Origin of the sequence: Pseudarthrobacter naphthalenicus, assembly GCF_029076445.1 — a bacterium.
GTDB lineage: Bacteria > Actinomycetota > Actinomycetes > Actinomycetales > Micrococcaceae > Arthrobacter > Arthrobacter naphthalenicus.
The window spans coordinates 54808-109819 of sequence record NZ_JARESG010000004.1; the positions used below are offsets into that span (position 1 = coordinate 54808).

Genomic DNA, 55012 nt, shown 5'->3' on the forward strand with positions numbered 1-55012 from the left:
AGGCGGCGGCGAGGTGGATCTGGGCGAGCTCGTCCGGCAGGCACTTCGGATGCGCCCGGACCGGCTGGTGGTGGGGGAGTGCCGGGGTGCTGAGGTCCGGGAACTCCTGACGGCAATGAACACCGGCCACACCGGTGGAGGAGGCACCATCCACGCCAACACCGCCACGGCGGTCCCCGCACGATTGACGGCGCTCGGTGCGCTCGCAGGCCTGGGCCCGGACGCCGTCCGGCTGCAGGCGGCCAGTGCTCTCGATGTTGTCATCCATGTTGCGCGGGCCCGCCACGGCCGGCGGGTAGCCTGCGTGGGCGTACTGCAGGACGGTCCGGCCGGACTCGTTGTGGTGCCGGCTCTGGAGAACAGAGACGGCGAGACCTGTACCGGTCCCGGCTGGGAAATGCTAAGCGGGCGGCTGGGCCTGTCTCCGGACCTGGGTGCTGCGGCGTGACACTGCTGCTGGCCGGCACTTTGATGCTGGCGGTCATCCTGTTGCTGAGGCCTCCGGGCGGCGTTGCGGGCCGCTTTCGTCGTGCCGCCGGACCGGCCGCCCAACGTTGGGGCGGGGTCGGTAGGGGTGCCGCAGGGCATGCCGGCTCGCGCCGTTCCGGGATTGGAACCGGCTTATGGATCCTGTGGGGCAAGGCACACCGTGCGGACAAGGACCGCGAGCAGCTGTCCCTGACACTGGTGGTGCAGCAATTGGCTGCGTTGCTCAAGGGCGGACGCACGCCCTCAAGGCTTTGGGACGAATTATGGCTGGTCCACCAGGGCCACCCCGGCACGGGTCCACGCCGGCCTGAAGGCGCTGGCGAACAACCGGAACCGGCACGGAGACCACAGATACAGGGGACCGGGCAGGTCTTAGCGCCTGCGCAGAAGCCAGGGGGCGCCCGGAAAAGGCCGGGCCTGAGCGCAGGCTCCCTGACCGTGCTCGGCGCTGTGCGGGCAGCAGCCTTCCGCGGCCTGCCGGTATCGCAAGCCATCAGGCGCTCCGCTCCGGCGGCATTTCCGCGTGCAGCGGGCAGGGAGCCACGGATCTGGCTGGAACTGGCTGCGTGCTTCGATATAGCCGAAGCCAGCGGCTGTCCGCTGGCTGAGGTCCTGGCCCGGTTTGCGGCCCAACTGGAAGTGGAGGATGACGCCGACGCTGCCAGAGAAACAGCACTGGCCGGACCCAAGGCCACCGTGAGTCTTCTGACCTGGCTTCCCGTGATGGGACTGGGGCTTGGCATGGCGCTGGGGGTGGATCCGCTGGCCATGTTGTTCGGTACGCCGCTGGGAATGGCCGCGCTCGCCGCAGGAGTTGCCTTGACCATAGCGGGAAGAATCTGGTCCGCCCGGCTGGTGCATGCTGCGGCAGGGGCCGCGCCATGACCTCCCCTCTGATGACCGTCGCGGCGCTCGTCATCGTGCTTATCCTCGCCTCCTATCTGGCCTTCTCCCAGCCCGGCCGGGTACGGCAGCGGCTGCTGAGGTTGAGCAACGGGCCTGCCGGGCAAGGGAGAAGCCCGGGTGCCGGCAGCGCTCGCTCCCGGGCCAGCGGCGAGGACTCCGTTGACGGGCTTCGCGACACTGCCATGATGCTCGAGCTGGTAGCCGCCATGCTGGACGCCGGGTCAGGGATTGGCCGCTCACTGGAGCTCGTGGCGGCCTCCGCGTCCAAGGATTACAGCAAGGCACTGCGCCCCGTGGTGTCGGCCCTCGCTATCGGTGCCGACTGGGAGACCGCATGGCGCAGCTCCGAAGTCCGGCTGCCTGAGGTCCTGGAGCTGCGTGACGCCCTCGGATTCGCTGCGCTGACCGGCGCTCCGTCATCGGCCATTCTCTACGCCCAAGCTGCCCGGTTACGGCGGGAAAGGTTCCGTGCTGCCGAGAAACGAGCCGCCTCCCTGGGCGTAAAGCTGGTCATTCCGTTGGGCCTGTGCTCACTGCCTGCCTTCATCTGCCTGGGCGTGGTCCCGGTTCTCCTGGCCCTGGTGCCCTCCGGATCCTGAGGCGTTGACCGCCGGCCCGCTGGCCCGCTCTCAGGGCAGCGGACTGCGGTGTGCACCCGCAGACGCCCTCTCCATTCCTCCACAGGCGCGGAAATGGCCACCTTTTCCACTTGGCAGGGGTTCGCCCTTACCGCCGCTTTGGAACACCGGAAGAGTCGAAGTAGCCGGCAACTCGGCCGGAGCACAGAAGGGAAACACCACCATGACCATCACCCAATACAGCATTGCCCCCGCCCCGGCACCTCAGCCCGGGAAGGGAGTTGTCGGCACAACAGGCTGGGACTCCGCAGGGCCGGCTGGCCCCGAATGGGATGCGTGCACCTGTCAGCGGCAGGAGGCGACGCAGCCCACCGGCAACGTTGTGCAGCTCTACCCGGTTATCCGCGGGGCGATGGAGCGGCGGCAACGGCTCACGGCATCGGAAGCGGGTATGGCGACAGCTGAGTACGCGGGGATTGTGTCAAGTTACCTGCCGGATAAACTGGGTCCATGACTAACGCCCAGGGAACCCGCGCCGCGATCTACGCACGCATCAGCAGGGACCAGCAAGGCCAGGGCCTAGGCGTAGAACGTCAAGAGCAACTATGCCGTGACCTCGCCAAAACGCTTGGCTTGGAAGTGGCGGAGGTCTACACAGACAACGACATCAGCGCATACTCAGGCCGCCACAGGGCCGCCTATGAGCTGATGCTTACCGACATCCGGGCCGGCCGCATAGATGCCGTACTCTGCTACCACTCAGACCGGCTGATGCGCCGAACGCGGGAGCTCGAACGCTACATCGATATTTGCAAGCCCCGCGGCGTCGTGACCCATCAGGTCACCGCCGGCCTCCTGGATCTCTCCAGCGCCACCGGCCTAGCTGTGGCTAAGACCGTGGCCGCATGGTCACAGCACGAGTCAGACCACAAAGGCGAAAGGATCGCCGCGCAGAAAGCTCAGGCAGCAGCTAAGGGCAAGTTCCTAGGCGGACGGATCCCTTGGGGATGGCATAAGCCCGGCGACACGATCGAAATTGAACCCGTCGCCGCTAAGTTCATTCTGGATGGGACACGATCCATTGTTGCCGGCAAGTCGCTGATTAGCGTTACGAGGGCATGGGCGGACGCTGGAGCCGTCAGCCTGTCCGGCAAGCAGATGATTACCACTCAGGTCCGCCGCGTCCTCCTAAGGCCGCGCAACGCCGGACTACTGACGTTCCACGGCGAAGTGGTAGCCGACTCATGGCCCGCGATTGTCCCGCTCGAGCTATTCCGGCAGTGTGAGGCCATTCTCAGCAGCCCGGACAGGCCGCAGCAGTCGGAGGCCAAATTCAAGTACCTCCTAAGCGGCATCGTGAAATGCTTTTGCGGCCGGTACATGACCGGCTTTGGCGCCGAAGGTTACCGCCGGTCCTACCGCTGCAAGATCCACCAGGAGGGCGGCAAGTACACGCCCGGCCACGCTAACCGTGCAATGGCCCCGCTGGATGACTATGTGAAGCGGGTGGCGGCTGCGCATATAGACCGCCAAGATCATAAGGCGGCAGTCAGGGCGGAGGCTCAACTACTGGCAGAGAATGAGCGGCCGGCTGAATCGGCGGATATTGGTGAATTGATTTCCCGCAAGAATTCATTAGCTCGAATGTTTGCCCAAGGCGCCATAACGGAAAGCCAACTAATTGAGGGCAGCCGGGAAATTGAGCAGAAACTCGATTCAATGAAAGACCAGGCAGCCGCGACTAGCGGCAGCAGGGTTATGGCTGAATTCGCTTTCGCGGAGCACCCCGGCGCCGCATTCCTGTCAGCCGCCCCGGACGTTCAGCGCGAGCTACTCCGCGCCGTTTTCGACATCACCCTCCGCCCGACCGGACCCCACCGCGGAGAATTCGATAGGTCCTCTGTGGACATGTCCCCGCTACGCCCTATGAGCTGAGGCGAGCCGAAACATCCTTAGAACGGCCGAGTTTTGGATTTGATTGTAACAATCAGGTCACGGCCCTAGCTTGACATAAATCTCAAGTTATCCACAGGCCTCGGGGGGACTCTAGTACGAAAACGCGCTATGTACAGTCGTGCACAGTAGTGAATAGTCGTGAACAGTCGTCTCCTGCGGTTTCTGCGGTTTCAATATTTCCCCCGGTCTGCACGTTTCATCCACAGGAAAAATCTAATCCAAATGGGCGCGTGCGGGGGAGGAATGCAACTTTTGTACCCCGACAATTATTCCGTAGTGTGGCAAGCTATTTCTTAGCAGCGCAGAGAAGCCCGCCCGGTAGCTCCACCAAAGAACTAAACCCGGGCGGGCTTCAAGATCAGAGACTCTCTTGGCCGAGATTCAAAGATCAGGCTTGCATGTCATATCCGCCAGGACATTTATGCAAAGGGGACAGTTCATAATGAGCGATCCAAAATTAACTATCGCAGACGTCATGCGTGATCGCAACGTCAGCAGATCCACGATCTACCGCCGCATCAAAGACGGCACACTAACGGCCTACAGGTTCGGGCCGCGCATTATCCGCTTTGATGCCGCCGAAGTGGCCGCCGCCTTCCAGAAGTAGGCCGGGCATGGAATCAACTGCAAACGACAAGTTGACCGCCCACATAGCCGCCATGGTTGCATCCTGGCCACCACTCACGCCGGAGCAGGTCCGCCGCGTCACCGTCCTTTTGCGGGGCACATCGTGATGACCTTTGCTCGGTGGAGCTATTGGGAATGCCGGCGCTGGGAACTTGAACATGAGACCCCCGGGAAATTCGGCTACTTCACCAAGGGGGATGCCAAATGACGGCTACCAATGAAATTCCCGACTACTTCCGCGCCGACGCTTTCGAGCCCGAAGCGCCGTTTTCATGGGACGACGCTGGGCTCCGGTCCCACCAGCGTATAGCAGCCCGATTCGCCACTTTCGCCGCCGGTAAGGCGCTCTACGTGGACGGCAATGGCTGGCACTACTGGGATGGCGCCCGGTGGGCACCTGACGCGAGCCAGGCACGGGTAAACCAGATCCTCACAGACATGCTCAAAGTGAGCTGGATGGAGGCCCAGGCAGACCGCGACTTGCAGTCAGATGTCCGGGCAAGCATGACGGCCACGGGCTCCGCCGGAGTCCTCAGCCTGGCAGCCCGCAAGTTATTCGCCGCAAAGGTGGACCTTGACCCATGGTTGCTGAACTGCCAAAACGGAACGCTGGACCTCCACACGCTCCGCTTACGGCCCCACGATCCCAAGGACCTGATTACCAAGATCACGGGCGCGGCCTACGATCCCACGGCCACCGGGGAAGCGTGGCGGGACTTCCTCGCCTCAAGTCTTCCTGACGCTGAGGTACGCGGATTCTTCCAGCGCTACGCCGGAATGGCCCTGATCGGTAAAGTGCTCGATCACGTCATGGTCATTGCCACCGGCTCCGGCCGGAACGGGAAAGGCGTCATTGCCCGCGCTATGAAGCCGGCACTTGGTGACTACGCGATATCGGGCGCGAATGACCTGCTTGTTGCCGGCCGCAAAGGTGAGAAGAAAAGCGCCTCGGAACTCTCCGCCATGATGGACCTCCGCGGCGCCAGGTGGGTGGAAATGTCCGAAATCCCCAAGGGCGCCAAGCTTGACGAAGCCGGAATGAAACACCTTGTAGGCGGCGACGTCGTGCCGGCCAAACTCATGGGCAGGGACCGAATCAACTTCGAGCCAAGCCATACGTTCTACATGCTCACCAATGACCTCCCGGCCATCGACGCCGACTCAGAAGCAGTATGGGCGCGGATCCGCGTCGTGCCATTCACTGAGTCATTCATCGGCCGCGAAGATCACACGATAGAGCCCCGCATCGCCGCCGAGACTAACGCCGTCCTGACATGGGCGGTCGAAGGGCTCCGCGACTACCAGAAGATCGGACTTGCAGCACCCTCGGCAGTCCTGGCAGCGGATGCCGAATACAGGCAGAGCAACGACCCTGTGAGCGTCTTTGTAGCTGAGGAATGCATCGTGTCCCCGGCCGCGTCCGCAGCGTCCTCGGTTCTCTTTGAGGCGTACACCGACTGGGCACGCCGCAACGGTGAACCCCAGCTAAGTTCCACGGCCTTTGGAGCACTACTGAAGCGAACCAAGGGCGTCACCGCCGGGACTGTTGGGCGGTCACGCGGTTACCGCGGCATCGGACTAGCCGCCAAATTGGAGGACTCCTAAACATGCCTCTGACCTGCAAAAACATCGAACTGCAACAGGTGCGACAGGTTCTCCGCTCGATTCTCACGGGAATTGAATCTAGGAAAGTACGCGGAAAACGTGTTGCACGCGTTGCAAACACCGAAAGGGCCAGCAAATGACTACCAACCCCCAGCCCTCAGTAGCCGTTATGAAGCTCTCAAAAGCTGAGTACATCGAACTCTGCGACACTCTCCGCGAGAGGGCGCAGGAAGCCCACGTAAACGCCCGCAAATGGGCCAACCGGGCACTAGAGGCAGAGACCCGCCTCGCCATCTACGAACCGGGCGACGAGCCCACCGAAACCACCCAGCCCAAGGAAGGCATCATGACCGCCAAGCCCCAGCTAACCGCCGCCGACGGATCCCCGGAACAGCCCCTACCGGAATCCCCGGTATTGACCGCCCACGACGACGCACCCCGCCCGCAAGCACGCCTTGACCACTCCAAGGAGAACTGAAGACATGACAGAGAACACTTGCGGCACAACCGCTGAAGACAACTTCACCGAAAGGTGCATGGAACCAGCCGGGCCGCAGCCCTGCCAGGAATGCCCGTGGCGGAAGATCAACCGCGGCAGGAGCCACCCGGACCAAGCCCCGTACACAGACGACTGGCTCACGACGAAATGGCGCAGCGTTTCCCAGGACGGCAACATCTTCGCTTGCCACCTATTCGACGCCGGAGCCCTCCACTACTCAGAGGAGATAAAGGCCGCCGGATTCAAGAAACCCGCAGACATCGGAGCCCGCAAGGAATGCGCCGGCATGGTTGCCATGGTCACCCGCGAGCTGGAAGCCATTATCGCCAGCCCCTCATTTGAGGAATACCGGCAGGAACGACCCTACGGCCTCACCCAGGAGTCACTGGACTACTTCGCCGCCCGGCTCCGGGGAGAGATTCAGCCGCCCTTCAAACCCTCCGAATACATCGACATGGCCGAAATCCTCGACATGCACGACGTAGTGAAACCGGACAGTATGACCTGGACCTACGACACCACGTTCCTGGACAACCTGAACGGCCTCGTCAAGATACTGATGCCCAAGTACCGGGAATGCGGCTGCACAGTCTGCGCCGAACACCACACAGTGCACGAGATGGTGCGACTGCACACGGCCGAAGACCTGGAGGTGACAGTAGACGCCGAACTGCACCCCCTGCTTCACGCCATGGCAGCGACCGGGATCCGCACCATAGCCTCATGCATCGACCTACGGGAAGCAATCACAGAGCTATCACCGGACATGCTGGCCCCACTGATGAACCTCGCAGACCCCGCCACCATCAGCTACGGGCCAGTCCTCCGCCGGCAAGCCTCATTCATAGAACTCCGCAACGACAACCCCGCAGAGAAGATCTTCCTGGCAGCAGCCGGGCAACTCCCAGGAGTGGACGCCACACACCAGAACTTACGGTCACAGATCATCTTCAATCGGGAACACCTGCCCACCCTCGCCGGCTTTGTAAACCTCACCGCGCAGCACGTCGCCCTGAAGGCGGCCCGTCAAACGAAACAGCCCAACACCCGCGCCGTTCCCGCCTCGTCAAAACAGGATCTCGCCCGCAAGCTCGCAACCAAACGCAAATCCAGCAGCCAAAACGGAAAGGGAAAATGACGTTGGAAAATTCGCCCCGCTCCATCCAGTCATCAGCAGGCATCTACTCAGACCGCACCCTAGACGGCTGGGACGCCCCGGCAGCAGCAGCCGCCCTCTGGGAACGCGCCAACCATCTTCAAGAGCAAGTGGACTACTGGAGGCGCCGCGCAACCTCCGCAGAGTCCCGCATGCTCGCCCACCACTGCCAGGGGGACCAGTGACCCGCCCCGGCGTAACGCCCCGCTACTACGCATGGAAAGACAACTGTAAGGCAGATACCCGCGGCATCGCCCTTTGGGGCAAGACCGGCCTTATTGCCCACCTGACCTACACCGAAGCCCGCCGCCTCGCAGACAAGCTGCACGACATGGCCGACAGGCTCGAAGCCACCGAACAGCCCAAGGAGAACAAGTAATGCCCCAACGCCACGACCAGGGATGGAAGAAGCAGCAGCCCACCCGCCAGCCGGAAGAATTGCCCAGCCCGGAAGCCCTGGCCTTGGATCTTGTAAGGCGCGGCCTCGCGTCACGGCAGATCCTCGATTCAGTCAGCCCCTACGGACGGCCGAAGCTGTGAACGACAACCCATTCATCTCCTACGCCGGCCGGTACTGGCAGAACCTCGAAGGATCCGCAGCCACTCACGCCCGCGCCGGCATCATCGAAAACCCCAACGGCTTTCGGGATCCATCAGTTGTCATCTTCCGGGACCGCTTTTGCCTCGCCGTCCTGACCGTGGAAGACGCAACCCGGCTCTCAAATGAACTCATCGACCAGATAGAAAGGCCCGTCGTATGAACCCCTGCGAATGCGCCGACGCTAAGCACGTCGTCCTCTGCGCTCTGAACCGCGGAGACGGCCCCTGCCTCAGCACCACGGCGCCCCAAGGGCCAGAACCAACCGCAACACCCGAACCACCAGCACTAAACAGCGACGCCCTCACCGCATCACTTACCGCCGCACTCAGCGGCAAGATCACCCTTTAGGAGAAACACCATGTTCGCAGAAATCCGCCGCATCGACCGCACCTTCGCCGGCCTCGCCATCGACCTGCCCAAGGAATGCCAGGACGCCAGCCCCCTGGCTAACGCAGCCATCGCCGCCACCAACTCCCCGGCAGTGCAGGACCTGCACGACGGCATCCTCTCAGGCACCATCACCCCCAAGAACATCGCCGCCAAACTCACCGAGTCAGCCATCGCCATCATGGCAGCAGAGCGCATCATCACCGCCGCAGAAGGCACACAGTCAGCCATCAACACGCTGTACTTCGGAGCCCTCAAAGCCCACGCTGACAAGCTTGTGACAGCACTCCGCCCCGCCTTCGATGAAGCCGCCAAGGTGATCCAGACAGCGGGCAAGTACTTCGCCCCCGACGCCAACGAACGGGACATCCTCAGCGCAGGCATGGAAGCAGTGGAAGCCTGGCACAACCTCGCCGCCGCCAAGGTCACACTTACTCAGATCATCAACGCCCGCGCCACCATCGCGGACACCGAGAGGGACAACAGCCCCGCCTACCTCCACTACATCAGCGGCAACTACACACAGGCCCAGCTCTGGCAGGCCGAAGCCGAGTACACCGGCGTAGGTCACGGACTCCACAACCTCGCACGCGCAGGCTTCACACTCCACCTCAACACCAAGGCCGAAGCCCTCAAGCTGGCAGAGACAGCACGCACCAAGACAGAGCAGCAGCAAGCCCAGGCCGAAGCTGCACGCATCGCAGACAGCAAGCGGGACAGCTCCCTCGCCTTCGAGCTCGCCGCCCGAGCAGCACAGTAACCAGACGGCCGACAGGTGATGCCCGCGCCGTGCAGCGACGGGCATCACCTGCCCCACCCCAGGGGGGACCACCAAGGCGCGAAAGAATCCAGACCGCCGGTGAGGTCAGTAATCCCCGCGCCAACCGCTCAACCTCAGCCGCAGGACGAAAGGAGGCCCTTGAATGGGCACTCAAAGGAATATGACCAAGCCCAATTCAAGGGCCTACAGGCCGCAGCAGGCAGCCATTAGGGCCGCGCTAGTGGAGCTCCCCGCGGAAGGATGCACACTGCCTGTCCCGGACCTTCCAAAGTCTAGGAAGTGGTCCGCTGTGGAAAAGGCCCGCTGGACCGAGCTTTGGGAGTCTCCCCAGGCGACGCAGTGGGACGACTCATGCCGGGGAACTGTCGCCCTGCTGGTGCAGTATGAATCCCGCTTGCTCTCAGACGACGACGGCGGCACGGCATGGGTAGCGCAGGAATGCCGCTACGCCTCAGAGTCCCTTGGGTTGACGCCTAAGGCCATGGCAACTCTCGGATGGAGGATCAGCGATGGCCAGTAGTAGGAGGGCCGCTAGAGGCGTTCCAACAAGTCCGATTTCCACGGACCCAAGCCACGTCACACAGCAGCGGCTACCATCTCCCCGCGGCGAAGTCCGGGCGTGGTTCAAGGGCGGAGTCTGCTACCGCGTCGCCCTCGCCGGCGTCATTTATGGATGGGGAGAAGGCCCGGACGTTTGGGCCGCTCTCCTGGACGGCAGTTTCAGGCCCAACGGCTACGGAAAGCACAACAGGTAGTTAGGCTGAGCGTTGCATCATTCATCACCTAGAGGGGGACGTTATGAACTATTGGTATGAGGCACTGGAAGGGCTCAGCGACGTACAGCAGACGGTCAGCAGTGACAGCCTCACGGTGGACCAGAAGCTGAAGATTGTTGAGATCAAAGCGCTATTGGCTATAGGCCAAGATCTGAACGCGCTACGGCTAAAAGATCACGAGCCGTTCAACTGAGTTAGCGAAAGCGGCCCCGAGCCTCCTAAGAGATCCGGGGCCGCTTTTTTGTTTGGTGGGAAATAGCATAGGCGTGCTAAATAGCTGGAGCGGGCGCCGACTTCACCGACAGTTTCTTGACTATCCCGATAATGAGGGCCGGGATGCTGGTAGCGATTGAAAGCATCGCAAGCATCGCCAGTGGCGGGAATTGCATTGGAAAGTAAAGAAAAAAGAGCAGGAATCCCAGGGGGAACGCAATCACCGCGTAGATAAGCGGTGTGCTCCCTGGTTTTCGGCCCTGCTCCCGGTAGGCCGCGAGTGCCACACATGCTGACACGGCGGCGATAACAAGCAAACTAACCTCAATGGTCATGAGCGCGCTAACGGCGCCACCTCTGACACCGCCAAAGGCGACCATAAGGACGAGAGCCAAAACAGTGCCGGCAATCGCGACTAGTGCAGATACTTTGAAACGCTTCCCCTGAGTGTTCATGTCGCAACTGTAACCGCAGGCTCAGACAAAGCGCAGCAAGGCCGTAGCGTAATTGCGCCACAGGCTGCGGCGCAATTGTCACACCCCGGGCCTAGTGTTCCGTGCCATGGTGAAGATTGATGTTGACGCGGTAGGCAAGATGTTGGATGACCTCCTGGCTCCGGTAGTGCGCTCACCATATGAGGAGCTGGAACCAGAATATGAGTTCCTGCCAGAGCCTCAGATTAACCGCTGGACGGCATAGGAAAGCCCCGGACCCATGACAGGTGCCGGGGCAGTTCCTACAGGCTTAGAACACGCTCAGGCGGCAGCGGCAGCAAGGTTAGCGGCGACCTGGAGAGCGTCAACGTTGGACAGAATCACCATGGCCTCATCGCCCGTTCCCTTGCCCGTCCACAGCTCGACGTAGTGCTCTTGCGTCCGGTAGTTCCACGCCGGAATGATGACGACGCCCGCGGCCTCAACTTCGCGGCCCAGGTAAAGACCATCGACGCCTTCCGACAGGACGTAACCGGCCGGCACTTCCGGGAACGGTTCGAGCTCTACCAGCAGTTCTGACGGCAGCACGCCCCGATCATGGGCCATCTCTGCAAGTTCGCGGACGGTGGCAGGGTAAAGAGTGGTTGTAGTCATGGCTGAGACCTATTTCTGTGAGTTGTACCCGTCCCCCAGCGGGACGAGGTTAGCCTAGCGGCCAGGTGATGCAGTGGTACAAAGATGAAGCGGACCTAAAGGAGGGGCTTGTCATAGTCCCTCACCCCGTCACTAAACCCGCCGCCCCCGCCTCCATCAGCGACATTCCAACGCCCGTAGCCCGCCCGGTAATCCGGGGCAGGCTGGCGCTCACGCGACTGCACGGCCGTGGCAGACGCTCAGCCCCCGGTAGGGCAGCAAAGGGAGGTATAAACACCGGGCCGACACTGTTTAGCGTCTAGGTCAGCAGGAACGACGCAGGCGGAAGCCTGGAACCAGCCAAGGGAGCAAAGGGGAAGCGCCTTGACTGGATCCCGACCGCCGCCGAACTGTGGATACTCACACACTTGACGGGGCCGGAATGGTTAGGCGGGCTCCGAGTGGAGCAGTGCCGCCTTAGCTTCGGTCTTGGTTCGGAAGCCGCCGAAGGTGACGGCGCCGCAGGTATCGCAGCTCGCCGCGTAGCCCTTGCTCTGGCCTTGATCGCCGTATGTGCCGCGCTCGAATGCAACGGCTTTGTGGCCCTTCACGCCGTCGCCCCGAAGGTGACAGCCACGAGGGCGGAGGGCAGGAGGAAGAAGGCCAACACCAAGACGGTGTAGAAGATGAATTGCACGGCGCCTTGCACGGCGCGGGCTGTAAGATTGTTCATGTTGCCGGTCCTAATCACTGGTAACCACGCCCCCGGATTGTTGACGCAATCGCGGGGGTTTCCCCGTCTCTGAGCGGGTAACTTCAACTAGTGTCTGTCTATGCCATTGCCACCCTGGCCGCCGTGGGCTTTGCCGGAATTTTGGTCTTCATTCTCCGCAGTGATGAAGTACGAGGATTCCTGCTCAACCTCATCCGCACAGCACTAGCCTTGCCATGAGTGGCGCGCCGGCAGCGTTGCACCCGGGCACACGGGGAGTCCGGAACAGGAAGGCCGCAGCAGGCATTTCCCGTGGTGACAGGCGGGAACCGGGAAAAGTCCAGAGCACCATGGCCGGGGCCGTGACGGCGGAGTTCGCTGTTGCGCTGCCGGCTGTCTTGCTGCTGCTCGCCCTGTTGCTGTCCGGGGCAGCTGCCGGCGTAACCCAGCTCAGGCTCGAGGAGGCTGCGCTTGCCGGCGGCCGGGCCCTTGCCCGTGGCGAGGACCCGGCCGCCGCTGAGGGAATCGTCAGGGCATTGGCGGGAACGTCGGCCACTGTCTCCGTTGCCGCCGACGGTGAGTGGCTGCACGTAACGGTGGCTGACCGGGCGGGCGGGCCCCTGGCGTCCACACTCCCGTGGACCCTTACGGCAAAAGCCAGTGCCCGGCGAGAGATGCCAACGGCGGCCGGCCCGCCCCGGCCCGGCCCGCTGTTGCAGGAACGGACGCCGGTGACAAACCTGAAGACGGTTGCGTGCCTCGAAAGGGTTGCGGCATACCTGAACACGGTCGCGGCATGAGCAGCCCGGCGGCGGACCACACCGAACGCGGTTCCGGGACCATCCTGGCAGCAGGACTGGCCTTGGTGATCATCATGACCATGACCCTCATGCTGCTCCTGGCGCAGTCAGCGGTGATGGCCAGCAGGGCGGCTGCAGCCGCGGACTTGGCCGCGCTTGCGGGGGCCGACGCCCTGCGCGGCCTGACCTCGGGGGCTCCGTGTGCCGTGGCCGCTGAAGTGGCGGCCCGGCACGATGCCCTCATCACCAGCTGCACGGAGGGGACCGGTCAGACAGTTGAGGTCCGGACCATGCTCAATGCCCGGGGCATGCTGGGTGCGGCCAGCGGTCATGCGCGGGCCGGACCGCCGCCCTGAGCCGCCGCCGGGTTGAGGTCCCGCTGCGGATGCGCCGGCAGTTCCAGGTCACGCCGCGGCGCTTCGCTCGAGTCCTGGAGGAGTACATCAATCAGGGTGATGGCCGCAGCCTTGTCCAGGGGGTTGTTCTTGTTCCCGCATTTGGGGGACTGGACACAGGAGGGGCAGCCGGACTCACACTCACAGGCCTTGATGGCGTCCCGGGTGGCCGAGAGCCAGACTTTCGCCTTATCAAAACCTCGCTCGGCAAAGCCCGCACCGCCGGGGTGCCCGTCGTAGACAAAGATGGTTGGCACTCCGGTGTCGGCGTGAATGGCCGTGGACACCCCGCCGATGTCCCAGCGGTCACTCGAAGCGACCAGAGGCAGCAGCCCGATGGCTGCGTGTTCGGCCGCATGAAGGGCGCCCGGGAACTGCGCCTCGATCAGCCCCGCGCCGGTGAGGGAACGGTTTTCCACCACAAACCAGACGGCCTTGGTGAACAGGTCCCTGGCGCCCAGCTCCAAGGGTTCCTCACCGAGGATTTCATTCGAGATCAGGGCCTTCCGCTGAAAGGAGACCACCTGGGTTGTGACCTTAACGTCGCCGAAGTGCACGGAGACGTCGCCCCACTGTGCAGTCCGCTGGGTTTCAAGGACCTCGATCTGGGTCACGTCCCGGGCCGTGGTGTAGTAGTCCGGATTGGCCCGGCGCACCATGACGCAGTGGTCGTCTTCGTTCAGTTCCTCCACCACGTAGCTGTCGCCCTGGTGAACGTAGACGGCTCCGGTGTGGGCCTGGTAATGCGTCTGGGGCGAGTCCATTGTTCCCAGCAGGGAGCCCGTGTCGGCGTCCACGATGCTCACGGGGCCGCCGCCGTCGGCCCGGAGGTTCACCATGGCGGCGGCGCTCTGGGAGTGGGTCCAGAACCAGCCTGCCGGGCGGCGCCGCAGGTAGCCCTGGGCAACCAGCTGCCCCAGCAACTTCTCGGACGTGCTGCCGAAGAGATCCAGCTCGGCCGCGCCGAGCGGGAGTTCCGCGGCTGCAGCGCAAAGATGCGGCCCCAACACATACGGATTGGAGGGATCAAACACGGTCGCCTCGACCGAGACGTCAAAGATCGCCTCCGGATGGTTCACCAGGTAGGTGTCCAGGGGGTCATCGCTGGCAACAAATGCAGCGATGGCATCCTGGCCCGCACGGCCGGCCCGTCCGATCTGCTGGAACAGTGAGGCGCGGGTTCCGGGCCACCCGGCCACCAGGACGGCGTCCAGGCCGGAGATGTCTATCCCGAGTTCCAAGGCAGAGGTGCTGGAGACACCCAGCAGCTCCCCTGACCGGAGCGCCTTTTCCAAGGCACGCCGTTCCTCCGGCAGATAGCCGGAACGGTACGCGGCCACCCGTTGCGGGAGGCTCGGGTCCACTTCATCCAGGAGCCGCTTGGTGATCGAGGAAATGGTCTCCGCGCCTCGCCGGGACTTAATGAAGGCGATGGTCCGGATCCGGGCGGAGACCAGGTTGGCCAGCAGGTCAGCCGTCTCGGCAACGGCCGTGCGGCGCTCCTTGGCCCCGTTTTCCCCTTTCAGCTCCGTCAGCGCGGGCTCCCAGAAGGCAACAGTGGTGGAGCCATGCGGGGAGCAGTCCTCGGCGACGGCCCGGACCGGCGCCCCGATCAGGCGACCGAAGGAGGTGCCCGGCTCCGAAGCTGTGGCCGAAGCGGCGATGAACACCGGTCCTGGATGGGCGGCGCCGGCACCGTAGTAGGCGCAGATGCGGCGGAGCCGGCGCATCAGGTTGGCCACGTGCGAACCGAACACGCCGCGGTAGCTGTGGGCCTCGTCCACAATCACGTAGCGCAGGCGGCGGAAGAAACTGGCCCACCAGGCATGATTTGGGAGAATGCCGAAGTGCAGCATGTCCGGATTAGCCAGGATGAAGTTGGCATGGTCCCGGATCCACCGGCGGGACGCGGGGTCCGTGTCGCCGTCGTACGTCTCGGCCCGAACGGTCGGCAGTTTCAAAGAACGGATGGCAGCGAGCTGGTCCGCGGCCAGCGCCTTGGTGGGGGAGAGATACAGCGTGACGGCACCGTCGTCGTGGATCTTCCCCGGTTCGGACACCACCCGAAGCTCCGAGCGGTGGATGGCATCCAGCGCCGGCAGCTGGTAGGCAAGGGACTTTCCGGAGGCCGTCCCGGTGGCTATCACCACGTGCTCCCCGCCGTGGGCAAGGTCTGCCGCCTCGATCTGGTGGCGGTAGGGCTCGTGAATGCCCAAGGAGCCGTACGCGGCAACGAGGTCAGGGTGCGCCCAATCCGGCCACGGCTCGTGGACAGCCCGGCGTGCGGGGATGGTGTGGACATGACGGAGCTGCTCCGGGTCCGGGCCGCGGCCCAGCAACGGGATCAGGGAGTCATGGGGGTTCACCCCAACATTCTTTCACCCGCGGAAAAATCAGCCCACGGACAGGTCCGCGCCCTCCTGAGAGGTGGACAGCATCAGCACACGGCACACCACGGACCAGCCCAGGTGGGAATACAGTTTCTGGCCATCGAGGGAAGCCAGCAACAGGCCGTTTTCCACATCCGGGCCGATGGCTTGCGCCGCGAGGGCCTTCATGATGAAACTGCCCAGGCCGCGGCGCTGGAACGCGGGCTGGACCACAATCTTGTCGAACACCGCCGTTCCGTCCACCACGAACACCCTGCCGCTGGCCGCAATCTCCTCACCGGAGCGGACAACGGCGTGGTGGACGCCTTCCACCTGGGACGTGACCAGGTTCAAATCGTCATCCGAGAGCCACGGATCCTCGGTGTCCTGGGTTTCCATGTCCACGATCATCATGGCCTGGGAAGCGGACGTGATGTTCAGCCCGTGTTTCCCGGCCAGCTGGTTGTAGCGGAGGACATCATTGGTCAGGATGGTCAAAATCCGGGCGGGAGCTTCCGCGGTCTTCGCTACCAGGGCCGCGAACTCGTCGTCGGAGGGGTCGTGGGCGAAGTATTCCCAGTCCCCGGTGGTGTCGGCCCGCAGTACAGCGGGGAAGCGGCCTTCCGTTGATGTCTGGTATCCGCGGCAACCGGCCCAACCGGTTACCCAGACTTCAAGAAGGTTTGTAATGTCTTCAACCAAGGCGTCCGGACTCATGTGATGAGGTTATTCCAGCCCCGCCACAAGTAACAGGGGTTCCGTACCCCGAACTGACTTGCTTATGCAATCGTGACCACCGCCCACGTCGACATGGCGGCGAGGTGATGCCGGTGCAGTCCGGGCAGCGGCGGAGTCGGGGCAGGCCGCAACCAGTACCCTTAAATACGTGGCTCTGAACAGAATTGTGCTCTTTTACGGCTTTACCCCCATCACCGACCCGGACGCGGTGCGGCTCTGGCAACGCGCGCTGTGCGAGAAACTGGGGCTGACCGGACGCATCCTGATCTCCAAGGACGGCATCAACGCCACGGTGGGCGGCGAGATCGGCGCGGTCAAGCAGTACGTCAAGACCACCCGGGAGTACAAGGGTTTCCACGGCATCGACGTGAAATGGTCCGACGGCAGTGCGGAGGACTTCCCGCGGCTGAGCGTTAAGGTCCGGGACGAGATCGTCTCCTTCGGCGCTCCCGGCGAACTCAAGGTGGATGCCAACGGCGTGGTGGGCGGCGGCATACGCCTGTTGCCCGAGGAACTGCACGAGCTGGTGGACGCCAGGAAGCAGGCAGGGGAGGACGTGGTGTTCTTTGACGGCCGTAACGCCTTCGAGGCCCAGATCGGGAAGTTCAAGGACGCAATCGTTCCCGACGTTGCCACCACGCACGACTTCATCAAGGAACTCGAGTCCGGCAAATACGACGCCCTGAAGGACAAACCCGTAGTCACGTACTGCACCGGCGGGATCCGCTGCGAGGTGCTCTCCAGCCTGATGGTGAACCGCGGCTTCAAGCAGGTCTACCAGCTCGACGGCGGCATTGTCCGCTACGGCGAAACCTTCAAGGACCAGGGCCTCTGGGAAGGCTCGCTCTATGTTTTCGACAAGCGCATGCACCTGGAATTCAGCGAAGAGGCAAAGACCATCGGTCAATGCGTCCGCTGTGCCGCACCCACCAGCAAGTTTGAGAACTGCTCCAACCTCAGCTGCCGCACCCTCACGCTGTACTGCTCCGAATGTGCCGCCAGCCCGGAGACGCTGCGCTGCCCGGAAGGCTGCGCTGCCTGACCCAGCATCAGAGCAGAATAGCCGGAACGCAATCTCGCCGTCCCGTGAATCACCTGGCGGCCCCGGTTTCGGCCGCCGGCACCGGCCCTGCGTCCGCGTACTCACACCCGCTCAGCGCTGCCGCTGCGAAAAATACCCCGCCCGCCACCATAAGACGCCCGGGGCCCGCGCTCATTAGCCGGCCTGCACAATCTGATAGGCGTAGAGTGTCGGCGCGTCCACGCTGGAGACGCTGAGTTCCAGCGGCCCGGTTTTTGCCACGGTGAGTTTTGTGGTCTCCCGGGTTCCGTAGCAGGCGGCGCCGAGCTCCACGAGCTCCTGGTCGGCGGACCGCACGGCGAGGAAGGCCTTGCCGCCGCCGTCGCACACCAGCGTCAGCGAGTAGGTGCCGGCGGCCACGTTTTCCGTGTGGTCCACGGGGCGGGCGTTGAGGATTCTGCCCGAGTCCTCGGCCACGATGCCGCCGGTGGAAGGCAGCGCTGTGGCCTTCCACCCCGGCACATCGGCGTTCTCCACGGAGAGCTGCTGGGCGCAGCCGGAGGTGCCCAGGACGACGGCGGCGGCAGCCAAAGCGGTCAGGGCACGCGACAGGAAGGGAGGAAAGAGAGCCATGCGTCAAACTTACCCGGACCCTCTGGCCTTCGGTGATCCGCGGCCTTGACCTTGACGCTGCGTCAACATCTATCGTGGAATCATCCGCAGGAAATGCTCAGCGAGGAGGAACACATGGACTGGTCCATCCAGGACATCGCCCGGCTCGCCGGCACCACCAGCAGGACGCTAAGGCACTACGACGAGATCGGGCTGCTCAAGCCGAGCCGGACCGGCCCCAACGGTTACCGGTACTACAACCAGGCGGCCCTGGTGGAGCTTCAGCGGATCCTGCTCCTGCGCGGCCTCGGGCTCGGCCTGCCGGTCATCGGCCAGGTCCTTCAGAACGAAACGGACGCCGCGAAGGCCCTCGCCGGCCATCTGGAGTGGCTCAAGCAGGAAAAGGACAGGCTTTCGCGGCAGATCGCGTCAGTCACACAAACCATCAACGCAGTGCAAGGAGGCGGCGACATCATGGCCGAGGACATGTTCAACGGTTTCGACCACACGCAGTACAAGGACGAGGTGGAAGAACGCTGGGGCAAGGATGCCTACACAAAGGGTGACTCGTGGTGGCGGGGAATGGGGGCCGACGAGAAGGCGGCCTGGAAGCAGCGCTCGCAGCAGCTGGGCCAGGATTGGATCGCTGCTGCTGCGGCCGGCATTGCACCGGGCAGTGTTGATGCCCAGGCCATCGCCAGGCGGCACGTCGACTGGCTGACCGGGATTCCCGGTACGCCTGCGTCGGATGCCCAAGGCGGTGCGGACGACCACGGCCGTGCCGCCATTAAGCAGTACGTCACCGGCCTCGGCGAGATGTACGTTGCCGATCCGCGGTTCGCCAGGAACTACGGCGGCGCGGACGGGGCCGCCTTCGTCCGGGACGCCCTGAAGATCTACGCCGAGGAGAACCTGTGACCGCGAGCAAGGCACGGGCCGCCAAATAGACTGGGGCGGTGACTGATTCCACGCTCTTCCTGGCCGGCAACACCCCCGACGCCCCGCGCAGCGACCTCCCCGAACTCCTGAAGGCGCTCGCCGCGGACCTGCGGGCTGTGGACTACACGCTGACCGGCGTGGCGGAACTGCTCGGCGAGTCAGCCTACAACGCGCTGAACCGCGACCAGATCATTCCCGCACTGCTGGCCACCGAAAGCGCCGCCCAGGGTCTGCCCGCCAGCGGCGGGACAACGGCGGCCGCGCTCGCCGCCGTCGTACGTTTGTGGCTCCTGGCGGAACCCCAGACGCAGGCAACGCTCGACGCCGCCCTGCCGGGAATCCGCGCAGCGGGGCTGGTGGAGCTGGGGCTGCTGGAGCCCGAGCCCGGCTCCGCAGCCCTGGACGCCGGGCTGATGCGGGCCAAGGCGGACCTGCGGCCATACGGCTGGGAAGGTGCTGAAGGCGAAGACACTGTCAGCAGCGGCGGCGCCGAGCTCTGGGTGGCCAGCGACCTCGCCGCGCACCAGCAGGCGGGGGTCCTGCGTCACGACCATGTGCTGGGCATCGGGCAGGCGTCCACCACGCTGGTGCAGACCACCGTCCGCCGGCACGTGGCGAAGGCGCTGGACCTGGGGACGGGCTGCGGAATCCAGTCCTTCCACCTGCTGCACCACGCCGAGCATGTCACCGCAACGGACATCTCCGCACGGGCCCTGGCGTTCACCCGGTTCAACCTGCTCCTCAACGCCCCGGCCCTGCACCTGGATGCCGAGCACCTTGAGGACCGGGTGAGCCTCCGGCTGGGCTCGCTGCTTGAGCCCGTGGCCGGCGAGGAGTTCGAGCTGGTGGTCTCCAACCCGCCGTTTGTCATCACGCCGCGGACATCGGGCGAAGCGGCGTCCGGGCAGTTCACCTATCGCGACGGCGGCCTGCCGGGCGATGAGATTGTGTCGTCGCTGGTCCGGGACCTGCCTTCGGTCCTGGCTCCTGGCGGGACAGCCCAGTTACTGGGCAACTGGGAGATTCCGGCGGGCGCCGGCTGGGCGGAACGGCCGCAAAGCTGGGCCAGTCCGGACGTGGACGCCTGGTTCATCCAGCGTGAGCAGGTCAGCCCGGAGCAGTACGCCGAAACGTGGCTGCAGGACGCCTCCGAATCCCGCGACCGGGAGCATTACAAGGAGGCCTACGCCGCCTATCTCGCGGACTTCGCCTCGCGGAACGTGACCGGCATCGGCTTTGGCATGATCTGGCTGCGGCGGCCCGCCGGCGTCCCGGGCGCCACGGCCGGCATCCGCCGGTTCGAGGAAATCACCTACCCCATCGAACAGCCTGTGGGTCCCCACCTGGGTGCCGCCGTCGGGCGTTCCGACTGGCTTGCCCTGCACGATCTGGCCGACGCACACCTGCTGGTGGCGGACGATGTCACCGAGGAACGCCACCAGCGCCCCGGTGCCGAGCATCCGGGTGTGATCCTGCTCCGCCAGGGTGCCGGGCTGCGCCGGACCAACCTGCTGAGCACCGAACTGGCCGGCTTCGTGTCGGCGTGCGACGGCGACCTCTCCGTGGGGCAGATCATCGGCGCCCTCGCTGCGCTGCTGGGCGGGAGCCTCGCCGGTGAGGATGGGTTCGACGACGACGCGTTCCGGGCCGCGCTGCTCACCGAAGTGGGGAATCTGGTCCGCGACGGATTCCTGCTTCCGGCGCCGTGACACGGCCTTTGTTGGCGCTAAATGAGCGCCGCAAAACTGCGCCGTCCAGCCTGATGTTTTGCACCTGAATGCGCATCCTCGGCCAAAATATGGTGAACTAGGCGGGTATGGGCTCATCTGCCCGAGCAACCTTTTTCTGTAGGAGCACCGTGCCAAGCAAGGCCAAAACCGGCAAGAAACTCGTGATCGTGGAGTCTCCGGCAAAGAGCAAGACCATCGCCAAGTACCTCGGCGAGGGCTTCATTGTCGAGGCCTCCATTGGTCACATCCGCGACCTGCCGCAGCCGTCGGAGCTTCCTGCAGAACTGAAGAAGACTTCGGTGGGCAAGTTCGCCGTCGACATCGACAACGACTTCAAGCCCTATTACGTGGTGTCCGCGGACAAGCGCAAAAAGGTCACCGAGCTGAAGGCCGCGCTCAAGGATGCCGACGAACTTTATCTCGCAACCGATGGGGACCGCGAGGGCGAAGCCATCGCGTGGCACCTGCTGGAAGTGCTCAAGCCCAAGGTCCCCGTATACCGGATGACGTTCGGTGAAATCACCAAGGAAGCCATCCAGCGCGCCATGGGAAACCTGCGCGACGTTGACCAGGACCTCGTGGACGCGCAGGAGACCCGCCGGATCCTGGACCGCCTCTACGGGTACGAGATCTCCCCGGTGCTGTGGCGCAAAGTGGCCCGCGGCCTGTCCGCCGGCCGCGTCCAGTCCGTGGTCACGCGCATGGTGGTGGACCGGGAACGCGAACGCATGGCCTTCAAAGCCGCGTCCTACTGGGACCTGACCGGCCAGTTCGGCGCCGGCACCGCCTCCTTCAAAGCCAAGCTGGCCGCCGTCGACGGTGCCAAGGTGGCCAGTGGCCGTGACTTCAACGACGCCGGTGAGCTCACCGCCCGCAACACCGTGCACCTGAACCAGGAACTCGCCACCTCCCTCGCCGCCGGGCTCCAGGATGCGGACTTCCGCGTCCGGTCCGTGGACACCAAGCCTTACACCCGCCGTCCCGCGGCACCGTTCACCACCTCAACGCTGCAGCAGGAGGCCGGCCGCAAGCTGCGTTTCTCCTCCAAGAGCACCATGCAGATCGCCCAGCGACTGTATGAAAACGGCTACATCACCTATATGCGTACCGACTCCTCGGCCCTGAGCGATGAGGCCGTCACGGCTGCCCGCCGCCAGGCCTCCGAGCTGTACGGCCCCGAATACATCCCTGCATCACCGCGCGTGTACTCCAACAAAGCCGCGAACGCGCAGGAAGCCCACGAGGCCGTCCGCCCCGCCGGCGACTCGTTCCGCACCCCCGCCCAGGTGGCCAAACTCCTGTCCGGTGATGAGTTCCGCCTGTACGAGCTGATCTGGAAGCGCACCGTCGCATCGCAGATGGGCGACGCCAAGGGTTCCACGGCCACCATCCGCCTCGGCGCGGTTGCCGCGGACGGCCGGGACGCTGAATTCTCCGCCTCCGGCACCGTCATCACCTTCCCCGGCTTCCTTGCCGCCTATGAAGAAGGCAAGGACGAAAGCCGCGGCGACGACGACTCCGACGAGGCCCGCAGGCTCCCGAACGTGGCCAAGGATGACGCCCTCACGGCGTCGGACGTGGTGGCTGTTGGCCACGAAACGTCCCCGCCGCCGCGCTTCACGGAAGCCTCGCTGACCGCCGAGCTGGAAAAGAAGGGCATCGGCCGTCCCTCAACCTACGCCTCCACCATCTCCACCATCCAGGACCGCGGCTACGTCCGGAAACAAGGTTCCGCCCTGGTGCCCAGCTGGATCGCGTTCTCCGTGATCCGCCTGCTCGAGCAGCACTTCAGCGACTACGTGGACTACGAGTTCACCGCCGACATGGAAGCGGACCTGGACAAGATCGCCAACGGCCAGGCGCGGGGACCTGCCTGGCTCAAGCACTTCTACTTCGGCGAGGACACCGACCCCGGTCTGCTGAGCATCGTCAACAACCTCGGCGAGATCGATGCCCGGGAAATCAACTCGATTCCCATCACGGACGAGATCACGCTGCGGGTGGGCAAGTTCGGGCCCTACCTGGAGAGCTCGGCTGCAACGGTTGATCCGAAAACCGGCGAGATCGTTGAAAACTCGCGCGCCAACGTGCCTGAGGAACTCGCTCCGGACGAGCTCACACCGGCCAAGGCCATTGAGCTCATGGAGACTGCTGCGCCCGAGGAACGCGTCCTGGGCACGGACCCGCACACCGGCCACACGGTGGTGGCGAAGAACGGCCGCTACGGCGCCTACGTCACCGAAGTCATCCCGGAGATGACCGAGGAACAGATCGCCAACCAGCCGGTGGAGTATTACAAGAACGGCAAGCCCAAGCCGCCGAAGAAGCCCGTCAAGGCCAAGCCGCGCACCGGTTCGCTGTTCAAATCCATGACCGTTGAGTCGGTCACCCTGGACGAAGCCCTCCAGCTGATGAGCCTGCCCCGTGCTCTGGGTGAGGACGCCGAAGGCAACCTCATTACCGTGCAGAACGGACGCTTCGGGCCGTACCTGAAGAAGGGCACGGACTCGCGCTCCATCGGTTCGGAAGAGGAAATCTTCACCATCACGCTGGAGCAGGCACTGGAAATCTACTCCCAGCCGAAGCAGCGCGGTGCCCGTGCCGCTGTGCCGCCGCTGGCCGAGTTCGGTCCGGACCCTGTGTCGGAGAAGAACATTGTGGTGAAGGAAGGCCGCTTCGGGCCGTACATCACGGACGGCATCACCAACATCACCGTTCCCCGCGCCACCTCCCTCGAGGAGCTCACCCGCGAACAGGCCGTGGAACTCCTCGCCGAGAAACGGGCCAAGGGGCCGGTCAAGCGCACCACCACCGCCCGCAAGGCGCCGGCGAAGAAGAAGGCCCCCGCCAAAAAATAGACGCCGGGTTTTCTGGCTTGTCGCACGGCCCGGAGGTTGAGCTTGTCGAAACCGGATGGGAGGAATCCGGCAGCGTGCGTCTAAGCGAGGAACGAGCGAGCACGCCGAGGATTCCTCCCATCCCGGTCCGGGGGTCATCCTCGGAATTGCGGTGTTGTGCGTAACGTGGTCGAGTAGATACATGACTGAACAGCCCGGCACAGCCAATCCCACGCCGCTGAACGACCTCGAAGAGAAGCTTGCCCTGGGCGGAGAGCCTGAGGGCAGTCCCGTGGACGTCATCCTGTCGTTCCTCAACAGCGAGGTTTATGTCATCAGCACCGACGGCATCGAAGGGGAGGATTCCCAGGTGGAGCCGTTGGTCCTCGCGAATGCCGACGGCGATCCCGTCCTTGCGGTTTTTTCGCACCCGAGCCGGGTGGACGAGCAGTATCTTGAGGCGGCCCCGAACGTTCTGGGAACCCAGGGTGCGGCCATCATCGCCAACATCGGCGAGGAACTTGGCATGGTCATCAACCCCGGCGCCGCCTACGGCTTTGAGATCAACCCCGAGGGCGTGGCGAACATCAGGCGCGATTTCAAGCGCGCCGATGAACTGCCCGAGGGCTCACCCGAGGACCCGGCAGCCAACTGACATTTTTGGACCGGTTGTGAGTGCGGCCCTGCCCGGGGGAATAATGGCAGGATGCGGCTAGGCGTCCTCGATATCGGGTCCAACACTGTCCATCTCCTCCTGGTGGATGCCCACCCCGGCGCGCGCCCGGTTCCCTTCGCCTCGCACAAGCGGCCGCTGTCCCTGGTGCAGTATTTGGACGCTGACGGCAACATCACCGACGCCGGGCAGCACGAACTGACCGAATTCGTGCTGGAGGCGTGGGAATTTGCCGCCCGTCACAAGGCCGACGATTTGCTGGCCTTCTGCACGTCCGCCATCCGTGAAGCCACCAACGGCCCTGCCGTACTGGCACGCGTCAAGTACGAGACCACCGTGACGCTGCAGGAACTGACAGGCAGTGAGGAAGCGTCCATGACGTTCTTCGCCGTCCGCCGCTGGTACGGCTGGGGCGCCGGGCCGGTCCTCAACCTGGACATCGGTGGCGGCTCCTTCGAAATGGCCTTCGGCCAGGACGAACTGCCGGAAGTAGCAACGTCCGCTCCGCTGGGTGCCAGCCGCCTGACCAGGGACTGGCTGGCCGAGGATCCGCCGTCGGCCAAAAGCGTCAAGGAGCTTCGGCGCTACATCCGCAGTACGCTCGCCCCGGCCGTGAACAAGTTCGAAGGCCTGGGCCGGGCCAACCTGGTGGCGGGGACCTCCAAGACCTTCCGGTCCCTGGCCCGGATCGCCGGGGCGGCCCCGAGCGCCGCCGGCCCGTACGTGAAGCGTGAGCTGAACGCCACCGATCTGGGGGTCTGGGCCCAGCGGATTTCAGCCATGAAAGTCGAGGACCGGCTTTTCCTGCCCGGGGTGTCCGATGCCCGGGCCCATCAGCTGCTTGCCGGGGCGCTGGTGGCTGAAGCCGCGCTGGAGATGTTCAAGTTCAAGAAGATGAGGATCTGCCCCTGGGCTCTGCGTGAGGGCCTCATCCTGCGGCGGCTGGACCAGCTGGTCTTCGCCGGCCCGCTGGATCCGGCGCCCCACGTCCGCCTGGGTGCCCCCGGTGGCCCGGAACCATCCCCGGCGCCCGAGGCCGCGCTCCCCAGCGCGGGCTGACGGGTAACGCAGCGCTCCGGTGGCAGTGCGGGCCGCATTAACGCGAAAGCGCCGGGGTCCGCAGCAGGAAAATGGGGGGAAACCTGCTGCAGACCACCGGCGCCTCGGGCAAACATCCCCATGCTTGCCGCATCACTCGCACCCTCAATGAGGTAATAACTACGATAGGGCGGCAACTTGTGAGCAAGCTGCAGCCAACATGGGAGTCCGCTGGGAGTTGAAATCGGCGAGTTCCCGTTACGACGGATTTGTTCATTCCTGCACCCGTCCGGCCGAACTGCAATGATGGGTCCATGAGTAACCGAATCGCCTTCCTGGGCTGTGGATCCATGAACGAAGCCATCCTCTCCGGCCTCCTGGGCTCCGGCACCGACCCGGCAGACGTCGTCGCCACTGTCCGGCGGGCGGAGCGCGCCGCTGAACTGGCAGAGCGGCACCACGGCATTACAGCCATCGCCGGTGATGAGGAACCGGACAACAACAGGCAGGCCGCCAAGGGATCAGGCGTTGTGATTCTGGGCGTGAAGCCTGTTGGTATTGCGGACCTGGCGCGTGAAATCAGCGCCTCCCTGTCGCCGAAGACCATCGTTGTCAGTGTTGCCGCCGCTGTGACGCTCGCGCAGCTTGAGGCGGCGCTGCCCGCCGGGCAGCCGGTGATCCGGACCATGCCCAACACCCCCGCCAAGCTGGGACGCGGCGTCGTCTCCGTATCGGCCGGCAGCAATTGCTCACCCGAGCAACTGCAGCGGGCGAAAGACATCTTCAAGGCGGCAGGCACCGTGGTGGAGGTTCCGGAAGAGCAGGTGGACGCCGTCTCCGCCATCAGCGGGTCGGGCCCGGCCTATGCGTTCTACCTCGCCGAGGCCATGGCGGCGGCAGGAGTCGAGTTGGGCCTGGAGCACGACCTGGCGCTCCTCCTGGCCCGCGAGACGGTCGCGGGTGCGGGCTTCATGCTTGCCGAGCCCGGAGCGGACCCCTCAGCACTCCGCATCAGCGTCAGCAGCCCCAACGGCACCACCGAGCGTGCCATCGCAACCTTCAACGAACGGGGCCTCCCGGCCATCATCGCCGCCGGAGCCCGCGCCGCAGCGGACCGCGCAGCGGAGATCTCCCGCCAACTGGGGTAACGCCCGCCCGGACCGCGCTGGGGAGGGCACCTGCTGGCTATGGCCGCGCGGCGAACCGTTCCAGCAGGTCCACGTGTCCCGAGACGATCAGCATGTCGCGCGCGGACACCTTCGTTTCCGGGCGGGCGTAGGTGAAGTCCTCGCCGGGGGACTTCACACCCACAATCGTCACACCGTATTTGGACCGCACCTGGGACTCATCGAGGGTGAAACCCACCGTCTCGCGGGGCGGGTACATTTTGACAATCGCGAAGTCGTCGTCGAACTCAATGAAGTCCAGCATGCGTCCCGAGACCAGGTGCGCTGCCCGGACGCCGGCGTCGGCCTCGGGGTAGATCACGTGGTTGGCGCCGATCCGGGTGAGGATTTTCCCGTGCGAGGGCGTGATGGCCTTGACCCAGAGGTGCTCGATGCCCAGGTCCACCAGGTTGACGGTGATCAGCACCGAGGACTCGATGGATGTTCCCACGCCCACCACGGCAGAGCTGAACTCCTGCGCGCCGAGCTGGCGCAGCGCGTCGATGTTGGTTGCGTCCGCTTCCACCACATGGGTCAGGAGCGGCGCCCACTTCTGCACCAGCGTCCGGTCACGTTCGATCGCCAGGACCTCGCGGCCCTGTTTCACGAGCTGCTCGGCCGTGGACGAGCCGAAACGGCCCAAGCCGATCACCAGCACCGGCGCGTTGTGGGCGGGGCGGTTGGGGACGCCTGAGGAATTAGCCAATGATGGGCCTCTCTTCCGGGTAGTGGTAAAGCTGGCTGCGCTGGCGCAGGGCCAGTCCGGCCGCGAGGGTAACAGTGCCAACGCGGCCCGCGAACATCAGCGCGGTCAGGACATAGACGCCCGACGGCGGCAGTTCGGCACTGAGGTTGGTGCTCAGTCCCACGGTGGCAAAGGCTGAAATCGTTTCAAACAGCACCCGGTCCAGGGACGCACCGCTGATGTGCAGAAGCAGGAACGCGGACACGGAAACCAGGGTTGCCCCGGCCACGATGACGGAGATGGCCACCCGCATGGCGCCCTGGGGAATGGTGCGGCCGTACACCTTGACGTCCGCATCGCCCCGGGCTTCGGCAACGATGGCCAGGAACATTACCGCGATGGTGGTCACCTTGATGCCGCCGGCTGTGGAGGCGGAGCCGCCGCCGGCGAACATGAGCGCATCCGAGAGCAGCATGGTGGTGGATTCCATGTGGTTTTGTTCCACCAGGTTGAAGCCACCGGATCTTGTCATGACCGAAGCGAACAGGGAATGTGTGATCTTGTCACCCAGGTCCATGGGCCCGATGGTGCGCACGTTGTCCCATTCCATCAGGCCCCACAGCACAGCCCCGGCGCCCAGCAGGATGAAGGACACCTGGATGGTCAGCTTGGTGTGCAGGTTCCACTTTTTCCAGTTGAGCCCGTTCTGCTGCAGCACCATCACCACCGGGAAGCCCAGGCTGCCGAGGAAGACGCCCAGCATCAGCGGGATCAGGATCCACAGATCGGTCTCATAGGGGACGATGCCGTCCGAGTGCGGCGTGAACCCGGCGTTGTTGAAGGACGAAATTGAGTAGAAGACCCCATGCCACACTGCCTGCCAGAAGGGTTCGCCCAGGATCATGAAACGCGGGATCAATGCCAGCGCCAGGGTGCCCTCGATCACCACCGAGGTGGCGATGACGATCCGCAGGAGCGTACCCACCTCGCCGAGGCGGCCCGCGTTGTTCATGGCTTCCTGGGCGATGAGCTTGCCGCGCACACCCAGTTTCTTGCTCACCATGAGCGCGAGAAGTGAAGCCAGCGTCAACGTGCCCAAGCCACCCACGAAGATGCCCACGAGAATCACCAGTTGGCCAACGAAGGACCAGTGCGCCGCCGTCGAAACGACCGTCAGGCCGGTGACGCACACGGCCGACACCGCGGTGAACATGGCCTGGTGGATGGGAGTGGCCGTGCCGTCTGCGGAAGAGAAGGGCATCATGAGGAGGAACGTGAACACGAGGCAGACCGCGGCGAACGCGGTCAGGGCAAGCCGGGCCGGCGAAGTATTGGCGATGTCGTCAATGAAGTCCCGCAGCCGGGTGAAAATCCAGAGGCCTTCGCGCTCCGGGTCCGCTGGGTGCCAGCTGGCCGGGATCCGTGGCCTGGACTGGCGTTCCGTCATGGGTGGCTTTTCCTCGGTAGAAACTGTTTCCCTCAGTAGTAAACCACTAATGACTGTGTAATGACGGGGCCGCAGCGGTGGCGACCTCGGGTAGCCTGTGATTGATGACATACCTGCCCGGTCTCAGCCAGCCCGCGCCGCCAACGATGGTGGCGTGGAGTTCGGCCATGACTGCCTACAACTTTGGTCCCGGCCACCCCATGGCGCCTGAACGGATGGATCTGACGGCCAGGCTGGCCAAGAGCCTCGGCCTGTTGGACCTGGCCCATGTGGCCGTGGTGGCCCCGGAGGTGGCAACGGACGCCGAACTGCAGACGGTGCACTCGCCCGAGTTTGTGGCGGCAGTCCGCCGGGTCAGCGCGGATCCTGCGTCACCCGATGAGGCCCGGGGCCTTGGGACCGAGGACGACCCCGCTTTCGCCGGCATGCACGAGGCCGCCGCCAGGATCGCGGGCGGGTCGCTTCTCGCGGCCACTATGATCCTGGACGGTTCCGCCCTGCACGCCGTGAATTTCGGCGGCGGCATGCACCACGCGGCCCGCGAACGGGCCAGCGGTTTTTGCATCTACAACGATTCTGCAGTGGCCATCCAGAGGCTGCTGGACGGCGGCATCGCGCGGGTGGCGTACATCGACGTCGACGCCCATCACGGTGACGGAACGGAAAGTATCTTCTGGGATGACCCCCGGGTCCTGACCATCTCGTTGCACGAAAGCGGACTCACGCTTTTCCCGGGGACAGGCTTCGCCAACGAGACCGGGGGGCCGCACGCGGAGGGAAGCGCTGCGAACGTTGCCTTGCCGTCCGGGACGGGGGACGCCGGCTGGCTGCGTGCCTTCCACGCCGTGGTCCCTCAGCTCATAGGGGCATTTCAGCCCGAGGTCATCATCAGCCAGCACGGCTGCGATTCACACCGCCACGACCCTCTGGCCCACCTGAACATCAGCGTTGACGGCCAGCGCGAGGCGGCCACCGCCATCGGAAACCTGGCCGCCCGGCACTGCGGTGGACGCTGGATCGCCACCGGCGGTGGCGGCTACAGCGTCACGGACGTGGTGCCCCGCTCCTGGAGTCACCTCATCGCCATCGCAGCGGGCCGGCCCGTCCCGCTGCGCACCGAGGTGCCCAACGACTGGCGCGCCTACGTCCTGGCGAAATTTGGGCGGGATGCCCCTGAACTCATGGGTGACGACGTTGAGCTCTGGTGGCGGTCCTGGGAAGTCGGGTTCGACCCCAATGACGCCGTCGACCGGACCGTCATGGCCACCCGCAAAGCGGTTTTCCCGTTCCACGGCCTTGACCCCTGGTTTGACTGACTCCTGACCTTCCCGCGGGCCGTCACTCCGGCCGGCCGACCACCACCTGTGCGGGGCTGTGGATGATGTATCCGTTGAGCCAGGAGAACAGCGCCCGGACCTTCTGCTGGAAACCCGAGAGCAGGGCGAGGTGCACCAGAAGCCACGACACGAACGCCAGCGAACCCTGCAGCTGGATCCGTTTGCGGCCAATTTCAGCCACCGCCGCGCCCCGGCCGATCATCGCCATGTAGCCCTTGTCCACGTACTCGAAGGGGCGGCGCGTCCCGCCCGTAAGGTCGGCGTAGATGTTCTTGGCCGCCCACTTTCCTGCCTGCTGCGCAACTGAGCCCAACTGGGGGAGTTTCGCGCCCTTGGCATCAGTGATGTTGGCTGCGTCTCCCAGCACATAGACGCCCTCGGCATCCTTTGCGGTCAGGTCCGGCTGGACGTCGATCCGCCCTCCCCGGCCCTGGGCCAGTCCGGAGGCGGTGATGATGTCGCCCGCTTTCAGCCCTCCGGCCCACACCACCACACGGCCCGGAATGGTGGTTCCGTCCACCAGCGTCACGCCGTCCTCGCTGACCTCGGCAACGCTCACGCCCAGGTGCAGCTGGACGCCGATCTTCGTCAGGCGCCGCCGCGTGTAGTCCTGCGACTTCTCCGAAAACGCGTTCAGAACAGTCGGCAGCATATCCACCAGGTGGACACGGCACCGGGCTGCGAGTTCCGGCGAAAAGTACTTCGGCACCACGAACTTCACGTTTTCTGCCATGGCGCCGGCCGTTTCTACACCCGTCGGTCCGCCGCCCACCACCACCACATCCAGGGGAGCACCGGTTTCCCGGTCGGTCTGGTCCAACAGGCTGGTCAGCCGGGCGCTCAGCCGGGTCGCATCGACCACCGAGTACAGCGGGAGGGCAAGTTCCTCGGCGCCAGGGGTGTTGAAGAAGTTCGGCGTGGCCCCCACCGCGATGACCAGCACCTGCGCCTTGAAGGTGTCGCCGTCGGCGGTAGTGACCGTTCGGTTGGCTGCATCGACAGACGCCACGTGCGCCGTCAGAACCCGAACGTGCCGGTTGCGGTGGAAAATGGACCGCAACGGGCGGGCGATGGCCGAGACGCCGATCTGGGAGGTCGCCACCTGGTACAGGAGCGGTTGGAACTGGTGATAGTTGTTGGCATCGATCAGCAGCACCCGAACGCCCTTGCGGCCCAGTTTCTTGGCAACCGCCAGCCCTGCGAACCCGGCACCCACCACCACAACCTGATATGTATCTTCCATCCGAGCAACCTACTCCTCCTCGGCCCGGTTCGACAGAGCCCTGCGGAGGAAATAGTGGATGCCTTGCGGCGTATATGTCGCTAGGGTGGGAGGCATGGTGACAGACGACGTATTTGCCGTCATTGCGGAAGCAACCCGACGCGACATTTTGGTATCCCTTCGCGCAGGGGACAAAGCAGTGGGGGAGCTTGTGGAGGAGCTCTCCGCCAGCCAGCCCACCATTTCCAAGCACCTGAAAGTCCTCCGCGAGGCGCAGCTGGTCAGCATGCGGGCCCAGGGCCAGAAGCGCTACTACGCCCTGAATCCCAAACCGTTGGAGGGCATCGTCAGCTGGCTGGAACCGTTCGACGTCGGCCGGGCAGCTTCCGCTGCCACGTCACCTGAGGTGCCCCCGGCGGAAGCCCGCGGCGAAGGTGCGGCCGGCATTCACGTTCCGGACAACGAAGACGTGGCCGCTGTACTGGCACGCGAGGACGCCGAACTCAGCCCCGCCGTCGTGATTCCCGGCGGCACAACTGCCCCGCTCAGCGACGACACGGTTCCGCAGCAGATCGGCAGGACTGTGGGCCGCGCCGCGACAAAGGCCGCGGACCTGCTGGCGAACCTGCCGAACCTCCCCAAATTCGGCCGCAAGAAATAACCCCAACTGGGTAGCGCTATCTGTCGCTTTGGGCGCTCAAAACGACACTTCGCGCTACCCAGTTGGGCGGGCGGGGCTACTTGGTGAGCAGGCGCACGTGGTCCTGTGTGAGCCCTGAAACGGAGCTGACGCCGAGCAGGGCCATGGTGCGGACCATGTCCTTTTCCAGGATCTCGAGGGTGCGGTCCACGCCGGCCCGGCCCCCTGCCATCAGACCGTAAAGGTACGCGCGTCCGATCAGGGTGAAGTCGGCACCGAGAGCCAAGGCGGCCACGATGTCCGCCCCGCTCATGATGCCGGTGTCCAGGATGATGGCGGCGTCCGAGTTGTCCGCCTTCAGGGCCGCCGAAACCTCCGGGAGCAGGTGGAACGGGATGGGGGACCGGTCCAGTTGGCGGCCCCCATGGTTGGACAGGACCACCCCGTCAGCGCCATGGTCCACCACACGGCGGGCGTCCTCCACGGTCTGGATGCCCTTGACCACCAGCTTGCCCTTCCAGGTTTCGCGCAGCCAGTCAAGATCCTCGAAGGTCAGGGTGGGGTCGAACATCGAGTTGATGAGGTCGGCCACCGTCCCTGTGTAGCGCGAGAGTGAGGCGAAGGTCAGCGGCTCGTGGGTGAGGAAGTTGAACCACCAGGCGGGCCGGTAGGAGGCGTCCAGCACGGTTTTGAGGGTCAGCGCCGGCGGGATGGTCATGCCGTTGCGGACGTCGCGGAGCCGGGCGCCCGCCACCGCGGTGTCCACGGTGACCATGAGGGTGTCGTTGCCGGCGTTGGCGGCGCGCTCAATGAGTTCGAGGGACCGGTCCCGGTCCGTCCACAGGTAGAGCTGGAACCAGTTGCGGCCGTTGGGGGCCGCGGCGGCCACGTCCTCGATGGAGGCGGTTCCCATGGTGGAAAGGGTGTAGGGAATACCGGCTGCCTCGGCGGCCTGCGAGCCGGCGTATTCGCCTTCGGACTGCATCATCCGGGTGAAGCCGGTGGGGGCGATGCCGACGGGCAGCCGGGAAGGCTTGCCCAGGATCTCGGTGGTCAGGTCGATCGAGGAGACATTGCGGAGGATGCCCGGCCGGAATTCGATGTCCAGGAAGGCCTGGCGGGCGCGGCGCAGGGTGATTTCTTCCTCGGCGGCGCCATCGGTGTAGTCGAACGGGGCCTGCGGGGTCCGGCGTTTGGCAATGTCGCGCAGGTCCCAGATGGTGCTGGCCCGCTTGAGCTTTGCGTCCCGGCTGAACTCGGGCTTTTTGAACTGCATCAGCGGGGCGAGGTCCGAGTACTTGGGGATGCGGCGTTTGAGCGCCGCAGGCACAACCGACCGCTCAGCCGACGACGGCGCGGGGTGCCCGGGCGCCCCCGTGCCAGGAAGATCCGTGGCATCCGGCGCCGGGGTGGCCTCGGGATTGTTCGGCTGAATCGTGTGGGACATGCTTCCTCCGTCGACTGGCCGGCCGGTCTGGCCGCAGGTCTCGCTGTGGTCTCACCACACTGTAGGCCATGCGCTCCCCACCATTTTTGCGGGTTCCTTGCGCGCGGGCCGGGAGCCCACGCCCCGGGCGGCGGCCGGGAACATCCGAACGCCCGGCACAGTTAACTCAACAGGACGAAAAAATGAGCACCAAATTTACAGCACTGATAATCCCCGCCCCCACTGAACAACCAGTCCGCGTGGAGTCCATTGAAGCGACTCTGACGAACCTCCGGGAACTGGTTGAGGGCGACATTGAGTCGGTCATGCGTGGCGACTGGCAGGTCTACCTCAACGCCGAGGGGGTGATTCGGGACCTGCCGCTGAACGTGCGGGCGGCCCAGCTAACGTATGACCGTGGCCTCGATCTGGCCGGAGCCGCACGCGGGTGCGCCGTTTTCCTGGGAAGTGACGGACACCGCGGGGAAACGGACGTGCCGGAGCATCTGGTCAAAAGGGCCGAGGAACTCTTCGGAATGCCGCTGGCCGCCTAGTGACCGCGGCCACCCGCGCACGCCAAGCCGGTTGTCTGACGTAGGATCTCCAACAGGTATTCCAGACGAGACAGGACCGGCCACCGATGCCCCTTTTCGACCTCCCCCCAGAGAAGCTCCGAGGCTGCACCTCCACCGTTTCGCCTCCCGCCGACCTGCAGGACTTCTGGGACACCACCATCGAGGAGGCGCGAACGTTCCCGCTCGACGCCTCGTTCCAGCCGGCCCAAAACCACCTGACGGTCATCGACACCTTCGACGTCACGTTCGCCGGCTACGGCGGCGCGCCCATCAAGGGCTGGCTGCACCTCCCGGCGAACCGCGAGCCCGGGAGCCTGCTGCCCGTTGTTGTGCACTACGTTGGCTACTCAGGCGGGCGCGGCCTGGTCAATCAGGACACAAAGTGGGCGCAGGCCGGCTACGCCCACTTCATCATGGACACGCGGGGCCAGGGCTTCGGCGGGATCGTCGGCGACACTGCGGACCCCCACCCGTCCGCCGGGGACGTCGCCTATGCCGGACTCATGACGCGCGGCGCCGGCAGCCGCGAGGACTACTACTACCGGCGGGTTTACGTCGACGCCTTCCGCGCGGTGGAGGCTGCCCAATCCCACCCGGAGATTGATGCCGCCCGGGTGATCCTGAGCGGAATCAGCCAAGGCGGCGGCATCGCGGTGGCGGTTGCCGGGTTGGCCGCTGGAAGGCTCGACGGCGTCATCGCCGCGTTGCCCGACGTCCCCTTTCTGCAGGACTTCCCGCGGTCCATCGACCTTGCACTCCGCGGGCCGTACCCGGAAATAGCCGCCTTCCTGGGCCGGCACCGGGACCGGTATGAGCCGATGCTGGAGGTGCTGAACTATTTCGACGGGGTCAACCTGGCCCGGGCTGCCACCGTACCGGTGCTCTACTCGGTGGCGCTGATGGATGATGTCTGCCCGCCCTCCACCGTCTTTGCCAGCTTCAACGCCTACGGTGACCGCTCCGCCGCCCCGAAGGAGATCGAGGTCTACCGGTTCAACAACCACGAGGGGGGCCAGGAGCACCACTGGATCCGGCAGCTGGAATACCTCCGCGGGCTCCTTGGCTGACGAGTGTTACGCCGCGGTTTTGTCACGGCGGCGGGCTGAGGCTATCGTGTGCTTATGACTAACCGTTGGTATGCGTATTTTTCGTTGGCTCTGGAGGAGCCCGCGTCTAACTGACACGCATCCAACTTCCTTCAGAGCCAACAGGGCAGAGATCATTCTCTGCCCTTCGCCATTTCTCCGGCGGGTTCTGATTTGGGCCCGCTTCCTATCTGGAACAGGACCCCGAGCATGAGCCCCGCAACAGCCACCACCGCAAAATCCACATCCAACCTGCGCGTCAGCGAATTCACGCCGCTGCCCACGCCGGCGGAACTCATCGCCGAGTTGCCGCTCGATGATCGGGTGGCAGACGTCGTTGAACGCGGCCGCGATGAGGTCCGCGCCATCATGGACGGCGTGGATGACCGCCTGCTGGTCATCGTTGGCCCCTGCTCCATCCATGACCCCAAAGCCGGCCTCGAGTACGCCCGCCGGCTGGTCAGCCAGGCCGAGAAGCATAAAGCGGACCTGCTGATTGTCATGCGGACCTACTTCGAAAAGCCCCGCACCACGGTCGGCTGGAAGGGCCTCATCAACGATCCGCGGCTGGACGGCAGCCACGACATGGCCGTTGGGCTCCGCGCCGCACGCGAGTTCCTGCAGCAGGTCACGGCGCTGGGGCTGCCCACCGCCACCGAGTTCCTCGAGCCGATCAGCCCGCAGTACATGGCGGACCTGATCTCCTGGGGTGCCATCGGTGCCCGCACCACCGAAAGTCAGATCCACCGCCAGCTCGCCTCCGGCCTGTCCATGCCCATCGGCTTCAAGAACGGGACCGACGGCGACCTCCAGGTGGCGGTCGACGCCTGCGGCGCCGCCGCGGCAGCGCAGGCCTTCCTGGGAATCGACGGCGACGGCCACGCCGCGCTCGTGGCCACGGCTGGAAATCCTGACGCTCACGTCATCCTCCGCGGCGGACGGAAAGGGCCGAACTACTCGGCAGCCGACGTCGAAAGCGCCTCCGCGAAGCTCGCTGCCAAGGGCCTGAACCCGCGGCTGATTGTCGATGCGAGCCATGCGAACAGCGGCAAGAGCCATCACCGGCAGGCTGAGGTGGCGCTGGAAATCGGTGCCCAGCTCGAAGACCGCGGGCAGGCCGCACATGCCATCGCCGGCGTCATGCTCGAAAGCTTCCTGGTGGGCGGGGCGCAGAACCTGGACGTTGCCGAGCACGCCGCGGGCCGGTCCGAGCTGGTCTACGGGCAGAGTGTGACCGATGCGTGCATGGACTGGGACGTGTCGGTTGCGGTGCTGGACCAGCTTGCGGCGTCCGCCAGGAAACGCCGCAGTGAGCAGTGATTACACCGGATGACTTTCACTACAGCCCCATCAACCTCTAGAGTATCTATCACATGGTTGGTGGATGGCTCAGCATCGGCACACCGCAATGGAACACAGCTGGGGTCAGTAGTCATCCGTCAGCAAAGGAATAGGGAAATGTCCGCAGAACAGAACTTCTCGAACGCGAAGTTCCTGACCGTGGCCGAAGTGGCCGAGGTCATGCGCGTCTCCAAGATGACCGTCTACCGCCTGGTCCATTCCGGCGAAATGCCCGCGGTGCGTTTCGGCCGGTCGTACCGGGTGCCGGAAAGCGCCGTCGAACAGTACCTCAAAGGCGCTGTAGTGGATGGACATACCGAAACGGCCTGAACAGTGTGACGGTCCGTTCGACGGCTGCGGTCAGTGACCGCCGCAAAGAAGCGGTACCCTGTTAAGGAACGTTTTACGTCATTGTAAGAATCTGTCAGTTGTCTTTGTCTGTAGCTCTGTCCACGGACCTTTTCCATCAGACAGGTACTGCATCTAGTTTGTGAGGAACTTTCGTGGGTTCAGTTATTAAGAAGCGTCGCAAGCGTATGGCCAAGAAGAAGCACCGCAAGCTGCTTCGCAAGACTCGTCACCAGCGCCGCAACAAGAAGTAGAGATACTTCAAGAAGCGCGAAAATGCCCGTTGCCTTCCCGGCAGCGGGCATTTTTGTCGTTCGGCCCCATCTAAGTAGCGCTAAGTGTCGTTTTGAGCGCCCAAAACGACACTTAGCGCTACTTAGATGCGGGGGCCGCGGAAGCGGGCGAAACCCTTCCAGAGTCCGTAAACCACGCCGCCGGCTGTTGCCGCCTTCAGGCCAAGCGTGGCGGCACGGCGGCCGGAGCGGAAATCGTAGACCGGCCAGTTGTGATCACGGGCGTGGCTGCGCAGCCGCGAATCGGGGTTGATGGCCACGGGGTGCCCCACGAGGGTCAGCAGCGGGATGTCGTTGTAGGAATCGCTGTAGGCCCAGCACCGCTTGAGGTCCAGGCCTTCCGTGTCGGCCAACTCCCGGACAGCCACAGCCTTGGCCGAGCCGTGCAGGATGTCGCCCACCAGCCGGCCGGTGTACAGGCCGTCGGCCACCTCGCCAACAGTGCCCAGCGCTCCGGTGAGGCCCAGGCGGGTGGAGATGACCGTGGCCACTTCGATGGGGGTGGCCGTGACCAGCCAGACGCGCCGTCCCACGCGCAGGTGCTGCTCGGCCAGGGCCTTGGTTCCGGGCCAGATCCTGGAGGCGATCATTTCGTCGTACACTTCTTCGCCCAGAGCCTTGATGTCCTCCACGGGGATGCCTACTGCCAGGGTCAGGGCCGAGTCCCGAACGGCATGGACATCGTCCATATTCTCGCCGCGGGCTACAAACTTGAACTGCTTCCAGGCCATGCCGGCCGCCTGCCTCAGCGTGAACGCCCCGCGCTGGTGCATCTTGCGGGCGACATGGAAAAGGCTGGCGCCCTTCATCAGGGTGTTGTCCACGTCGAAGAAGGCCGCTTCGCTGGTCTGCATCACCGCATCAGGCTGGGTGACTACAGCGACGTACTTCTCCTGGGGCATGTCCATGAGTCTAGTCAATGCCGGGCAGTGCAGATTCCAGAACAGCCGCCGCCCGGACGGCAGGCGCCGCGGCCCGCCTCCGGGAAAGGTACGGTTGAATCATGGCAAACCCGGAGGTAGTCCTCATCACCAAAGCAGACTGTCACCTGTGCGCAGAGGCGCGCGATGCCGTCGAACGCGTTACCTCTGCACTGGGACTTGAGTGGACGGAACAGCAGGTCGACGAACTGCCCGAGCTGCGTGAGCGCTACGCCGAGGAAATCCCGGTGGTGCTGGTGGACGGCGTCCAGCGAGACTTCTGGAAGATCGACGAAGCCCGCCTGGAACGCGTTCTCCAGCGGGCACTGCGCGTTTAGGCAACCGATTGCATTGCATGACGCCGGCTTTGTTGGCAGAGGCGGCGGGGATCTAGAGTGGAGTCACAACGCGAGGCAATGGAGGGGAAAGTGAGTTCGCTGGATTCATCTCCCCGGGCCGTAAACGGAACAGTGGCGCCCGCCGGGGAGATCGCCAAACAGATTCCGCCCGCTGCGGTGGCGAGACTGACCATCTACCTGCGCGCCCTGAACACCCTGCTGGCCGACGGCGTGGAGCGGGTGTCCTCGGAGTCCCTGGCGGAAGCGTCGGGCGTGAGTTCCTCCACCCTGCGCAAGGACCTGTCCTACGTGGGCTCCTACGGGACGCGCGGTGTGGGCTACGAAGTGCAGTATCTGAGCCGCCATATCTCCGCTGCCCTGGGCCTCACCCACGACTGGAAAGTTGCCATAGTGGGGGCCGGCAACCTGGGCAAGGCCCTGGCCCGCTATGACGGCTTTGAATCCCGAGGCTTCGACGTGGTGGCGATTTTCGACGCCGACCAGCTCGTGGTGGGCAACGAGGTGGGCTGGCTGCGCGTGAGCGACGTCGCCGACCTGGAAACCGTGCTGCGCCGAACCGGCACCAACATGGTGGTCCTGGCGCTGCCGGCCGCGGTGGCCCAGGCGGTCTGCGACCGCGTGGTGGCAGCCGGCGTGCACAGCATCCTCAGCTTCGCTCCCGTCATGCTGCAGGTCCCCGACGGCGTCAACCTGCGGAAGGTTGACATGGCCACTGAACTGCAGATCCTGGCCTACCACGCACAACGGGCGCAGACCCCGGACCAGACCGCCTAGCCAATGGCTTGGCGGGGTCCGCGGGGTCCACGCCCGTAAGGTGCGGGTTACTGCGTCGACCTACTGTCCGTAAGGGTTGCCCGGTGTGGCGTAGGGGTTGGTGAACGGCTGCTGCTTGCGGAAGTAAGGAGCAGTGGTGGGCAGGTACAGCAGGACGATGGCCGCAATGCCTGCCAGCGTCCCCAAAGTCCCGAGGTTGGGAACCTGGAACAGGCTGAATACGGACAGGGCGGCGAAGATGGTCCCCAGGACCCTGGCCCAGTTTTTACCCTTCCGGACGAAGAAAGCTACCAACAGGTACATGGCGGCCCCCAGGATGGCGATGACCACCAGCATGCCGGCGAGAGCGCTCTTGAACTCTTCGAAGTTGAACTGAGCGCCGTTGGCGCCGCTGCTGCGCATGGCATCGTCGAAGGCCGCCCGCGTTGCCGGGTCATCGAGCATCGAGATCCCCATGAGCATGGAAATGACGAACACCACGGCGGCAGCGATCAGGAGCCAGAAGGAGACGTTGACCAGCTGGGGAATGCCGCCGGGCCCGGTGGCCTGCGGCTTCTCCGAGGGGTACTGGGCGTAGGGGGACTGTCCGTACGGCTGCTGGCCGTAGGCCGGGGGAGCGGGCTGGCCGAACTGCGGCGGGGTCTGCCCGTACGGCGGTGCAGCGGGCGCATTTTGTCCGTACTGCGGCGCGTTCTGGCCATACTGCGGGGCATTCTGGCCGTATTGAGGTGCGTTCTGCCCGTACTGTGGTGCGTTCTGGCCATACTGCGGAGCGTTGTCCGGCTGCGGGCTGTTCTCGCCATAGCGGGGTGCGGGCGGCTGATTGCCGGGCTCAGGCTCGTTCGGGACGGGAGGCGGGACTGGCGTGCTCATGAGCGGTCCTTTGCAGGTTGGAAGTCAGTTCGGCTGCTGGGTGCAGTCCACTGGCCCTGCCCCCAGTACGGCTTACTTCAACCGTACCCTCCGGCCGGGTGGCGGCGGGTCATTCCAAAGAGGTATTCCAGCCAGGCGGGAAGCCGGCGGGCGCGGTGCCTGCAACGGACGGCTACGCGCGGCCCCTGACGGCGGTGAACCAGGCCTGCGAATTGGGAAGCCACATCAGGACCGTCGCCGCGGCACTGATCAGGAACCCAAGCCAGTTGTTGCCTATGCCGCCGCCCACGCTGCCGCCGATCAGCGCCAGGACCAGGGAGACGGCGGCCACGATGGTCAGCGCCAGGCGGGCCCACTCCTTGCCGTCCTTCATCTTCAGGGCGAGGACAATCTGAGCCGCGGCCAGGGCGAGTGCCACCAGGACCAGCAGGAGTAGCAGGGCGGCCAGTCCCGGGGCGACGGTGAACAGGGCCAGGGTGGCAAGCAGCCCGAAGAAGCTACCGAGGACGCCGAGCATGCCGCCGACGAGCCAGATCCAGTAGGAGACCTTGAGTTCGAGGGGGAGTCCGGCCACGGTGAACATGCCGGCAAGACCGCCTCTGGGCATAACCTCGTTGAAGCTCCGCGGCGCGTCGGCGGGCCTTTGGAACGGGAATCCGGCCGGCTTTTGGTGGCCCTGCCGGTCCGGCGCGGGCTGCTGCCCCTGCGGGCGAGGGAAACGTTGCGGCGGTTCGTAGCCCGCGGGAGGAACGTTGCCGGCAGGTGGCTGGGCGCCGGGCTCCCGGGGCTGCGGTACGTCACTGGGGTTGCTCATAGGCCTCACTCTAGACGGCATATTGCTGCTGGCACCGGGATTCGGGGCGAACCAGCGCGGAACGGAGGGTTAAAGCACTGCGCCCGGCCGCGGCTCCAGAGGGAGCCTGCGGCCGGGCGCAGTTTGAAAAGAATTATGCTGCGGGGGCGATGAATGCCAGCTCAAGGTTGACGGCAACCTTGTCGCTGACCAGGACGCCGCCGGCGTCGAGGATGGCGTTCCAGGTCAGGCCGAAGTCCTTGCGGCTGATGGTGGTTTCGGCGGATACGCCGGCGCGGGTCATGCCGAACGGGTCAACAGCCACGCCGTTGAACTCTGTCTCCAGGGTGACCGGACGGGTGACGCCCTTGATGGTGAGGTCACCGGTCAGCTCGTAGCTGTCGCCGGCGGCCACGAGGCCGTTGGAGACGAAGGAGATTTCCGGGAACTTCTCGACGTCGAAGAAGTCTTCGCCGCGGACGTGGCCGTCGCGGTTGGCGTCACCGGAGTCGAAGCTGGCGGTCTGAATGGTGGCGCTGATTTTGGAATCGGCCACGTTATCGGCAAGCTCCAAGGTTGCTGTTGCATCCTTGAACTGGCCCCGGACCTTGCTGATGCCTGCGTGGCGAACGGTGAAGCCGATTTCGCTGTGTGAGGGGTCGAGGGTCCAGGTGCCGGTGGTGACGTCTGCGGGAAGAGCCATGGTATTTCTCCTTGAAATTGTCGGGTGGTAGTTCCGGATAGGCTGATCAGTTGAAGTCTCAACTATCCGCTGCATCTACTATAAGCATGCATTTGCATGTTTTGTTCCATGTTAAGGAACTTTTTTCCCAGAGTTTCAGTTCTACGAAATGTAGAAGATTTCGGATCGCACGCCATCTTTGAGAAACTGGTACACATGCCCCAAGCCACTGTCCATCTGCTCCGCCACGGCGAGGTCCATAATCCCGACGGCGTTCTGTACGGACGGCTGCCCGAATTCCACCTCTCCGAGCTGGGCCGGGAGATGGCGCAGGTTCTCGCCGCGTACTTCGCCGACCGCGCCGCGCAGGGTGCCCGTTTTGTCTACCTTGCGTCCTCGCCGCTGGTCAGGGCCCAGGAAACCGCGGCCCCCGCCGCAGAGGCCCTGCAGCTTCAGATCCATACTGACGAGCGCATCATCGAAGCGGAAAACTACTTTCAGGGCATGAAGGTCACCAAGGCCGAGCTCAAAAGGCCAAGGCACTGGCCGCACCTGATCAACCCGCTCCGGCCGTCCTGGGGCGAGCCGTACAAGGAGCAGGCCGCGCGTGTCCGCGCCGCCGTTCAGGACGCCCGGCTCCGGGCGATCGAACTGGCCGCGGGCGACTACGGAACAAACGGCCCCGAGGCCATCATGGTCAGCCACCAGCTCCCCATCTGGGCCACCCGCCTCAGTGCCGAGGGCCGTCCGCTCTGGCATGACCCCCGCAAACGTGAGTGCACGCTGACGTCCATCACCTCCCTGGTGTTCGACGACGCCGGCGCCCTCCTGCGCGTCGAATACAGTGAGCCCGCTGCCGCCCTTCTCCCCGGTGCTGCCACCACCCCGGGGGCATAAGATGACGTCCAACCCGCGCCCGGCATCCCGCCGCGCCGTCCTGGCCGCGGGCGGTGCCGTCCTGACCGCACTCACCCTGGGGCTCTCCGCCTGCGCACAGGAGGATGCCCTCGCCAAGCAGGCGAAAGCCGGCGACAACAAGAACTACATCGCCGGCGATGGCTCCGTGACGGAATTTGCGGCGGCCGACCGCAAGTCGGCCATCGCCGTCAACGGCACCCTTTTCAACGGCACCACCGTCACGCCCCAGGATTTCCAGGGCAAGGTGACGGTCCTGAACTTCTGGTTCGCCGCCTGCGCGCCCTGCCGGGTGGAAGCGCCCATCCTGGAAGAGCTGCACCAGGAGTTCAAGGACCAGGGCGTGCAGTTCTTCGGCGTCAACCTCCGCGATGAAAAAGCCACCGCCGAGGCTTTCGACAAGACCTTCAACCTGACCTACCCCAGCTTCGACGACAAAGACGGCGGCGTGCTCCTGGCCGTCTCCGGGATTGTCCCGCCGGGCGCCGTCCCCACCACCCTGGTCCTGGACAAGCAGGGCCGGGTGGCCTCGCGTGTGCTGGGCGAAATCCAGAAGGGCACCCTCAAAGCCCTCATCACCGCCGCCGTGGCAGAGTAGCGGCGGCCCCGTACCGTGAACAGCCCCTTTGCCGAAACCATCCTGAACGGCTCCCTCCTGCTTGCCATCCCGGTCGCCCTGCTCGCCGGACTGGTGTCCTTCCTGTCCCCGTGCGTGCTGCCCCTGGTCCCCGGCTACCTCGGCTACGTGACCGGCCTGAGCGGAGTGGACCTGCAGAAGCAGAAACGCGGCCGGATGTTCGCCGGCATCGGGTTGTTTGTCTTGGGATTCTCGGTCATTTTTGTGCTGCTGGGCGGCGCCTTCGGCCAGCTCGGCACGCTCATCACCGGATCGCAGAACGCCTGGATCACCCAGCTCCTGGGCGTCCTGGTGATCATCATGGGCGTGGTGTTCATGGGCGGCCTGGGCTGGCTGCAGCGGGACGCCAAGATTCACGCGAAACCGCCGGCCGGCCTGTGGGGGGCGCCCCTGCTGGGCCTCACCTTCGGCTTGGGCTGGGCCCCGTGCATCGGCCCCACCTACTCCGCCGTCCAGCTGCTGAGCCTCTCCGGCGGCTCATCCGCCGCAAAGGGCGCCTTCCTGGCGTTCGTCTACAGCCTGGGCCTGGGCATCCCCTTCCTCCTGATCGCCCTGGCGGTCCGGCGGGGCATGGGCGTGATGTCCTTTTTCCGCCGGCACCGCGTGGCCATCCAGCGGATCGGCGGCGGCATCCTGGTGGTGCTTGGCCTGCTGATGGCCAGCGGCGTCTGGGGCACCTGGGTCACCGAACTGCAGTACTGGTTCCAAACTGATGTGAAGTTGCCGATCTGATGAGCGAGCGCGTGAAAGCAAAAACAAAATCCCCGGCCCCCGTAGCCGCTGCCAAGGCAAATACGGCCCTCCCCGTCCTGGGACCCCTGGGGATGCTCCGTTGGGCCTGGACCCAGCTGACCAGCATGCGCACAGCGCTCTTCCTCCTGCTCCTGCTGGCGGTTGCCGCCGTGCCGGGCTCGCTGTTCCCGCAGCGCCCGGCCAACCCGTTCGTGGTGACGCAGTACATCAAGGACAACGGGGACTACGGAAAACTGCTGGACACCCTGCAGCTCTTCGACGTTTACTCCTCGGCGTGGTTCTCGGCCATCTACATCCTTCTCTTCATCTCGCTGATCGGTTGTGTGGTGCCGCGCGCCATCGCCCACTACAGGGCCATGCGCTCCCAGCCGCCGCGGACCCCCAAAAGGCTCTCGCGCCTCCCCGAGTACGGCACCCTGGTGGTGCCCGCCGACGCCGGCCTCCCGGCGTCGGACGCCATCCACAGTGCCGCGGGGCTGCTCCGGAAGCGCGGCTACCGCGTTGAGGTCAGGGACGACGACGGCGCGCGGCCGTCTTTGGGTGCCGAGCGCGGCTTCGCCAAGGAGGTGGGGAACCTGGTGTTCCACACCTCGCTGATCGGCGTCCTGGTGTCCGTGGCCGTCGGCGGCCTGTTCGGTTACAGCGGCCAGCGCATCCTGGTCGAGGGCGATACGTTCGTGAACACCCTGGTGGGCTATGACCAGTTCACCCCCGGCACCAACTTCCAGTCCAGCCAGTTGCAGCCCTACTCCATCCAGCTGGACAAATTCGATGTCACGTTCGACCGCGAATCCCCGGGCAAGTTCGGCCAGCCCATCGACTTCAACGCGCAGGTGACCACCAAGGAAAACCCTGACGCACCCGCCAAGCAGGAGGTCCTCAAAGTCAACGACCCCGTCACCCTGGGCGGCACCAGCATCTACCTCACCGGCAACGGCTACGCCCCCGTGGTGACCATCCGCGACGGCGCCGGCAATGTGGCCATGCAGGGCCCCGTGGTGGCCAAGCTCCAGGGCGAGAATTACTACTCGTCCGTGGTCATCAAGGTCCCCGACGCCCGTCCGGACCAGCTGGGCTTTGTGGGCTTCTTCCTGCCCACGGCGTTTGTCACCGACGCAGGCGTTTCGTTCAGCGGCGATCCGGACCTGTTCAACCCCCAGCTGACCCTGAACTCCTACTACGGGGACCTTGGCCTTGACAACGGTGCACCCCAGAACGTCTTCGAACTGGACGTCAAGGGCCTGACCCCGCTGAATAACCGGACCCTGGCGGCCGGCGGCATCACCCTGGCGCCGGGCAGCACCCACACCCTGCCGGACGGCAAGGGCAGTATCACTTTCGACGGCGTGAAGCGGTACGTCGGGGTGGACATCCACCACAACCCCGGCCAGGTCGCCGCCCTGATCTTCGCCCTGCTCGCCGTGGGAGGACTGATCGTCTCGCTCTACGTCAACCGCCGCCGTGTCTGGATCCGCACCGGGACCCACGAGGACGGCCGGACCATGGTGGAATACGGGCTCCTGGCGCGCGGCGAGGATCACCGGCTGGCCGCCGAGGCGCAGTCCATCCGCAAGCTCCTCTCCGAAGAGTGGCAACTCGAAGTTTCCGAACCCACCCAGCAAATTCCCAGCCGCCAGGGCGATAATGGCGCAGACTCCGTCACCACTCCCACCGGCTCCGCCGGACCCACAAAGGACCAGTAATGCCTTTCGTCATTAACGAAACCATGGGCGCATACAGCGAACTGCTGATGCTGCTCGCCGCCGGCACCTACACCGTGGCCTTCATCGCCTTCGCCTGGGACCTGGCGAAAAGCAGCAAGGCGTTGCGCGCCATCGACCTCAAGGCAGCGGACGCTGCAGGGGCTGTTGACGAGGCCAAGGTCCCGGTGGCTGCCGGAGCAGGCGCTTCGCTTCACGCCGGCGCTTCAGCGAACAGGGTGGATTCGCACCTGGCCGGGCCGGCGGGGAGGGCTGAACGACCGTCGTCGTCCGCCGCCAAGCAGGCCGGTGCAGGGTCCCCGGCGGGACAAACGGCCGACGCCGACATGCGCTACGCAGCCGAACGCCGCGTCCCGGCGCGGGTTGCGGTGGCCCTGACCGTGTTGGGTGTCCTGATCCACGGCGCCGGCGTCGTGACGCGTGCGCTCGGTGCCGGCCGCGTGCCGTGGGGCAACATGTACGAATTCCTCACCACGGGCGCCTTTGTGGCGGTAGCCGTGTTCCTGCTGGTGCTGATCCGCCGTGACCTCCGGTTCCTGGGCACGTTTGTTGTTGGCCTGGCCATCGTCATGCTGGTGGCCGCCTCCGTCGCGTACTGGACCCCGGTGGGCCACCTGGTGCCGGCCCTGCAAAGCTACTGGCTCATCATCCACGTCTCCATCGCCGTGATGTCCTCGGCGCTCTTTACCCTGACCTTTGCCATGTCCGCGCTGCAGCTTGTTCAGTCCCACCGGCAAAAGACCATTGCCGCCGGCGGCGCCGACAAGCTTGGCTTCATGCGCCTGGTGCCTTCCGCCCTGAGCCTGGAAAACCTCTCCTACCGGATCAATGCGATCGCCTTCATCGGCTGGACCTTCACCCTGATGTTCGGCGCCATCTGGGCTGAAAAGGCCTGGGGCCGGTTCTGGGGCTGGGACACCAAGGAAGTCTGGACCTTCGTGATCTGGGTGGTCTACGCCGGCTACCTCCACGCCCGTGCCACCCGCGGCTGGACAGGCACCCGGGCCGCCTGGCTGTCGATCGTCGGATACCTCTGCGTGGTCTTTAACTTCACGATTGTTAATCAGTTCTTCAACGGCCTGCATTCCTACTCGGGCCTCTGAGCAGGGGTTTCATTCGGGTCCTTCCGAGCGCCGGCATGATACACCTCGCGATGTCCTAACGAGGCTGTCGCCCGGCAAGCGGTGATGCTACCTTGGTTGAAGCTCGTCCGTGATGAAGCTCGCGGATCGGCCAGCTGCATTGTTCTGAGGTACCCATGAGCTACGTTCTCGCCGTTGATATCGGGACCAGTTCCACTGCCGCCGCCATTGCCACCCTGGACCACAATGCCCCGGCCGTCCCCGAGGGCCTGCCCTTGGACCGCGGTGGAAACGCGGTCCCTTCGGTGGTGTACTACCCCGAAGAGGGGCCGGTCCTGGCAGGCGAGGCTGCCGAGCGGCTCGGCCTGGAGGACCCCGGCCGGTTAGTGCGCGGGTTCAAGCGCCGGCTCGGAGACCCTGATCCGTTCGTGGTGGGAACACTGTCCCTTCCGGCTGAGGAAATCTTTGCCACCATGGCCCGCTGGGTGGTGGACCGGGCCGAAGAACGCGAGGGCGATCTGCCGGCGGAAATCGTCATCACCCACCCGGCGTCCTGGGGAGCGCCCCTGACCTCCGCCGTCCTTGCGGCCCTCGCCAACCAGGGCCTGCACAACGTCACCCTGATTACCGAACCCGAAGCAGCCGTGCTGCATTACGCCTCCCAGGTGCGGGTGGAGGACGGCAGCACCATCGCCGTCTACGAGCTGGACGGCGGGACCTTTGACGCGGCCATCCTGCGGAGGACCGGCGAGGGGCACTTTGAATTACTGGCCAGCCCGGGCGGCATCGAAGGACTCGGCGGGGCCGACTTTGACGCCGCGGTACGGCGCGACGGGATCAAGGACCACATCGGAGCCACCGTTGATGCCCTCGGACGTTCGCTCGCAAGCCTCGGGCTCGAACCCGAAGACCTGACGGCGGTGCTGCTGGTCGGCGGGTCTCCAAGTATTCCGTTGGCGGCGCAGCTGATGTCAGAACAGCTGGGCCGGCCCATCGTGTTCGATGCCGACCCGCAGACCTCCATCTGCTTCGGTGCGGCCGCGGCTGCAACACGGGTTCTACCGGCAATGGCGGCCGAACCTGCTGACGCGGCTGACGCGGTGCCGGGAATCCCGGCGCCGGCAGATGTAGCTGTTGAGCCGCATGACCCCCAGGGCCGTGCCAGCTTGTCCTCCGAACCCGGGGCAGCCTTCGGCTCGTTGACTGGCACCGCCGCCGTCGGCGACGGTGCCAGGGGGATTCCTGCCGGGAGCGCCCACCACGACCATGCCCATGCAGCGAGGGGCGGGGCCCATGCCCCGCGACCTGCCGTGCGGCTGACTGCAGTGGCTGCCGGTGCCGCCCTCTTCACCATCCTGAGCGCCGCCGCCGCGCAAAGCCCAGGCGGCCTGAGCAACATCACCGCCATGCTCGTGCCGGACGCCACGCCCTCCCAGTCGGCCCCGGCGGCTCCCGGCGCCCTCGGCGCGGCCGGCGCGGCCGCGCCTGCAGCCGTGGCGCCGGGAGCCGTGGCGCCGGGAGCTGAGGAACCGCCCGCCGGCATTGAAGCCAGCGCCAGGCCGGCGGTCCCGGCCGCCCCGGCAGCGGGCATAGAGGCAGGGGCGGCCCCTGGTAACAGGCCATCCACCTCGGCACCCCCGCCCAACTCTTCGACACCGGGAGGGGCCGTGGGGTCCACGCCCGGCGGCTCCGGCACGGTAGGCGGCCCCATCTTTGTGGCCGGACCGGGAACTCCAGCGGTACCGGGAACGGCGCCGGCGCCGGCTCCGGCACCGGGAACGACGCCCCCGGCCTCGACGACCCCGCCCGGCACGACCCCGCCGGTGACGACGCCGCCTGTGACGACTCAGCCTCCGGTGATTACGCCGCCTGCGACGACTCAGCCGCCAGTGACGACTCAGCCGCCGGTGACGACGCCGCCTGCGACGACTCAGCCGCCGGTGACCACCCCGCCGGTGACCACCCCGCCTGTGACGACCCCGCCGGTGACGGCTCAGCCGCCGGTGACCACCCCGCCTGTGACGACTCAGCCGCCGGTAACGACTCAGCCGCCGGCTCCGGTGGTTCCTGCACCGACGACGGTGGCACCTCCGCCGCCTCCGGTCATTCCCGCCCCTCCGCCGGCCCCTGCGCCGCCTCCGGTGGTCCCCGCGCCGACAACGGTTGTCCCCGCGCCCGCCCCGGTGGTTCCTCCGCCCGCCCCGGTGGTTCCCGCACCGACGACGGTCGCCCCCGCGCCGGCGCCGACCACCATTGCGCCGGCTCCGTCGGCTGCTCCGACCACGGCGCCGGCAGCGTGACGCGTGATGCCCCACCAGGCCACACCGGCCGAGGAAGCATCAGCGCCCCCGCATCCCCACCAGATTGCCAACCAGCTTCGAGGGGAGAACGCGGCAGTCCGTGAACTGCTCCTGGCCTTGTCGGTGGGCTTCACGCTGCCGGGACCACTTCCGGAGGAACTTGAACGCAGGATGGCCGACGGCCAGGCGGAGGGCATGGAAGCGTTAGTGGCCCGGGCGGAAGCGTCCGGGCTTCTCCAACCCGGCGGCACGGTGGCGGGCGCCGTTCAAAAAGCCGTGCTGACCGCCACGCCCACACCGCGCGTCCAGGCACTGCAGCGTGAACTGGTGGGCTGTTACGCGGCCGAGGACCGGCCTTTGGGCGAGCTGGCGCGTGAACTGGCACGCAGCGGCCTGGCCGACCAACGGGTGGCTGCTGAACTCGAAAAGGCCGGGGACCGCGCGCTGGAACACCATCCGGCGCTTGCCGGCCAGCTCTACGACGAGGCTCTGCTGGCCGGGGCCGACGAAATGGCCACCGCTGCGCGCCGCGCCCAGTCAGCATGGGCCACAGGCGACCTTGATTCCGCCGGGCGGATCATCGATACGCTCCTGATATGCCCTGATCCGCCGGATCTCCAGCGCGGTGCTGACGTCTCGGCCGCCGTCTGGGCACAGCGGGGGATGCTGGCGCGTAGCGCGGATGTCTACAGCTGGCTCGGTCCGGAACGGGTGGGACCGTCCGGTCCGGCCGCCGCGGTGGCGCTGATCGGCCACGGCAACCGGGCAGGTGCGGAGGCGATGTTCCCCGCCGGCTCCGCGCCGTCGTCGCCCACCTTCCTTGCCGTGGCGCAGGCCCAAACGGCCACAGGCCTGATGGAATCGCTGTCCGCCGAGCCGCACCGGGGACTGCTGCTCCTGATCCATGCTTCAGACACGCTGAACGCCTCCGGAGCAGCCCTGCCCATGCCGGACGTGCCCGGTGCGCTGGCCGCGCTGGTTGCCCTTCACAGCGGCGAGCCGCATCTGGCCGAAGCCATCGCGCAGACAGCCGCAGCCGCCGGCCAGGGAGGGGACGCCGTGAAGCCGCGGCTGTTCCTGCTTCAGGCGTGGGCGGCCATGCAACAGAACAACCCGGACGAGGCGCGGCTGGCCATTAACGAAGCCTCAAAGACCAACCACTGGCCGCTGGTGCCCCGGGACGAGTTCCTTGGCGTTGCCCTGGAAGTGGGGCTGGCGCGAAGAAGCGGTGAAGTCCACGGCCTGATCCTGGCTTGGGAACGCGCCCGCGAAGCAATGCTGCACACAACCGTGGACCTCTACAATCTCCTTCCCTGGGGGGAACTCATGATTGCGGCCGCCCGGCTCAGGGAGACCAGGCGGATCTCGCACTACCTCGAGGAAGCGTGGAAACTTCTGCGGGACCTGGACAATCCGCCGCTGTGGTCGATACCCCTGCACTGGGCTGCCGTCCAGGCGGCACTGCTCAGCGAAAGCCCTGCCGACGTGGCGCCCCACGCCGCGGCCCTGGTCCGGGCGGGGGACAACAGCCACTTTGCCTCTCAGCTGGCCTCCGCGGGAAAGGCCTGGGTATCGGTGCTCGCGGGGAGTTTTAAAGCCTCGGACATTGAAGCCGCCGCGCGCGGTTTGAACGCTGTCGGGATGCCCTGGGAGGGTGCACGGCTTGCCGGCCACGCCGCTGCCCGGGCGGATGAGCGCCAGGACATGCTGCGCCTGCTTTCCTGCGCGCGGGACCTCCATCCGCAAGGAAACTCACCGGGCGCTTCGTCCGAAGGGCAGCCTGAAGTCCGCGGTGCGCCCGGCAGTGCGCAAGGCAGTGGGAATGGTGCCGTCCGGCCGGACGCCTCGGTGCTGAGCGAACGGGAAAAGGAAGTGGCCAGGCTGGTGCTGGAAGGGAAGACGTACCGGGAGATCGGGGAAACCATCTACATCTCGCCGCGCACCGCCGAGCACCACATTGCCCGCATGCGCCGCCGCCTGGGCGCCGAAAACCGCTCCGACCTGCTGGTCAGGCTCCGCCTTGCCCTCGAAGCAGAGACCCCCCAGACGAGTGATTCCCCTGCCGCACCTATGGGCGCGGTCTCCGTGGCCGGGCGGCCCACCAATTGAGAAGATGGGAGGACCATCAAATGCCTACCCTTGCCAACGGCCTTGTGGTGTTCCTAATGAGCCTTTTCCGAAACCGGGAGGCTGCGCAGGAATTCCTGGCCGATCCGGAACGTGTCCTGGAAGACGCCGGTCTTGGCGGCGTGGGCCCTGCCGAGGTCGATGCCGTCATGCCGGTGATCGTGGACTTCGCACCCATCACCGTGGACGCATCGTCAGCGGACCGGTCATACACCAATGGCGGCAATGTCGCTGCTGCGGGCCGTGGCGGGGCTGTCGCCGTCACACCGCCTCCTGCCGACGGTCATCACGGCTATGATCACGACCACGAGCACGCCGTCCGGCAGCTGACCAACGTGGTGGCCACCTACTCGTGGACCTCATCCGTGGACGACCGGGACGCCGTCACCGAGCCGGCAGCCACCCGGAACATCTGGGCCGACGGAGATGTCACCCAGTACTTCGAGAACAGGTCCACGGACGAATCCATCGGCGGGGGTGCCGGCGTATGAGTCCTACTTGACGTCGCCGGTATCGTGCGTGTCTGCCTCTCCGGTGCCGTCGGATCCGGTGCCGGCAGGGCCGGCTTCGCCCTTGGACTCCAGCTCGTCCTTGAGCTTTTTGAGGCGGGCGGCTTCGGCCTGTTTGCGGCGGCGGATCTCGAGGTTCCGGAGGAAATCGGGATCATCATCCGGGGCGGTGGGGCCGCTGTACTGGCGGGGAGCCGGGGCGGAACTCCTGGGACGGCCGATCAGCAGCCACAGGACCGCGCCGATCACCGGCAGGATGATCATCACCACGATCCAGGCCGGCTTGGAGATGCCACGGGTCAGACGGGCGTCAGTGCGGATCACGTCCACCAGTCCATACACAAAGATGACGAGTACTGCGACGGCCAGAACCACACGGAAGAGCATGCCATTAAGTCTATCGTCCGCAGGCGGCTGGCGTTCAGGCAGGGCGGCTAAACTTGGATGGTGGCTTTCCTGAAATACTCCCTGATCCGGCTGGCGCTGTTTGCGCCGCTCTTTGTGTTGTTTATGTTCCTGCAGTTGGGGGCGGTGCTGTCGGTGATCTGCGCCGGGCTCATTGCCTTTGCGATCAGTTACCTGTTCTTCCAGAAGCAGCGCGACGACGCTACCGCTTCCCTGCACCACCGGTTCTCCGGCAAGGCCAAGCCCCTGCGCAGCGCGGGTGAGGTTGCTGACGCTGACGCGGAGGACAAGCTCCTGGACAGCAACCCGGATGTCACCATCCGCACCAGCACGCCCAAGACGCCCGAGGCCTAGAACCCGCTAGAACCCGTGGCTGAGGACCAGCCCCAGTGAGAACAGCACGCTGTAGCCAAGGTTGATCAGGCCGGTCTGCTTGAGCACCGGGATCAGGCTCTTGCGTTTGCGGCCGTTGATCATCAGCCAGGCAGGCATCAGGCAGGCCGGGATGAGGAGCAGTACAATCAGGATCCAGGGCCGCCCGGGCGCCAGGATCACCACCAGCAGGATGGCTACGGCCAGCATCAGCACGTAGCTTTCACGGGCGTGCTTGTCACCCAGGCGCACGGCGAGGGTTTTCTTGCCGGCCTGGATGTCCGTGGGGATGTCGCGCACGTTGTTGGCCATCAGCAGGGCGCAGGCGATCAGGCCCGTGCCGATCGCGCCGATGACGGCCGGAAGGCTGATCTGCCCGGCCTGCGTATACGTGGTGCCGAGCGTGGCCACGAGGCCGAAAAAGACAAAAACAAACACGTCGCCCAGGCCCATGTAGCCGTACGGGTTTTTGCCGCCGGTGTAACCCCAGGCGGCCATGACGCACCCGATTCCCACCAGGATCAGCCACCAGCTCTGGGTGATCACCACCAGGGCCAGGCCGAACAGCATGGCCAGGGCGAACGTTCCGAACGCGGCGTACTTGACGTGCTCGGGCTTGGCAGCGCCGGAGCCCACCAGCCGCAGCGGGCCCACACGGTCCTCGTCGGTGCCGCGGACGCCGTCGGAATAGTCATTGGCGTAGTTCACCCCGACCTGCAGGAGCAGCGCCACCAGGGCGGCCAGCACGGCGTTGACGGGACGGAACGAATCCAGCTCGTAGGCCGCTGCGGTGCCGATCAGCACGGGGGCGATGGCGGCCGGCAATGTGCGGAGCCGGGCGCCTTGGATCCATTGTGCGGCTGTGGCCACGGTGAGTACCTCGTGTTGGGTCGGGGAGTTCGGTGAAACGGGTTGCGCGCCGGCCGCCGCTGGGGCGCCCGGTGCAGCTCTACTCTACTTTCCCTGATGCAGGGCGTTGAGCCGCTCGATCATGGCCAGCCGGTCCGGCTTGCCGTTGGGGAGCATCAGGAGCTCCGGTGCGGCCAGTATGGTTTTGGGCGCGAGCAGTCCGAGCCGCTGATGCCACTCATGTTCAAGCACGACGGCGTGATCCCCGGTGGGGGAGCCTTCCGCTGCGCCCGTGCCGGGCACGGCGCTGTCCGTGCCGCCGCCTGCCAGCGCAACGTAGGCGGCCACGGCCTGGCCCCACTCCGCGGACGGAACGCCGGCCACAAAAGCCGCCGCGACGCCGTCGGACTTTTCCAGCTCTTGTTGCACATGCGCGGCGGAGACCTTGACGCCGCCGGTGATGATCACGTCATCGGCACGTCCCAGGATGGTCAGCCGGCCGTCCGCGTCGAGGGTGCCAAGGTCATTGGTGCGGTACCAGCGGACGCCGTCCTCCTCGTAGAACGTGTCCGTGCTCTCGGGCGCGTCGAGGTAGCCGGCGGCGATGGTGTCGCCGCCCAGCAGGATGCGGCCGTCCTCGGCGATCCGGACCTCAACGCCGGTGAGCGGCACGCCGTCGTACACGCAGCCACCGCATGTTTCGGCGGAGCCGTAGGTGGTGATCACCTTGAGGCCCGCCTCCCGCGCGGCGGTCAGCAGCGCGTGCGACGCCGGTGCGCCGCCCAGCAGGATGCCATCGAACCGGCGCAGGACCGCAAGGGTATCCGGGGACGGCGATTCCAGCAGGCGCTGCAGTTGGGTGGGCACCAGGGACGTGAACCGGATGGGGTCCGTCAGTTCCAGCGCGCCGGCCGTGAACGCCGCCGGAGTGAAGCCGCCGGACATGTCCATGACCCATGGCCGGGTGCCGGCAAACAGCGACCGGACCAGGACCTGGACGCCGGCCACGAACTGCACCGGCAGCGCCAGCAGCCACTGGCCCTCGCCCTGGAGGGCGAGCGCAGTGGCCATGGAAGAGGCCGCCAGCGCTTCCACGGTCAGCACCGTGGCCTTGGGCGCCCCGGTTGAGCCGGACGTCCGCACCACGGCCACAGCGTCATCGCAGCCCGGCGTCTCCGTGTGCCCCACCACCAGCTCACCGTCCGGGTTTACGGAAAGTTCGACGGCGGGACCCTCACCGCGGAGCGCGGCGGCCAGCGCGGTGAGCGCCGGTTCGATGTCCAGGGGCCCGATGTTCTGGCGTCCGATGTTCATGTGCCGTCCTGCCTTAGAAGTAATGCGGGAAGCGGGACCAGTCCGGGTCGCGCTTCTCCAGGAAGGCTTCCTTCCCCTCCACGGCCTCGTCCGTCATGTACGCCAGCCGGGTGGCTTCGCCGGCGAAGACCTGCTGGCCGGCCAGGCCGTCGTCGGCGAGGTTGAAGGCGAACTTGAGCATACGAATGGCCTGAGGTGACTGGCGGGCGATGTCCGCGGCGTACTCCAGGGCCACGTCCTCGAGCCGCTCGTGGTCCACGGCCTCGTTCACGGCGCCCATGCGGACCATGTCCTCGGCTGAGTATTCGCGGGCCAGGAAGAAGATTTCCCGGGCAGCCTTCTGGCCGATCTGGCGGGCCAGCAGCGCGGACCCGTAGCCGGCGTCGAAACTTCCCACCGTGGCGTCCGTCTGCTTGAACTTGCCGTGCTGACGGGAGGCGATGGTGAGGTCCGAGACCACGTGCAGGGAGTGCCCGCCGCCGGCGGCCCAGCCGTTCACGACGGCGATGACCACCTTGGGCATGGTGCGCATCAGCCGCTGGACTTCCAGGATGTGG

61 protein-coding genes and 1 pseudogene (2 of these 62 running past the window's edge) are annotated in these 55012 nt (G+C 65.5%); 43 read left to right on the top strand and 19 right to left on the bottom strand.

The genetic code is table 11. The features are described from left to right. The 15 genes from PY310_RS05260 to PY310_RS05325 form a co-directional block, all read left to right on the top strand. Window positions 1-448 carry the 3' end of a TadA family conjugal transfer-associated ATPase gene (locus PY310_RS05260; protein WP_275213202.1) on the top strand. The gene continues 842 nt to the left of window position 1, outside the view, so the window shows 448 of its 1290 coding nt (coding positions 843-1290); its start codon lies off the left edge, out of view; it ends in the stop codon at window positions 446-448. After that, a complete protein-coding gene (locus PY310_RS05265) occupies window positions 445-1374 on the top strand; it encodes a type II secretion system F family protein (protein WP_275213203.1) in 930 nt (309 codons plus the stop codon). The genes PY310_RS05260 and PY310_RS05265 overlap by 4 nt, the downstream gene beginning before the upstream one ends. Next, window positions 1371-1994 (top strand): type II secretion system F family protein, encoded by a 624-nt coding sequence (locus PY310_RS05270; protein ID WP_275213204.1) that lies wholly within the window; start codon window positions 1371-1373, stop codon window positions 1992-1994. The genes PY310_RS05265 and PY310_RS05270 overlap by 4 nt, the downstream gene beginning before the upstream one ends. Window positions 1995-2483: 489 nt before the next feature. Continuing rightward, window positions 2484-3908: a recombinase family protein gene (locus PY310_RS05275; protein WP_275213205.1), complete on the top strand. Its 1425-nt coding sequence runs from the start codon at window positions 2484-2486 to the stop codon at window positions 3906-3908. A 463-nt stretch (window positions 3909-4371) separates the two neighbouring features. Further along, window positions 4372-4536 carry a helix-turn-helix transcriptional regulator gene (locus tag PY310_RS05280; protein WP_275213206.1) on the top strand — a complete coding sequence of 55 codons (165 nt, stop codon included), beginning with the start codon at window positions 4372-4374 and terminating at the stop codon, window positions 4534-4536. A 224-nt stretch (window positions 4537-4760) separates the two neighbouring features. After that, window positions 4761-6161, top strand: a complete 1401-nt coding sequence (locus PY310_RS05285) for a DNA primase family protein (protein WP_275213207.1) — start codon at window positions 4761-4763, stop codon at window positions 6159-6161. A 136-nt stretch (window positions 6162-6297) separates the two neighbouring features. Further along, window positions 6298-6639: a hypothetical protein gene (locus PY310_RS05290; RefSeq protein WP_275213208.1), complete on the top strand. Its 342-nt coding sequence runs from the start codon at window positions 6298-6300 to the stop codon at window positions 6637-6639. A 4-nt stretch (window positions 6640-6643) separates the two neighbouring features. Continuing rightward, a complete protein-coding gene (locus PY310_RS05295) occupies window positions 6644-7798 on the top strand; it encodes a hypothetical protein (RefSeq protein WP_275213209.1) in 1155 nt (384 codons plus the stop codon). Beyond that, window positions 7795-8001, top strand: coding sequence for a hypothetical protein (locus PY310_RS05300; protein ID WP_275213210.1), 207 nt, complete (start codon window positions 7795-7797; stop codon window positions 7999-8001). Before PY310_RS05295 ends, PY310_RS05300 begins: the two co-directional genes overlap by 4 nt. After that, complete coding sequence (locus tag PY310_RS05305) at window positions 7998-8195, top strand: hypothetical protein (protein ID WP_275213211.1); 198 nt, start codon at window positions 7998-8000, stop codon at window positions 8193-8195. The genes PY310_RS05300 and PY310_RS05305 overlap by 4 nt, the downstream gene beginning before the upstream one ends. Next, entirely contained in the window at window positions 8195-8356 is a 162-nt protein-coding gene (locus PY310_RS05310; protein ID WP_275213213.1) for a hypothetical protein, read from the top strand. The genes PY310_RS05305 and PY310_RS05310 overlap by 1 nt, the downstream gene beginning before the upstream one ends. Continuing rightward, window positions 8353-8577 (top strand): hypothetical protein, encoded by a 225-nt coding sequence (locus tag PY310_RS05315; protein WP_275213214.1) that lies wholly within the window; start codon window positions 8353-8355, stop codon window positions 8575-8577. The genes PY310_RS05310 and PY310_RS05315 overlap by 4 nt, the downstream gene beginning before the upstream one ends. A gap of 198 nt (window positions 8578-8775) precedes the next feature. Further along, complete coding sequence (locus tag PY310_RS05320; protein ID WP_275213215.1) at window positions 8776-9564, top strand: hypothetical protein; 789 nt, start codon at window positions 8776-8778, stop codon at window positions 9562-9564. 181 nt (window positions 9565-9745) lie between these two features. Continuing rightward, window positions 9746-10105 (top strand): phage terminase small subunit, encoded by a 360-nt coding sequence (locus PY310_RS21770; protein WP_472925631.1) that lies wholly within the window; start codon window positions 9746-9748, stop codon window positions 10103-10105. 278 nt (window positions 10106-10383) lie between these two features. Beyond that, a complete protein-coding gene (locus tag PY310_RS05325; protein WP_275213216.1) occupies window positions 10384-10554 on the top strand; it encodes a hypothetical protein in 171 nt (56 codons plus the stop codon). A 76-nt stretch (window positions 10555-10630) separates the two neighbouring features. On the opposite strand, the gene PY310_RS05330 is transcribed toward PY310_RS05325, so the two are convergent. From PY310_RS05330 to PY310_RS05345, 4 genes are all read right to left on the bottom strand, one after another. Beyond that, window positions 10631-11029, bottom strand: a complete 399-nt coding sequence (locus PY310_RS05330) for a hypothetical protein (RefSeq protein WP_275213218.1) — start codon at window positions 11027-11029, stop codon at window positions 10631-10633. 300 nt (window positions 11030-11329) lie between these two features. Then, window positions 11330-11662, bottom strand: coding sequence for a hypothetical protein (locus PY310_RS05335; protein WP_275213219.1), 333 nt, complete (start codon window positions 11660-11662; stop codon window positions 11330-11332). 425 nt (window positions 11663-12087) lie between these two features. Continuing rightward, window positions 12088-12252 (bottom strand): hypothetical protein, encoded by a 165-nt coding sequence (locus PY310_RS05340; RefSeq protein WP_275213221.1) that lies wholly within the window; start codon window positions 12250-12252, stop codon window positions 12088-12090. Further along, window positions 12249-12374, bottom strand: coding sequence for a hypothetical protein (locus tag PY310_RS05345; protein WP_275213222.1), 126 nt, complete (start codon window positions 12372-12374; stop codon window positions 12249-12251). Before PY310_RS05345 ends, PY310_RS05340 begins: the two co-directional genes overlap by 4 nt. Before the next feature lie 99 nt (window positions 12375-12473). On the opposite strand from PY310_RS05345, the pseudogene PY310_RS05350 reads away from it, so the two are divergent. The 3 genes and pseudogenes from PY310_RS05350 to PY310_RS05360 form a co-directional block, all read left to right on the top strand. Continuing rightward, window positions 12474-12593: pseudogene (locus PY310_RS05350) on the top strand (DUF4244 domain-containing protein); the annotation flags it as partial. Next, window positions 12590-13153 (top strand): TadE family type IV pilus minor pilin, encoded by a 564-nt coding sequence (locus tag PY310_RS05355; protein ID WP_275213223.1) that lies wholly within the window; start codon window positions 12590-12592, stop codon window positions 13151-13153. The pseudogene PY310_RS05350 and the gene PY310_RS05355, both read left to right, overlap by 4 nt. Beyond that, a complete protein-coding gene (locus tag PY310_RS05360) occupies window positions 13150-13509 on the top strand; it encodes an Rv3654c family TadE-like protein (RefSeq protein ID WP_275213225.1) in 360 nt (119 codons plus the stop codon). Before PY310_RS05355 ends, PY310_RS05360 begins: the two co-directional genes overlap by 4 nt. On the opposite strand, the gene PY310_RS05365 is transcribed toward PY310_RS05360, so the two are convergent. Both PY310_RS05365 and PY310_RS05370 read right to left on the bottom strand, forming a co-directional pair. Continuing rightward, entirely contained in the window at window positions 13482-15914 is a 2433-nt protein-coding gene (locus PY310_RS05365) for a DEAD/DEAH box helicase (protein WP_275213226.1), read from the bottom strand. The two genes, PY310_RS05360 and PY310_RS05365, sit on opposite strands and share 28 nt — an antisense overlap. Window positions 15915-15941: 27 nt before the next feature. Beyond that, window positions 15942-16634, bottom strand: a complete 693-nt coding sequence (locus PY310_RS05370; RefSeq protein WP_275213227.1) for a GNAT family N-acetyltransferase — start codon at window positions 16632-16634, stop codon at window positions 15942-15944. 169 nt (window positions 16635-16803) lie between these two features. Between PY310_RS05370 and trhO the strand changes: the two genes are divergently transcribed. Then, window positions 16804-17697 (top strand): oxygen-dependent tRNA uridine(34) hydroxylase TrhO, encoded by an 894-nt coding sequence (trhO, locus tag PY310_RS05375; RefSeq protein ID WP_275213228.1) that lies wholly within the window; start codon window positions 16804-16806, stop codon window positions 17695-17697. Between the two features lie 174 nt (window positions 17698-17871). On the opposite strand, the gene PY310_RS05380 is transcribed toward trhO, so the two are convergent. Continuing rightward, the gene (locus tag PY310_RS05380; RefSeq protein WP_275213229.1) at window positions 17872-18309 is read right to left on the bottom strand and encodes a hypothetical protein; all 438 of its coding nucleotides are present in this window, start codon (window positions 18307-18309) and stop codon (window positions 17872-17874) included. Between the two features lie 114 nt (window positions 18310-18423). On the opposite strand from PY310_RS05380, the gene PY310_RS05385 reads away from it, so the two are divergent. From PY310_RS05385 to proC, 6 genes are all read left to right on the top strand, one after another. Then, window positions 18424-19206 carry a MerR family transcriptional regulator gene (locus tag PY310_RS05385; protein WP_275213230.1) on the top strand — a complete coding sequence of 261 codons (783 nt, stop codon included), beginning with the start codon at window positions 18424-18426 and terminating at the stop codon, window positions 19204-19206. 38 nt (window positions 19207-19244) lie between these two features. Further along, complete coding sequence (locus PY310_RS05390) at window positions 19245-20936, top strand: DUF7059 domain-containing protein (RefSeq protein ID WP_275213232.1); 1692 nt, start codon at window positions 19245-19247, stop codon at window positions 20934-20936. A 149-nt stretch (window positions 20937-21085) separates the two neighbouring features. Beyond that, window positions 21086-23815 carry a type I DNA topoisomerase gene (topA, locus tag PY310_RS05395; RefSeq protein ID WP_275213234.1) on the top strand — a complete coding sequence of 910 codons (2730 nt, stop codon included), beginning with the start codon at window positions 21086-21088 and terminating at the stop codon, window positions 23813-23815. 181 nt (window positions 23816-23996) lie between these two features. Further along, the gene (locus PY310_RS05400) at window positions 23997-24449 is read left to right on the top strand and encodes an SseB family protein (protein ID WP_275213235.1); all 453 of its coding nucleotides are present in this window, start codon (window positions 23997-23999) and stop codon (window positions 24447-24449) included. 51 nt (window positions 24450-24500) lie between these two features. After that, window positions 24501-25526 (top strand): Ppx/GppA phosphatase family protein, encoded by a 1026-nt coding sequence (locus PY310_RS05405; protein WP_275213236.1) that lies wholly within the window; start codon window positions 24501-24503, stop codon window positions 25524-25526. Window positions 25527-25819: 293 nt separating this feature from the next. Next, window positions 25820-26653 carry a pyrroline-5-carboxylate reductase gene (proC, locus tag PY310_RS05410; protein ID WP_275213238.1) on the top strand — a complete coding sequence of 278 codons (834 nt, stop codon included), beginning with the start codon at window positions 25820-25822 and terminating at the stop codon, window positions 26651-26653. A gap of 37 nt (window positions 26654-26690) precedes the next feature. Here the strand turns inward: proC and PY310_RS05415 are convergent, their stop codons facing one another. Together PY310_RS05415 and PY310_RS05420 are read right to left on the bottom strand one after the other, a co-directional pair. Next, window positions 26691-27329, bottom strand: coding sequence for a potassium channel family protein (locus PY310_RS05415; protein WP_275213474.1), 639 nt, complete (start codon window positions 27327-27329; stop codon window positions 26691-26693). A 40-nt stretch (window positions 27330-27369) separates the two neighbouring features. Then, window positions 27370-28803 (bottom strand): TrkH family potassium uptake protein, encoded by a 1434-nt coding sequence (locus PY310_RS05420; RefSeq protein WP_275213240.1) that lies wholly within the window; start codon window positions 28801-28803, stop codon window positions 27370-27372. Between the two features lie 104 nt (window positions 28804-28907). Here PY310_RS05420 and PY310_RS05425 point away from each other — a divergent pair, with 104 nt between their 5' ends. Continuing rightward, entirely contained in the window at window positions 28908-30119 is a 1212-nt protein-coding gene (locus tag PY310_RS05425; RefSeq protein ID WP_275213241.1) for an acetoin utilization protein AcuC, read from the top strand. A gap of 22 nt (window positions 30120-30141) precedes the next feature. Here PY310_RS05425 and PY310_RS05430 read toward each other — a convergent pair whose 3' ends face one another. Further along, on the bottom strand, window positions 30142-31383 hold the full coding sequence (locus PY310_RS05430) for an NAD(P)/FAD-dependent oxidoreductase (protein WP_275213243.1): 1242 nt from the start codon (window positions 31381-31383) through the stop codon (window positions 30142-30144). Between the two features lie 94 nt (window positions 31384-31477). Here PY310_RS05430 and PY310_RS05435 point away from each other — a divergent pair, with 94 nt between their 5' ends. Further along, entirely contained in the window at window positions 31478-32023 is a 546-nt protein-coding gene (locus PY310_RS05435; RefSeq protein ID WP_275213245.1) for an ArsR/SmtB family transcription factor, read from the top strand. A gap of 76 nt (window positions 32024-32099) precedes the next feature. Here the strand turns inward: PY310_RS05435 and PY310_RS05440 are convergent, their stop codons facing one another. Further along, the gene (locus PY310_RS05440) at window positions 32100-33449 is read right to left on the bottom strand and encodes an alpha-hydroxy acid oxidase (protein WP_275213246.1); all 1350 of its coding nucleotides are present in this window, start codon (window positions 33447-33449) and stop codon (window positions 32100-32102) included. A 182-nt stretch (window positions 33450-33631) separates the two neighbouring features. Between PY310_RS05440 and PY310_RS05445 the strand changes: the two genes are divergently transcribed. The 5 genes from PY310_RS05445 (at window position 33632) to PY310_RS05465 (ending at window position 37031) form a co-directional block, all read left to right on the top strand. Continuing rightward, window positions 33632-33982 carry a DUF3846 domain-containing protein gene (locus PY310_RS05445; protein ID WP_275213247.1) on the top strand — a complete coding sequence of 117 codons (351 nt, stop codon included), beginning with the start codon at window positions 33632-33634 and terminating at the stop codon, window positions 33980-33982. An 86-nt stretch (window positions 33983-34068) separates the two neighbouring features. Beyond that, complete coding sequence (locus PY310_RS05450) at window positions 34069-35070, top strand: acetylxylan esterase (RefSeq protein WP_275213248.1); 1002 nt, start codon at window positions 34069-34071, stop codon at window positions 35068-35070. 228 nt (window positions 35071-35298) lie between these two features. Then, a complete protein-coding gene (locus tag PY310_RS05455) occupies window positions 35299-36408 on the top strand; it encodes a 3-deoxy-7-phosphoheptulonate synthase (protein WP_275213250.1) in 1110 nt (369 codons plus the stop codon). A 138-nt stretch (window positions 36409-36546) separates the two neighbouring features. Next, entirely contained in the window at window positions 36547-36759 is a 213-nt protein-coding gene (locus PY310_RS05460; RefSeq protein ID WP_190987656.1) for a helix-turn-helix domain-containing protein, read from the top strand. A gap of 173 nt (window positions 36760-36932) precedes the next feature. Continuing rightward, complete coding sequence (locus PY310_RS05465) at window positions 36933-37031, top strand: 30S ribosomal protein bS22 (RefSeq protein WP_003792170.1); 99 nt, start codon at window positions 36933-36935, stop codon at window positions 37029-37031. Window positions 37032-37153: 122 nt separating this feature from the next. Here the strand turns inward: PY310_RS05465 and PY310_RS05470 are convergent, their stop codons facing one another. Next, window positions 37154-37972, bottom strand: a complete 819-nt coding sequence (locus PY310_RS05470; protein WP_275213251.1) for an HAD family hydrolase — start codon at window positions 37970-37972, stop codon at window positions 37154-37156. 101 nt (window positions 37973-38073) lie between these two features. Here PY310_RS05470 and PY310_RS05475 point away from each other — a divergent pair, with 101 nt between their 5' ends. Beyond that, window positions 38074-38328, top strand: coding sequence for a glutaredoxin family protein (locus PY310_RS05475; RefSeq protein WP_275213252.1), 255 nt, complete (start codon window positions 38074-38076; stop codon window positions 38326-38328). A gap of 90 nt (window positions 38329-38418) precedes the next feature. Next, the gene (locus tag PY310_RS05480; protein ID WP_275213253.1) at window positions 38419-39123 is read left to right on the top strand and encodes a redox-sensing transcriptional repressor Rex; all 705 of its coding nucleotides are present in this window, start codon (window positions 38419-38421) and stop codon (window positions 39121-39123) included. A 60-nt stretch (window positions 39124-39183) separates the two neighbouring features. On the opposite strand, the gene PY310_RS05485 is transcribed toward PY310_RS05480, so the two are convergent. From PY310_RS05485 to PY310_RS05495, 3 genes are all read right to left on the bottom strand, one after another. Then, window positions 39184-39996, bottom strand: a complete 813-nt coding sequence (locus tag PY310_RS05485) for a Yip1 family protein (RefSeq protein WP_275213254.1) — start codon at window positions 39994-39996, stop codon at window positions 39184-39186. A 172-nt stretch (window positions 39997-40168) separates the two neighbouring features. Further along, on the bottom strand, window positions 40169-40810 hold the full coding sequence (locus tag PY310_RS05490) for a hypothetical protein (RefSeq protein WP_275213255.1): 642 nt from the start codon (window positions 40808-40810) through the stop codon (window positions 40169-40171). Window positions 40811-40943: 133 nt separating this feature from the next. Further along, entirely contained in the window at window positions 40944-41492 is a 549-nt protein-coding gene (locus PY310_RS05495; protein ID WP_275213256.1) for a YceI family protein, read from the bottom strand. A 195-nt stretch (window positions 41493-41687) separates the two neighbouring features. Here PY310_RS05495 and PY310_RS05500 point away from each other — a divergent pair, with 195 nt between their 5' ends. From PY310_RS05500 to PY310_RS05535, 8 genes are all read left to right on the top strand, one after another. Beyond that, window positions 41688-42368: a histidine phosphatase family protein gene (locus PY310_RS05500; RefSeq protein ID WP_275213257.1), complete on the top strand. Its 681-nt coding sequence runs from the start codon at window positions 41688-41690 to the stop codon at window positions 42366-42368. A gap of 1 nt (window position 42369) precedes the next feature. Continuing rightward, complete coding sequence (locus PY310_RS05505) at window positions 42370-42984, top strand: TlpA family protein disulfide reductase (RefSeq protein ID WP_275213258.1); 615 nt, start codon at window positions 42370-42372, stop codon at window positions 42982-42984. A 15-nt stretch (window positions 42985-42999) separates the two neighbouring features. Then, a complete protein-coding gene (locus PY310_RS05510) occupies window positions 43000-43755 on the top strand; it encodes a cytochrome c biogenesis CcdA family protein (protein WP_275213259.1) in 756 nt (251 codons plus the stop codon). Then, window positions 43755-45479, top strand: a complete 1725-nt coding sequence (resB, locus tag PY310_RS05515) for a cytochrome c biogenesis protein ResB (RefSeq protein WP_275213260.1) — start codon at window positions 43755-43757, stop codon at window positions 45477-45479. Before PY310_RS05510 ends, resB begins: the two co-directional genes overlap by 1 nt. Beyond that, a complete protein-coding gene (gene ccsB, locus PY310_RS05520) occupies window positions 45479-46600 on the top strand; it encodes a c-type cytochrome biogenesis protein CcsB (protein WP_275213262.1) in 1122 nt (373 codons plus the stop codon). The genes resB and ccsB overlap by 1 nt, the downstream gene beginning before the upstream one ends. 155 nt (window positions 46601-46755) lie before the next feature. Beyond that, window positions 46756-48879, top strand: coding sequence for an Hsp70 family protein (locus tag PY310_RS05525; protein ID WP_275213264.1), 2124 nt, complete (start codon window positions 46756-46758; stop codon window positions 48877-48879). A gap of 6 nt (window positions 48880-48885) precedes the next feature. Further along, the gene (locus PY310_RS05530) at window positions 48886-50988 is read left to right on the top strand and encodes a LuxR C-terminal-related transcriptional regulator (RefSeq protein WP_275213265.1); all 2103 of its coding nucleotides are present in this window, start codon (window positions 48886-48888) and stop codon (window positions 50986-50988) included. A gap of 20 nt (window positions 50989-51008) precedes the next feature. Further along, window positions 51009-51497 carry an IniB N-terminal domain-containing protein gene (locus tag PY310_RS05535; RefSeq protein WP_275213266.1) on the top strand — a complete coding sequence of 163 codons (489 nt, stop codon included), beginning with the start codon at window positions 51009-51011 and terminating at the stop codon, window positions 51495-51497. 3 nt (window positions 51498-51500) lie between these two features. Here the strand turns inward: PY310_RS05535 and PY310_RS05540 are convergent, their stop codons facing one another. Then, window positions 51501-51902, bottom strand: a complete 402-nt coding sequence (locus PY310_RS05540) for a PLD nuclease N-terminal domain-containing protein (RefSeq protein WP_275213267.1) — start codon at window positions 51900-51902, stop codon at window positions 51501-51503. Between the two features lie 57 nt (window positions 51903-51959). Here PY310_RS05540 and PY310_RS05545 point away from each other — a divergent pair, with 57 nt between their 5' ends. Next, window positions 51960-52274 (top strand): DUF4229 domain-containing protein, encoded by a 315-nt coding sequence (locus PY310_RS05545; protein ID WP_275213268.1) that lies wholly within the window; start codon window positions 51960-51962, stop codon window positions 52272-52274. Between the two features lie 6 nt (window positions 52275-52280). Here PY310_RS05545 and PY310_RS05550 read toward each other — a convergent pair whose 3' ends face one another. The 3 genes from PY310_RS05550 to PY310_RS05560 form a co-directional block, all read right to left on the bottom strand. Further along, window positions 52281-53162: a 1,4-dihydroxy-2-naphthoate polyprenyltransferase gene (locus PY310_RS05550; RefSeq protein ID WP_275213270.1), complete on the bottom strand. Its 882-nt coding sequence runs from the start codon at window positions 53160-53162 to the stop codon at window positions 52281-52283. Window positions 53163-53246: 84 nt separating this feature from the next. Further along, window positions 53247-54455 (bottom strand): AMP-binding protein, encoded by a 1209-nt coding sequence (locus PY310_RS05555; RefSeq protein WP_275213271.1) that lies wholly within the window; start codon window positions 54453-54455, stop codon window positions 53247-53249. A 13-nt stretch (window positions 54456-54468) separates the two neighbouring features. Then, a protein-coding gene (locus PY310_RS05560; protein ID WP_275213273.1) for a 1,4-dihydroxy-2-naphthoyl-CoA synthase crosses the window boundary here: on the bottom strand, window positions 54469-55012 show its 3' portion. It continues 410 nt past the right edge of the window; only the last 544 of its 954 coding nucleotides appear in the window; its start codon lies beyond the right edge, outside the window; its stop codon occupies window positions 54469-54471.

Excerpts from the sequence above, each read along its gene's own strand:
- PY310_RS05270 (WP_275213204.1), top strand. The coding sequence starts at position 1,371 with ATGACCTCCCCTCTGATGACCGTCGCGGCGCTCGTCATCGTGCTTATC.
- PY310_RS05275 (WP_275213205.1), top strand. The coding sequence starts at position 2,484 with ATGACTAACGCCCAGGGAACCCGCGCCGCGATCTACGCACGCATCAGC.
- PY310_RS05280 (WP_275213206.1), top strand. The coding sequence starts at position 4,372 with ATGAGCGATCCAAAATTAACTATCGCAGACGTCATGCGTGATCGCAAC.
- PY310_RS05285 (WP_275213207.1), top strand. The coding sequence starts at position 4,761 with ATGACGGCTACCAATGAAATTCCCGACTACTTCCGCGCCGACGCTTTC.
- PY310_RS05290 (WP_275213208.1), top strand. The coding sequence starts at position 6,298 with ATGACTACCAACCCCCAGCCCTCAGTAGCCGTTATGAAGCTCTCAAAA.
- PY310_RS05295 (WP_275213209.1), top strand. The coding sequence starts at position 6,644 with ATGACAGAGAACACTTGCGGCACAACCGCTGAAGACAACTTCACCGAA.
- PY310_RS05300 (WP_275213210.1), top strand. The coding sequence starts at position 7,795 with ATGACGTTGGAAAATTCGCCCCGCTCCATCCAGTCATCAGCAGGCATC.
- PY310_RS05310 (WP_275213213.1), top strand. The coding sequence starts at position 8,195 with ATGCCCCAACGCCACGACCAGGGATGGAAGAAGCAGCAGCCCACCCGC.
- PY310_RS05320 (WP_275213215.1), top strand. The coding sequence starts at position 8,776 with ATGTTCGCAGAAATCCGCCGCATCGACCGCACCTTCGCCGGCCTCGCC.
- PY310_RS21770 (WP_472925631.1), top strand. The coding sequence starts at position 9,746 with ATGACCAAGCCCAATTCAAGGGCCTACAGGCCGCAGCAGGCAGCCATT.
- PY310_RS05325 (WP_275213216.1), top strand. The coding sequence starts at position 10,384 with ATGAACTATTGGTATGAGGCACTGGAAGGGCTCAGCGACGTACAGCAG.
- PY310_RS05330 (WP_275213218.1), bottom strand. The coding sequence starts at position 11,029 with ATGAACACTCAGGGGAAGCGTTTCAAAGTATCTGCACTAGTCGCGATT.
- PY310_RS05335 (WP_275213219.1), bottom strand. The coding sequence starts at position 11,662 with ATGACTACAACCACTCTTTACCCTGCCACCGTCCGCGAACTTGCAGAG.
- PY310_RS05345 (WP_275213222.1), bottom strand. The coding sequence starts at position 12,374 with ATGAACAATCTTACAGCCCGCGCCGTGCAAGGCGCCGTGCAATTCATC.
- PY310_RS05355 (WP_275213223.1), top strand. The coding sequence starts at position 12,590 with ATGAGTGGCGCGCCGGCAGCGTTGCACCCGGGCACACGGGGAGTCCGG.
- PY310_RS05360 (WP_275213225.1), top strand. The coding sequence starts at position 13,150 with ATGAGCAGCCCGGCGGCGGACCACACCGAACGCGGTTCCGGGACCATC.
- PY310_RS05370 (WP_275213227.1), bottom strand. The coding sequence starts at position 16,634 with ATGAGTCCGGACGCCTTGGTTGAAGACATTACAAACCTTCTTGAAGTC.
- PY310_RS05380 (WP_275213229.1), bottom strand. The coding sequence starts at position 18,309 with ATGGCTCTCTTTCCTCCCTTCCTGTCGCGTGCCCTGACCGCTTTGGCT.
- PY310_RS05385 (WP_275213230.1), top strand. The coding sequence starts at position 18,424 with ATGGACTGGTCCATCCAGGACATCGCCCGGCTCGCCGGCACCACCAGC.
- PY310_RS05400 (WP_275213235.1), top strand. The coding sequence starts at position 23,997 with ATGACTGAACAGCCCGGCACAGCCAATCCCACGCCGCTGAACGACCTC.
- PY310_RS05405 (WP_275213236.1), top strand. The coding sequence starts at position 24,501 with ATGCGGCTAGGCGTCCTCGATATCGGGTCCAACACTGTCCATCTCCTC.
- proC (WP_275213238.1), top strand. The coding sequence starts at position 25,820 with ATGAGTAACCGAATCGCCTTCCTGGGCTGTGGATCCATGAACGAAGCC.
- PY310_RS05420 (WP_275213240.1), bottom strand. The coding sequence starts at position 28,803 with ATGACGGAACGCCAGTCCAGGCCACGGATCCCGGCCAGCTGGCACCCA.
- PY310_RS05425 (WP_275213241.1), top strand. The coding sequence starts at position 28,908 with ATGACATACCTGCCCGGTCTCAGCCAGCCCGCGCCGCCAACGATGGTG.
- PY310_RS05430 (WP_275213243.1), bottom strand. The coding sequence starts at position 31,383 with ATGGAAGATACATATCAGGTTGTGGTGGTGGGTGCCGGGTTCGCAGGG.
- PY310_RS05435 (WP_275213245.1), top strand. The coding sequence starts at position 31,478 with ATGGTGACAGACGACGTATTTGCCGTCATTGCGGAAGCAACCCGACGC.
- PY310_RS05440 (WP_275213246.1), bottom strand. The coding sequence starts at position 33,449 with ATGTCCCACACGATTCAGCCGAACAATCCCGAGGCCACCCCGGCGCCG.
- PY310_RS05445 (WP_275213247.1), top strand. The coding sequence starts at position 33,632 with ATGAGCACCAAATTTACAGCACTGATAATCCCCGCCCCCACTGAACAA.
- PY310_RS05450 (WP_275213248.1), top strand. The coding sequence starts at position 34,069 with ATGCCCCTTTTCGACCTCCCCCCAGAGAAGCTCCGAGGCTGCACCTCC.
- PY310_RS05455 (WP_275213250.1), top strand. The coding sequence starts at position 35,299 with ATGAGCCCCGCAACAGCCACCACCGCAAAATCCACATCCAACCTGCGC.
- PY310_RS05460 (WP_190987656.1), top strand. The coding sequence starts at position 36,547 with ATGTCCGCAGAACAGAACTTCTCGAACGCGAAGTTCCTGACCGTGGCC.
- PY310_RS05470 (WP_275213251.1), bottom strand. The coding sequence starts at position 37,972 with ATGCCCCAGGAGAAGTACGTCGCTGTAGTCACCCAGCCTGATGCGGTG.
- PY310_RS05475 (WP_275213252.1), top strand. The coding sequence starts at position 38,074 with ATGGCAAACCCGGAGGTAGTCCTCATCACCAAAGCAGACTGTCACCTG.
- PY310_RS05485 (WP_275213254.1), bottom strand. The coding sequence starts at position 39,996 with ATGAGCACGCCAGTCCCGCCTCCCGTCCCGAACGAGCCTGAGCCCGGC.
- PY310_RS05490 (WP_275213255.1), bottom strand. The coding sequence starts at position 40,810 with ATGAGCAACCCCAGTGACGTACCGCAGCCCCGGGAGCCCGGCGCCCAG.
- PY310_RS05495 (WP_275213256.1), bottom strand. The coding sequence starts at position 41,492 with ATGGCTCTTCCCGCAGACGTCACCACCGGCACCTGGACCCTCGACCCC.
- PY310_RS05500 (WP_275213257.1), top strand. The coding sequence starts at position 41,688 with ATGCCCCAAGCCACTGTCCATCTGCTCCGCCACGGCGAGGTCCATAAT.
- PY310_RS05505 (WP_275213258.1), top strand. The coding sequence starts at position 42,370 with ATGACGTCCAACCCGCGCCCGGCATCCCGCCGCGCCGTCCTGGCCGCG.
- resB (WP_275213260.1), top strand. The coding sequence starts at position 43,755 with ATGAGCGAGCGCGTGAAAGCAAAAACAAAATCCCCGGCCCCCGTAGCC.
- ccsB (WP_275213262.1), top strand. The coding sequence starts at position 45,479 with ATGCCTTTCGTCATTAACGAAACCATGGGCGCATACAGCGAACTGCTG.
- PY310_RS05525 (WP_275213264.1), top strand. The coding sequence starts at position 46,756 with ATGAGCTACGTTCTCGCCGTTGATATCGGGACCAGTTCCACTGCCGCC.
- PY310_RS05530 (WP_275213265.1), top strand. The coding sequence starts at position 48,886 with ATGCCCCACCAGGCCACACCGGCCGAGGAAGCATCAGCGCCCCCGCAT.
- PY310_RS05535 (WP_275213266.1), top strand. The coding sequence starts at position 51,009 with ATGCCTACCCTTGCCAACGGCCTTGTGGTGTTCCTAATGAGCCTTTTC.
- PY310_RS05540 (WP_275213267.1), bottom strand. The coding sequence starts at position 51,902 with ATGCTCTTCCGTGTGGTTCTGGCCGTCGCAGTACTCGTCATCTTTGTG.
- PY310_RS05545 (WP_275213268.1), top strand. The coding sequence starts at position 51,960 with ATGGTGGCTTTCCTGAAATACTCCCTGATCCGGCTGGCGCTGTTTGCG.
- PY310_RS05555 (WP_275213271.1), bottom strand. The coding sequence starts at position 54,455 with ATGAACATCGGACGCCAGAACATCGGGCCCCTGGACATCGAACCGGCG.